Here is a 57,671-nt window from a genome sequence, read left to right as displayed (position 1 = left end):
GTCAGCGTCGTGCTCGCCGATCCGGAGGGTCGCCGGCTCCCGCCGTGGGACCCCGGAGCGCACATCGACCTGCAGCTCATCACCCGCCACGAACGGCAGTACTCGCTCTGCGGTGATCCGGCGGACGAATACCGGTACCGGATCGCCGTCCTGCGGGAGGAGCACTCGCGGGGTGCCTCGCACTACATCCACAACTTCCTCAAGGTCGGTCGGAAGGTGTTCATCCGGCCGCCGCGAAACCTGTTCCCGCTCTCGGACGCGAAGCGGCACCTGCTGCTCGCGGCCGGCATCGGGATCACGCCGCTGCTCTCGATGGCGAGGCGGTTGGCCGCAGGCGACGCCGACTGGACCCTCGTCTACGCGGTACGCACGCGCGAGGACATCGCGTTCGCGCCGGAGCTCGAAGCCTTGGGTGACCGCGTGCGGATCCATGTCAGCGCGGAGAGCGGCCGACTCGACCTGGCCGGCCTCCTCGCGGGACTCGAGCCGGGCACCGACGTGTCGGCCTGCGGGCCGCGCGGGTTCACCGACACCCTCACGAACCTGGCCGAGACACTGCCCGAGGACTGCCGGTTGCACCTCGAGCGGTTCGAGCCCAAGCCCCGCTCCTACCTGCCGAACACGGCGTTCACTGTCGAGTGCGCGAGGTCGGAGCGGACCGTCGAGGTTCCCGCCGGGCAGACGATGCTGCAGGCGATGCAGGCCGCGCGGGTCGGTGTCGCCGGGTCGTGCATGCGCGGCGTCTGCGGCTCCTGTGCGGTGCAGGTGGTGGACGGGACGCCGGAGCATCGCGACTCCCTGACGAGCGACGACGCCTCGATGATCATGTACCCCTGCGTGTCGCGGTCGCTGACGCCGACCCTCGTGATCGACGCGTAGCCGGGGCGGCAGCGATCCCGGTTCCTGAGCCTGTCGAAGGGCGGTGCACCCCGTCGGCACTTCGACAAGCTCAGTGACCGATGGAAGAGGGCTCAGTGACCGGAGGAAGGCACCGCGGTAGTCAGGGGCGCCAGGTGGCGTCCGCCGAGGCCAGGACCGTGCCGTCGGCGGCACGCACGACGACCGAGGTGCCCTCCGGGCCGTCCGTTCCCGCGATGCGGAACGAAGTGTCGACGAGCACCGGCGCCTTCGCCCGGAACCGGACCGACGCGAGTCGCCGATCACCGGCGTTCGCGGTGAGGGCGTCGAGCACCAGGATGCGGGTGAGCGGACCGTGCACGAGGAGGTCGTCGAGCCCCTCGACCTCACGCGCCCACTGGCGGTCGTAGTGGATGCGGTGCGTGTTGCCCGTCACGGCCGAGAAGCGGAACAGCTGGCGGGAGTCGAGTGACCGGGTCACGGCCCAGTCGGCTCCGGCGTCGGGATCGAGCGCGTCCTCGGCGGCCACCTCGGGTGCCGCCGTCCGTGGGGAGGGCACCGCGGGCTGCGCCTCGAGGAACACGTCGTGCCAGGTGCTGCGGACGGCGACCTCGCCGTCGACGAGGTACTCCCGCACGAGGTCGGCGAAGACGAGCCGTCCGGCCCGCCCCTGCTTCTCGACGAGCGAACCGAGGCTCGTGCGCTGCGTCACCACGTCGCCGTAGCGGAGGGGCGACAGGAACTCGGTGTCCTCCCCCGCGTACATGCGGCGCGGCAGGTCGATGACCGGCAGCACGCCGTCCTCCGCCGGTGAGCCGTCCTCCCGGAGCTGCGCGAACGGCGTCTCGAACGGGAAGTGGACGCCCTCCCAGCCGGCGGGGAGCCCCTCTCCGAGGACCGGTTCCGGTGCCGCGGTCGCGAAGGTGCTGCGGTACCAGGAGGCGGGGCGCAGGTCCAGCTGCTCCGTCCGTTCCACCGGCGCTGACTGCTCGGGTTCGGTCGGCGCCACTCAGATCACCCCGTCGGCCCGCAACCGGGCGATGCGATCCGCGTCGTACCCGGCGAGCGCCGTGAGCACGTCGTCCGCGTGTTCGCCCATGTGGTTCGCGGGGCGGTCGGTGGTCGCGGGGGTCGCGCTCAGTTTGATCGGTTGGCCGAAGGAGCGGAGGGTGCCGAAGGAACCGTAGTCGGTCTCGACGACCATGTCGCGTTCGGCGGTCCCGGGGTCGTCGACGACCTCGCCGATGGTCTTCACGGCGGTGAGCGGGACGACGTCGCCGGCCAGTTCCTCGAGCTCGGCGCGGGTGCGGTCTGCGAACCAGGAGACGACGAGCGGCTTGACGCGTCGGGCGTAGACCTCCTCGTCGAAGCGCTTGCGCATGGTGTCGATCTCGGGGTCGGCGATCGCCTCGGGTGTGCCGAACAGCTCGCAGCTCGCCTTCCAGAGCTTGTCGGTGTACGCGCCGAAGAACACCTGTCCGTCGGCACAGGGGAACAGCTCGTAGGGCCGGACCCAGGCGTGTTCATTGCCGGACGGCGAGGCGACCGTCCCGTCGACGGTGTAGTCGACGACGGCGGTCTCGGTCATCGCGATGATGCTGTCGACCTGGGCGACGTCGACGAGCTGCCCGACGCCGGTGCGCTCGGCGTGCCGGAGCGCGGCGAGGGTGCCGATGACGCCGAACATCGTGGCGGAGAGGTCCCCGATCGTGACGCCGACGCGCACGGGCGGCTGGTCCGCGTAGCCGTTCATGGACCAGAGCCCGCCGGCGGCCTGCGCCGTGTTGTCGAACGCCGGACGGCGGCTCCGGGAACCCGTCTGCCCGTAGCCGGAGATCGCGGTGTACACGAGCTTCGGGTTGATGGCGGCGAGCGCCTCGTACGGCAGGCCGAGCTTCGCCATCGTCCCTGGTCGGAAGTTCTCGACGAGGATGTCGGCGCTCGCGACGAGGTCGCGCAGCACCTCCTTGCCGGCGTCGCTCGCGAGGTCGAGCGCGAGGCCGAACTTGCCGCGGTTGTACTGGCCGTAGTAGCCGCTGAACTCCTCGTCGCCGTCGCGCAGGTAGGGCGGGAAGCCCCGGGAGACGTCGGGGTCGTTCGGGTTCTCGATCTTGATGACGGTCGCGCCGAGGTCGGCGAGCATCGACGCTGCGTAGGGGCCGGCGAGGACGCGGGAGAGGTCGAGGACCACCACGCCCTCGAGCGAGCCCGGCGGGACGGCGAGTCGTTCCGTGGCGGCGAGGACCGCTTCGGTGTCGGCTCCGGTCGACGGCTGCTCGGCCATGCGTGTCCTCCTGATCGCTGTACTCCGTACCGGTCAACGGTATCGGGCGATGGAGGCCTCACCCATGGGTGAACCCCACACCTCCGGCGCCGATCCATGGACCGCCCGTCCGTCACTGACGACGTCGGGTGTGCATCGCGACCGGGATAGGTGAGGCTAGGCTAACTCCATGCGCAGCGCGTCCCTCCTCCGATCGAGACGCGCGCTCGCCGTCGGCACACTGGCCGCCGTGCTCCTCGTCGTCGCCCTCGCGAGTCTGATGCTCGGTAGCAACCTCATCAGTCCCGTGGCCGTCCTCACCGCACTGTTCGACCCCACCCAGGACACCGGCGCCGTCGTGTGGGGGTCGCGGGTGCCGCGCACGGTGCTCGGCGTCCTCGTCGGCGTCTGCCTCGGGATCGCCGGTGCCGTCATGCAGGGGCAGACCCGCAACCCGCTCGCCGACCCCGGCCTGTTCGGCGTCTCCGCCGGCGCGAGTCTCGCGGTCGTCGTCGGGGTCTACGTGCTCGGCACGAGCTCGGTGGTCACGACGCTCTGGCTCGCTCTGCTCGGCGCCACCGTCGCCAGCGTCATCGTGTTCTCCGTCGCCGCACTCGGCCGCGGACTCTCGAGTCCCGTCCCGCTCGCGATCGCCGGCACCGCCGTCTCGGCCCTCCTCGTCGCCCTGACCTCGTACCTCGTGCTGTCCGACGAGACGACCCTCGCCGCCTATCGCATCTGGGTGGTCGGTTCACTGTCCGGCCGATCGCTCACGGGCGTCGACGCGGCCCTCGTCTTCGCCGGGCTCGGCCTCGTGTTCGCGGTGGCCAACATCCGCTCGTTGAACGCCCTGGCGCTCGGGACCGAGCTGGCGAACGGGCTCGGCGAGAACCTCATCCGCGCGCGACTCGTGGGGCTCGCCGCGATCACCCTGCTCACGGCCGCCGCCGTCGCCTTGACCGGCCCGATCGCCTTCGTCGGACTCACCGCGCCGCACATCGCCCGCACGCTCGTGGGCGGGCATCACGGCTGGCTGCTCCCCGCCTCGGGACTCGTCGGCGGGAGCGTGCTGCTCGCGTGCGACGTGATCGGTCGCCTCATCGGTGGCACCGCCGAGGTGCCGGTGGGTGTCGTCCTCACCGTCGTGGGTGGGGTCGCCTTCATCGCCATCGTGCGCCGCGGACGGATGGCGGAGCTGTGAGCGCCGTGCGGGAGGGCAGCCGCTTCTTCGGCCGTCTGTGGCGAGGTCGGGTCGTCGGCGTCACGATCGCCTGCCTCGTCGTGGCCCTGGCGTTCGCCCTGCTCGGGATCGTCGCCGGCTCGTCATCCCTGACGATCCCCGACGTCATCACCACGCTGCTCGGCGGCGGGACCGGTGGTCAGGAACTCATCGTGTTCGAGCTCCGCCTCCCCCGGGTCGTCGGCGGTCTCCTCGTCGGCGCGTCCCTGGGACTCGCCGGGGCCCTGACCCAGACCTTCGCCCGCAACCCGCTCGCGACCCCGGACATCCTCGGCGTGACCTCGGGTGCCGCGCTCGGGGCCGTTGCCGCGATCGTGCTCGTCGGCGGCAGCTACTCCGTCGGCGCCGGCGCGCTCAGTCTCGGCCTGCCCGCCATGGCGGCGATCGGCGCGCTCGTCACCTCGGCCGCCGTCTACGCGTTGTCCTGGCGCGGCGGGGTCGACAGCTTCCGACTCATCCTCATCGGCATCGGAGCCACCGCGACCCTTGGCGGCATCACGAGCTACCTCATCGCCCGGGCGCAGATCACCGAGGCGGCAGCGGCTGCGCAGTGGCTCGTCGGCAGCCTCTCGGGCATCTCCTGGTCGAGCGTGTGGCCGGTGCTCGTCGCGCTGGTGATTCTGACGCCGATCGCGGTCCTGCAGACGAGCAGCCTCGACATCAGCCAGCTCGGTGACGAGTTGTCGGCCGGCCTCGGCGTCGCCGTCCAGCGGCATCGGATCGTCGTCATCGCGTGCGCGGTCCTGCTCGTCGCCGCAGCCGTGTCCGCCGCGGGGCCGATCGAGTTCGTCGCCTTCGTCGCTCCGCAGATCGCCCGCCGCCTCGCCCGCACCGGTCGCCCGCCGCTGCTCGCCTCCGCGCTGCTCGGCGCCGTCATCGTGACGGGCGGCGACGCACTCGTCCGCGGCGTCCTGCCGGGCGAGATCCCGGTGGGCATCATCACCGCGATCGTCGGCGCGCCCTATCTCATCTGGTTGCTGACGCGCCGCAAGGAACGGGAGACCTCCGCATGACCGACCCCGCCACGACCCCCTCGCTCGTGAAGGAACGCCCGACGCCCGCCCTCGAGGCGAGGGGCGTCTCCCTGGCCTACGACCAGACGGTGGTCTTCGAGGGACTGGACCTCCGCATCGAGACGGGCGAGGTCACGACGCTCATCGGCGCCAACGGCTGCGGCAAGTCGACCCTGCTGAAGGCGTTCGGCCGCCTGCTCACCCCGACCGCCGGCACGGTCGAGCTCGACGGTCGCGGCGTCCGCTCGATCCCGACCCGCGAGGTCGCGCGCCGCCTGGCGATCCTGCCGCAGAAGCCACTGACGCCGTCGGCGACGACCGTCCGCGACCTCGTCTCGCGGGGACGGCACCCGCACCAGAGCCTCCTCAAGCCGTGGACGCCCGCCGACACGATCGCCGTCGACGAGGCGCTCGCCGCCACCGGTCTCGAGACGCTCGCCGACCGCGACACGGCCTCCCTGTCGGGCGGGCAGCTGCAGCGCGCTTGGATCGCCCTGGTGCTCGCGCAGCGTGCCCCCACGATCCTGCTCGACGAGCCGACGACCTTCCTCGACCTCAGCCACCAGCTCGACGTCCTCCGACTCGTGCGGTCGATCAACCGCGAGCGCGGCGCGACGGTCGTCATGGTCCTGCACGACCTCACCCTCGCCGGCCGGTACTCCGACCGGCTCGTCGTCGTGGGCGGCGGCCGGGTCATCGCCGACGGGACACCCTGGGAGGTCCTCACCCCGGCCGTGCTCCGGGAGGCGTTCGACCTCGACGCCATCGTCATCCCCGACCCGAGCAGCGGCTCGCCGCTCATCGTGCCCGTCGACCCCGACGACGCGATCGCCCTCGACGCGGAGTGATCCGGGCGATCGGGCATTCCGATATCGTTTCGTGACTTAGGTTCGGCTACCCTAAGTACCATGACGATCTCTTCACGCCTCCGCCGCGCCGCACTCGTTCTCGTGCCGGCGCTCGCCCTGGTCGGCCTCGCCGGCTGCTCCCCCACCGCCGCATCCGACGCCGACAGCAGCGGCGCCTGGAGCTACACCGACGACACCGGCACCACGGTCAAGCTCGACCAGCAGCCGAAGCGCGTCGCGAGCTTCGCCGACTACGCGCTCGGCCTGCACGGCAACGGCATCGACCCCGTCGCGGTCTTCGGTCGCGTCGACGTCGCCACCGACAAGCGCTTCGCGGACTACGACCTCGGCGACACGGCCATCGTCGGCAACAGCTACGGCGAGATCGACCTCGAGGCACTCGCCGAGGCGGCACCCGACCTCATCGTGACCGGGATCTACCCGACCGACCGCGACGGCACGCTCGACCTCAAGGGTCCCTACTACGGCGTCGCCGACGTCGAGCAGCAGGAGCAGCTGGAGAAGATCGCTCCGGTCGTCGCCATCAAGGTCGGCGGCAAGGGTGCCGACGTCATCGCCTCGCTCAACAAGCTGTCGGAGGCGCTCGGAGCCGACGAGGACACCATCGCCGCGGCGAAGGAGAAGTACGACGCCGCAGCAGCAGACCTGACCGCCGCAGCGAAGGAGACCGACCTCGAGGTCACGCAGATGTATGCGGACGCGAGCGGCATCTACGTCGTCAAGCCGCAGGACGAGCCGGAGACCGAGCTGTACAGCGAACTCGGCGTGAAGTACACGAACGCGAACCCGGACGGCTACTACTACTGGGACATCTACAGCTGGGAGAACGCTGGCCAGGCGATGACCGGTGACGTCCTACTCGTGAACGTCGAGGGCTTCCAGCAGAGCGACCTCGAGGCGCAGGCGACCTTCGCCTCGCACCCGGCACTCGTCGCCGGTCAGATCCACTCCTGGAACACCGCCGCCCTCGACTACACGTCGCAGGCGAAGCAGATGGAGACGCTCGCCGGCATCCTCCGTGAGTCGAAGGCGCTGTAGCGAGACGGGGTCGGGTGGGGTGGGGCGCGCCGCTCATGCGCACCCCACCCCGTGTGCTCCCGACGCACCGGATCGGCTTCGGAGTGTGCCGACCGCACATGGGCTGAGCCTCCAGACGGCCGGTAGCCTCGTCAGGCGTCCCGGCCGTCCGGGTGCGCCCAACACGAAGGAGTGCCATGGCCATCCAGAGCGCGCGCGAGAACAACCCACGCGGAGCAGACACCACCACCGCAGGCCAGAGCGACATCGATCGCGACGGCCTCGACTCCCGGGTGCACCGCCGCCGCGCCATCCTCGCCAGCTCGGTCGGCACCGTCATCGAGTGGTACGACTTCACCCTCTATGGGCTGGCCTCCGCGCTCGTGTTCGCGCCGCTGTTCTTCCCTGGCGCCGGTGACCTCGCCGGCCTGCTCGGCGCGTTCGCCGGCTTCGCGGTCGGCTTCGGTGCCCGCCCGATCGGCGGCCTGATCTTCGCCCACTACGGCGACAAGCTCGGGCGCAAACCGACGTTGCTCATCACGCTCCTCTTCATGGGCGTCGCGACCACGTTCATCGGTCTCCTCCCCACCGCCGAGACCATCGGGATCTGGGCTCCGATCCTGCTCATCGTGCTGCGGATCTTCCAGGGCATGGGCTCGGGTGCCGAATTCGCCGGCGCGATCACGATGGCGAGCGAGTCCGCCGACGTGAAGCACCGTGCGTTCGCCGCGTCGTTCCCCGGCGCCTCCGTGTACGTGGGCATGGCGCTCGCGACCACCGTCTTCGCCGTGGTGAGCACCCTGCCGATCGAGCAGTTCCAGAGCTGGGGTTGGCGGATCCCGTTCCTCGCGAGCGTCGTCATCGTCGCGTTCGCGCTGTACTTCCGGCTGCGGGTCAAGGAGACGAAGGCGTTCGAGAGCGCAGAGGAGCGCGGCGCGGTCACCTCGGCACCGCTGGTCGGCGCCATCCGCTCGCACTGGCGGGTGATCCTCTGCGGCATGGGGCTCTTCGCGTTCGCACTGCCGTGGGTCTACGTCGTGCAGGTGTTCTCGCTGTCATACGTGACGGGCACGCTGAGCGTGAACCCGACGGAGGCGCTCATCGGCCTCATCGTCGCCGAGGTCCTGACCATCCCGACGGCGCTGCTGTTCGGTCGCCTCGCCGACCGCATCGGTCGGAAGCCCGTCCTCATGGGCGCCGCGATCTTCGGCGTGGTCTACGCGTTCCCGATGTTCCTGCTCTACGACACGGAGCAGTCGGCCCTCGTCGCCCTGGGCCTCATCCTCGGGTTGGCCGTCATCCAGGGGGCCACCATCGGCACCTCGGGTGCACTGCTCGCCGAGATCTTCCCGACCTCGATGCGCTGGAGCGGCATCGCGCTCTCGCGTGAGATCCCGGCCGCCCTCGTCGGCGGGACGGTCCCGCTCGTCGCGACCGCGCTCGTCGCCGCGAGCGGTGGCGCACCGTGGTTGGTGGCGGCGTACCTGCTGGTGCTCAGCGCGATCGGCGTCGTCGGAATCGCGTTCCTCCCGGAGACCCTGCCGCGCAAGCAGCGCGGATGACCTGCCCCCGGTCCCTGCCCTTCGACAGGCTCAGGATCCGCCTGTCGAAGGGCGACGTGACCCGTGGGCACTTCGACAAGCTCAGTGACCGGAAAGGGCCTACCCGGAAGGCCCCGGTCCCTGAGCCTGTCGAAGGGCCACGTCACCCGTGTGCACTTCGACAAGCTCAGTGACCGGAAAGGGTGAGGTCAGTGACCGGAAAGGGTGAGCTCAGCGACCGGAATAAGTGAGCTCAGTGACCGGAAAAGGCCTACCCGGAAGGCCCCGGTCCCTGAGCCTGTCGAAGGGCCACGTCACCCGTGGGCACTTCGACAAGCTCAGTGACCGGAAAGGGTGAGCTCAGCGACCGGAAAATGTGAGCTCAGCGACCGGAATAAGTGAGCTCAGTGACCGGAAAAGGCCTACCCGGAAGGCCCTGGTCCCTGAGCCTGTCGAAGGGCGACGTCACCCGTGGGCACTTCGACAAGCTCAGTGACCGGCGGAGGTGAGCTCAGTGACCGGCGGAGTTGAGCTCAGTGACCGGAGGAGGTGAGCTCGGTGACCGGACGCGGCCCGGCCGAGCAGCCCGGGCCGCTAGTCCTCGTCCCAGGTCATGCGGCGGCCCATCACGGGCACGGAGGCCAGGAGCTCGCGGGTGTAGACGTCCTCCGGCGCGGCCAGGACGGTCGCCGTGGGCCCCGCCTCCACGACCCGGCCGGCTTGCATCACGCTCACCGTGTCGCACATGTAGTTCACGACGGCGAGGTTGTGGGAGATGAACAGCACCGTGAGTTCGAGCTCACGCTGCAGCTCGCGCAGCAGGTTGAGGACGACGCCCTGCACCGACACGTCGAGCGCCGAGGTGATCTCGTCGGCGATCAGGACCTCCGGTTCGGCCGCGAGCGCCCGGGCGATCGTGATGCGCTGCCGCTGACCACCCGAGAACGCCGACGGCAGGTCGTTCGCGCGGTCCGGGTCGATGTGCACGCGCTCGAGCAGCTCGCCCACCCGTGACCGCTGCTCCGAGCGACTCCAGGAGCGCCCGGTCGCCCGGGACCCCTCGGCGATCGACAGTCCGATCGGCATGCGCGGGTCGAGCGCGGAGTACGGGTCCTGGAAGACGAGTTGCACGCGTCGACGCGCACGACGGGCAGCGGACGAGCGCCCGACGATGTCGGCGCCGTTCAGTCGGATGCCGCCGGCGCTCGGGATGACGAGACCGACGGCGGCCGCGGCGACCGTCGACTTGCCCGAGCCGGACTCCCCCACGAGGCCGTGGGACGTGCCCGGGCGGACCGTGAGGTCGAAGCCGTCGACCGCGGTGTGCGCGGACGCGCCGTGGCCGTAACGGACCGTGAGGCCGGAGAACTCGAGACCGGTCATGCGCGCTGTCCTTCGGTGGTGATGGGCTGGTCCCGATCGGCCAGGTCCTCCTCATCGATCGCACCGATGACCGGGAGCGGCGTGGTGCGGTCGGAGGTCATGTCGGGCACGCAGGCGATGAGCCCACGCGTGTACGGGTGCCGCGCCTCGTGGAGGCGGTCGGCGTCGAGCGATTCGACGATGCGGCCGTCCTTCATGACGAGGATGCGGTCGCAGAACCCGCTGACGAGGGCGATGTCGTGCGAGATGAGCAGGATCGCAGCACCCGTCTGCTCCTGTGCCTCGTGGAGCACCCGGAGGACCTGGCGCTGCACCGTCACGTCGAGCGCCGTCGTGGGCTCGTCGGCGATGAGCAGCTTCGGGCGTCCCATGAGCCCCATGCCGATCATGGCCCGTTGCCGCATGCCGCCGGACAGCTCGTGTGGGAACTGCTTCAGGCGCTTCGCCGGGAGTGGGATCCGCACCGACTCGAGCGCGGCCTCGGCCCGCTTCGTCGACTCGGCCGCCGACAGCCCCTCGTGGACCTCGACGGTCTCGCGGAGCTGCTTGCCGATCGTGAGCGAGGGGTTGAGCGAGGTGAGCGGATCCTGGAAGACCATCGCGAGCTCGAGGCCGAGGCGGCTGCGCTCGGCCTTCGTCAGCGGCGCGGTCATGTCGATCCCGCGGAAGCTCAGCTCCGAGGCCTGCACCGAGGAGTCCGGCCCGAGGAGGGCGGCGATCGCCATCGCGCTCACCGACTTGCCCGATCCGGACTCGCCGACGACACCGACGACCTCGCCGGGCATGATCGTGAGGCTGATGCCGTGGACGCGCTCGACGAGACGGCCGTCGCGGTCCGGGAAGGCGACGCGGAGATCGCGCACCTGCACGACGGGCTCCTGGTCGGCGGGCGTCGCAGCCGCAGCCGAGGCGGTCGCCGGAGCCGCGGTGCGACGACGCGCTGGCGCGGGCAGGCCGAGCAACCGCTTCGACGACTCGTTCCAGAGCTCGCCGAGCTGCGTGAAGATGACGCCGCACACGACGAGCGCGATGCCGGGACCGATCGCCGCCATCGGGTTGCCGTAGATGCGGGCGATACCGAGGCCGAGGAGGCGACCCCAGTCGTACTCGGGCGCCTGCACCCCGAGACCGAGGAAGGACAGGCCGGCGAAGGCGAGCAGCGTGCCGGAAGCGGAGACCGCCGCGTTCACGAGCATGGGCGGCAGCATGTTCGGCATGACGTGCCGGACGAGCACCTCCGCCTGCCCGACGCCGGCGATCCGCGCGGCCTTCACGTAGTCGCGACCGATGAGCGACGACGCGAGCGTGTAGGTGAGGCGGGCGAAGGTCGGCACGCCGGCGAACCCGACGGCGAGCATCGCACCAGTGGCGCTCGCACCCCAGATCACCGAGAAGAACAGGGCCATCAGGAGCCACGGGAACGACAACAGGATGTCGATGAGCGCGGTGACGAGTCGACGCAGCGGGCGAGGCAGGACCGTCGCGACGGCCCCGAGCAGGACGCCGCCGACGACGGAGATCGCGGTGGCGCCGAGGGTCAGCAGGACGGACACCCGCGTGGCGACCATGACCCGGGCGAAGACGTCCCGGCCGAGCTCGTCGGTGCCGAAGGGGTGGGCGAGGCTCGCACCGGCGAGGCGGTCGGCCACGGACGTCGTGTCGGCGGCGGACCCCCAGACGGTCGGGCCGACGACCGCGACCACGATGATCAGGAGCGCTCCGATCGCGCCGGTCAGGCCGCGCGGGGTGCTGAGGCGGTCGAGCACCGGGGACCGGCGTGAGGGGGTGGGACCTGAGGTGGTCGGACGGGTGCTCATGAGCTCAGCCCTCCGTGATCGAGGAGCGCGGATCGATCGTCGCGAGCGCGATGTCGATGAGGAGGTTGAGGCCGAGGACGAGGATCGCGTACACGAGCACGATGCCCTGGATCATCGGGTAGTCCTTCGAGGTGATCGACGAGACGATGCTCGTCCCCAGGCCCGGGATGGCGAAGACCGTCTCGATGAGCACGGTGCCGGCGACCATGCCCGTGAGGATGATGCCGCCGATCGTCAGCGTGGAGGTCACCATGTTCGGCAGCGCGTGCCGGAGGTACACGAGGTGCGTCGGCAGGCGCTTGCTCCGTGCCGTGGTCATGTACGGCATCTCGAGGACGGCCAGCATCTCCACGTGCACGATGCGGGCGAGATACGCCATCGGACCGACCGCGAGGGCCACCACCGGCAGGATCGCCTGGTCGAAGCCTCCCCAGCCGGCGGCCGGGAGCACCTTGAGCCCGATGCTGAACACGGCGATGAGGCCGACGGCGAGCAGGAGGCTCGGGATGGCGATCAGCACGCCGAGCAGACCCGAGACGCCGAGGTCGGCGAGGCGGCGGCGGCCGGTACGCGAGGACACCGCGGTCGCGACACCGATGGGGAAGGCGCCGATCGCCGCGAGGAGGAAGGACGCGACCGCGAGGGTGAGCGTCACCGGGAACCGCTGCGCGATCGTGTCGGCGACCGGCCGCTGCGACCCGATCGCCGTGCCGAAGTCGCCGCGGAACAGCCCGCTGACGTAGTTGACGAACTGCTCCGGCACCGGCACGTTCAGGCCGAGGTCGGCGCGCGTCCGCTCGACGAGTTCCGGGGTCGCGCTGTTCCCGAGCGCAGCCCGCACCGGGTCGCCCGGCACGAGCTGCACGATCAGGAACGTCGCGACGATGACGATGGCGAGGGAGACGAGCACCCTGCCCAGTCGTCGGAGGATGAACGAGGTCCGCGGGGAGAGTCCGCCGAGGACGCCGCGACCCCCTCGACGCGCGACCGCCGGGCCGCCGGGGCCCGTGGCCGGGTCGGTGGGCTGGTCGGTGGTCACGGTCGAGGGGATCGTCATGATCAGCCGACCATCCGGATGCTCGTCGGGCGGATGAAGTTCGGACGCTCGACCTCGGCGCCGTTCAGGTACAGGAAGTCCTGCGCGTCGGCGATCGGGAACACGTCCGTCCGCTCGATGAGCTTCGCTTCGGCCTGCTGCCAGAGGTCGCAGGTCTCCTCCGGGCTGGCCGTCTTGGCCTGCTCGGCGAGCGCGTCGTACTCCGGGTTGTCGACGAACATGAAGTTGTTGCCGCCATTGTCCGGGGTCTCGCCACCGAAGAAGGTGTTCACGATGACCGGTCCGCCCGGAGCGATCTGCACGAAGCCGGTGTCCCAGTCGAAGGTCGAGAACAGCTGCTCGGACCAGGCGTTCGCGTCGTTACCCGAGAGCTCCGTTGTGACGCCTAGCTCGTCCCAGGTCTGCTGCACGAGCTCGGCCGCGGCCGCGTGGCTCGGGGTGGCCGCGTCGTAGATGAACTTGATCGTCAGCGGTTCGCCGTCCTTCGAGCGCTTGCCGTCGGAACCGAGCGTCCAGCCCGCCTCGTCGAGCAGCTCGCCGGACTTCTCGACGTCCGTCTCGGGGAGCGTCCACTGCGGGCCGTCGGCGACGCAGAGGTACGGGCTCTTCACGACGAGCGACTTGGACTCCTCGGCGGTGCCGTCGGTGACGACCTCGCCGACCTGCTCGCGGTCGATCGCGGTGACGAGGGCCTCACGGACGAGCGGGTCGGAGGTGGGGCGCTCCGGGCGCTCGTTGAAGAGCATCTCGCCGATCGGGTTGCGCACGCCCTCGCTGCCGAGACCGGCGGCCTCGACGCGGTCCTGGTCGGCGCCGCCGATGCTCGCGGCGTTCACGTCACCGGAGAGCAGCAGGTTCGCGGCGGTCCCGGGGTCGGTGACGACGCGGACCTCGAAGGTGTCCGGCAGGCCCTTGGTGTCGCTCGTGACGTCCTCGGGACCCCAGGTGTAGTCGTCGCGCTTCGTGAAGGTGTAGCTGGAGCCGGGGGTCGCCTTGTCGAGGGTGAAGAGGCCGGTGCCGTTCATCGTCTCGACGAGGGAGTCCGGGTCATCGAGGCCGGCCTGGCAGACCATCTCGACGGTGCCCGTGTTGGCGAGGATGAACGGGTCGGGCGTCGTGCTCGTGACGGTGAGCTGATTGCCGTCGGCGGTCGCGGTCATCCGCTCGGAGACCTGCGCGCCGTAGTAGAAGGTCGCGTTGGCCGGGTCGGCGTTGTAGGTGATGTTCGCCGCGGCGGTCTCCGCGGTGAACGGGGTGCCGTCGGCGCAGGTGATGCCGTCCTTGAGCGTGTAGGTGATGGAGGTGGAGCTCGCATCCTCCTCCCAGCTCTCGGCCAGCCAGGGCAGGAGCTCGCCGTCGGCGTTGACGTACACGAGCGACTCGTAGTGGAAGCTGATGATCTCGCGGGCCTCGAGGCTGATGCCCGTCATGGGGACGAGGCTGCCCGGGTCGCCGCTCATCGCGGTGACGAAGGTGCCGCCGGAGACGTACTCGCCGGAGGAATCGGAGGATTGCGAGGAGGTGCACGCGGTGAGGGCCACCGCGGTGAGGGCCGCGGTGGCGAGTGCCGCCGCGGCTTTCCGCTTGCTGTTCATGCTGGATCCTTCGTACTCGGGTGGCCGTGGTGCGCGGGTGGCCGGATCAGATGGGGTGAGGTGCCGTGCTGGTGCTGGTGGAGAGCTGTGCTGGTGCTGTGGTGCGTCAGATGCGCTGTCGGGTCGCCGTGCCGATGCGGGCGAGGGGACCCGCCGCCTTCACGGAGACCTTCAGGGTGGGGCGGGTCGCGTACGAGACGGGGGTCTCGAGCACGTCGACGATCTCGACCGAGCGCGGGTCTGCGCCGGCCTGGATCGCCTTCTCGATCGCGGAGCGTCCTGCCTCCTCGATGGCGGCTGCGCGGTCGGCGAAGTCGCAGAGCTGATCGGAGCGCCCACCGGCGAGCGCGATGGCCGCGCCCACGGCGTTGGCGACGTTGCCGCGCGCCGGGCGCAGGACCTCGCTCGCGCCGAGGACGGCGTCCGGGACGAGGAATCCTCCGCCGCCGACGACGACGAGTGGGAGGCCGGTGCGGCCGAGCGACATGCGCTCGACGGCGGACTCGATGCGTTCGTGGGCGACGCCGAGCGCGTGCTCGAGTGCTTGGCGGGTCACGCGGTCGAGGGGCGGCAGCTCGCGGTCGGCGATGCCGAACTGGAGCGAGGCCGCGTCGGTGAGGGTCGGGGTGGTGCCGCCGAACAGCAGCGCCTCCTCGGTGAGGCGGTAACCGACCGAGTCGTGGCGCGGGACACCGGTCGCGGTGTCGACGATCGTGCCGCCGCCGAGGCCGACGCTCAGGATGTCGGGCATGCGGAAGTTCGTCCGCACGCCACCGACCTCGCGGGGCAGGGTCGACTCGCGGGGGAACCGGTCGACGAGCACGCCGAGGTCGCTCGTCGTGCCGCCGACGTCGATGATGATCGCGTTGTCGGCACCGGAGAGGAAGGCGGCGCCGCGGATGGAGTTCGCCGGCCCGGAACCGATCGTGAGCACGGGGTAACGCGCCGCGTACTCGACGGCCATGAGCGTGCCGTCGTTCTGGGCGAAGTACGTGGTCGCGTCGAGTCGCTCCTCGGCGACGACGGTCGTGAGCGCGTTCGTGACGTCGCGGGCGACGGCGTAGAGGGACGCGTTCAGGACCGTCGCGTTCTCGCGCTCCAACAACCCGAGCGCGCCGATCTCGTGACTGAGCGACACCGGGATGTCGACCCCGACGTGGTCCTGGACGAGCGCCTCGACCTCGAGCTCCTGCTCGGGGAACGACGGGCTGAAGATCCCGCAGACGGCGACCGCGTCGAAGGTGCCGGCCAGGGCGTCGAGCTCCCGGCGGATGAGGTCGCGGTCGAGCGGGGCGATCGGGTAGCCGTCGACGAGGTGGCCACCGCCCGCGAGGATGCTCCCCGCGAGGACGACGTCGCGCAGTTCCCGCGGCCAGCCGGCGAGCGGCGGGAGCGAGGTGGCGGCGGGCGAGCCCAGCCGGATGACGACGACGCGTCCGAGGTCGCGACGGTTGACGATCGCGTTGGTCGCGTGGGTGGTGCCGAGCATGACGCGGGTGACGAGGCCCCGGTCGTCGCCGAGCTGGTCGAGCACCTCGGCGAGCGCCGCCCGGATGCCGCCCGTGACGTCGCGGGTGGTGGGCTGCTTCGTCCATGAGACGACCTCGCCCGTACCCGAGAGCGCGACGGCGTCGGTGTTGGTCCCGCCGACGTCGATGCCGATCGCGAGTTCGCCCGAGGTGTCGGTGACGGTGCTGGTAGTGGTGCCGGCGCTCATCGGGTCGCTCCAATGGTCTCGTCGGCGCTCACGCCGAAGGGCTCGTAGTCGAGGTCGTAGCCGAACGCGCGCGGGCCGGCGAGTTCGAGGCCGCGCTCGGTGCGCCACAGTGGATCGCACGCCCAGGCGAGGACGCTCACCCGTTGTCCGAAGCGCAGCATCTCGGTGGAGATCGCGTCGCCCGTCTCGGAGTCGACGATCGTGACGAGGTCGGGGACGCTGACGATGACCGCTCCGTCCTCCATGACGACGAGGTTCTCGTTCTGGATCTCCACCCGGGTGAGGCGACCGCGGTGCTCGCCGATCCCCTCGACCGTGACGGAACCGCGGGTGAACCCGCCCTCGGTGCGGCGCTCGATGTCGACGACCTTGCCGCCCGTGATGAGGGACGCGCCGAGTTCGTCCGTGAGCGCGCCGACGGGGTCGGTGGCGGTGAGGAGCCGGCGCCCGACCTGCACGGCGCGGCTGACGCTGCCCTCGATGACGGCGCCGCGGACGGTGTAGCGGTCCATGACGTAGTTGGCGCCGATCGAGATCGCGCCGCTCGCCACGGTGAGGGCGCGGGCGTGGCGCTCGAGCCAGGCGAGGCTGACGGGCCGCAGGATCGAGACGTTGCCGATCACATCGCTCAGGACCGCGTACCCGGGCGGGAGGTTCGCGACGTTCATCGCGGTCATCGGCGCTTCCGGGAAGGCTCGTCCCATGCCGTCGGCGTCGAGGATGCTGAGGCCGAGGCTCGCGGCCCAGCCGACGGGTCCGACGCCGTTGCTGCCGCCGATCTCCGTCGCCATGATCGTGGTGATGCGCTTACCGGTGAGGCGCTCGATCTCCTCGACGATGATCTCGGCCTGGCCGCTCGCGCCGAGCATCTCGAAGCCCACCGACGGGGCGCCGATGCCGGACATGGCGACGACCACGTCGTCCGCGTCGAGGTCGGCGACCTGTTTGACGGGGACCGGGCCGAACTGCTCCAGGGCGATCTCGACGCCGAGCTGCGGGGTCTGCACCGCGCCGCCGCCGCCGGTGCCGAAGATGGCGCATCCTGCGGCGAGCGCCGGCACGTCGGCCAGGGTGATGCTGGTGATCGGCGTGGCCGACGCTGCGGAGCGTGCAGCGGGGTGGTTCGTTGACATGTACCGAGCGTAGGCAGGGTGGGGAACCACGACAATGTTCCCGCGGCCCACACAATCGGGGCAGAATGTGCTCATGGCCCAAGTCACCGTCGCCGACGTCATCCTCCAAGCCGAGCATCTCGGTGCCCGCTGCGTCGCCGGTGCCCCCGCCGGCGTCCCGGTCACCGGGGTCGAGATCCTCGCGCTCGACGAGCTGAACGACGCGACCGAGCACTCCATCGCCATCGTGACGACCCCCGACGGCGCCGTCCCGAGGCCGTACCAGGTCGACATCGCCATCCGCCGGGCCATCGCCGCGGGCTGCGCGGCGCTCGTGTTCGTCGGTGCGTTCCCCGTCGCCGAGACCTCGCGGGCCCTCGCGGACCGCGGTGGTCTGCCGGTGATCATGAGCGAGGGCATCGCCTCCGACCTCGCCGTGCTCATGGACCGCACGATCCGCGGTGGAGCGGAAGAGGCGATGTCGCGCGCCGAGTTCGCGATCCAACGGGTGATCAGCGCGTCCGCGGCTGAAGCAGAGCAGGCGTCGGGTGTCGGCGTGCGGGAGGCGATCCTCGAGGTCGCCAGCACGACCCTGGGGGTGCCGGTCACCCTCGTCGAGGACGCGAGCGCGAGCTGGCTCGAACCGGACGCGGTGTGCATCGGTGAGATCCCGATCGGCCGGGTCCACGCCGAGCGCGACGACCCGGCCGCGGCGATCGCCCTCCCGGTCATCGCCTCCGTCCTCTCGCGCGCCCTGCAACGGGAACTGCACGGACGCTTCGGTTCGGTGCGCTCGCGGGCGGAGCTCATCATCGAGCTGATCTTCGCCGAGTCCTCCCGTATCGACGGCTTCGCGATGGACGCGGTCCGGGCCGGCCTGCCGCTCCAGCTGTCGCACGCGGTGGCGTGGCTGACCCCGAAGCACGCGAGTGATCCCGACCGCCGCGCACCCACGGTCCTCGCGCCCTCCGTCGAGCTCTTCGCGCTGCAACTCGTCGACCAGCGCGAGGAGCAGTGGCACCTCGCGATGCGGCGCGACGAGATCGTCGTCATCTCCTCCGAGGAGCTCGGCGCACCCGACCACCAGCGGCGACTACGCGACGTGATGGAGCGGATCGTCGCGCACGCTGCCACGATCGCGGGGCCGGAGTGGACCTTCACGGTCGGGCTCGGGACACCGCAGAGCGGAGCGGCAGGGCTCCGCCAGTCGGCGACCGAGGCGCGGGTCGCGGCTGAAGCGGCCATCGCGGGTGGTCGTTTCGGCACCATGGAGGCGACGGACGTCACCGGGCTGCGGCGGGTGCTCCTCGACTTCTACGCCTCACCACTCAGTCGGACGCTCCTCGACGACATCCTCTCGCCACTCGACGCCCTCGGGCCGGAGCGGGCCACGATCTCGGTGCGGACGCTCCTCTCCTACCTCAGCCATCGGAACTCACTGGCGCGTGCCGGAGCCGAGCTGAACCTGCATCCGAACGCGGTGAACTACCGGATCCGGCGCATCGAGCAGTCGCTCGAACTCGACCTCGCCGACCCGGACGTCCGCTTCGCCGCGGAGCTCGCCTGCCGGGTGCGGCTCATCGGGATGCCGTAGGCCCGCTCCGCCCCGGTCCCTGAGCCTGTCGAAGGGCCACGCGGTGCCTTCCCGTCGGCTACACGCCCTCCGTGCCGCATTTCGACAAGCTCAATGACCGGACGAAGGTGCCCCGGTCCCTGAGCCGGTCGAAGGGCAGCCCCTCGACGACCTCACCGACCGGACGCGAGCGTCTCCGCGTGCCTCGCCGTCCGCACGACGCCCGCGACGAGCGTCGGCCACAGCTGAGCCGGGATGAGGTGCCCCATGTCGGGCAGCACGTGCAGCTCGGCCGCCGGCATCGCCTGAGCGATGTCCACCGCGGAGGACCAGTGCAGGACGTCGTCCTCGCGTCCGTGCAGCACGAGGGTCGGCACCGTCACCTCGCGCAGCCGGTCGAGCCGTTCCGGTGCGCGGAGCAACGCGGCCCACTGGCGACTGAACCCTTCCGGCGCGTACCCGCGGTCGTAGGCCTCGCCGGTCGCCCACACCTCCCACTCGGTGTCCGGCTGGTAGCGGGCGCCGGGGACGGGCGCGGCGAGGACGGCCATCGCGGCGACCGACTCCTCCCGGCTGTACCGCTCGGGCTCGACCTGCAGTTCGGCGCGGTCTCCGTGCAGGATGTAGCGCGGGTCCTGGCCGGGGATCGTCGACAGTAGGCCGAGACTCAGCACCCGCTCGGGGTGTTCGAGCGCGACCATCTGCGCCATCATCCCGCCCATGGAGTGACCGACGAGGTGCGCTGCCTCGACCCCGAGGTGGTCGAGCACCCGCACGACGTCGTCGCCCATGTCACCGAGCGAGTAGCCGCCGTCGAGGTCGTGCTCGCCACCGAAGCGCTGCGAGTACCCGACGTCGCGGTTGTCGAACCGCACGACGCGGAAGCCCTCGTCCGCGAGCATGGCCCGGAACGGGTCACGCCAGGTGAGCAGCTGCGCACCGCCGCCCGCGATGAGCACGATCACCGGGTCGGCGGGGTCGCCCTCCACCTCGTAGTAGATCGAGACGTCGTCGGTGTCGGTGTACGGCATGCGGTGCTCACTCTCCTCGAACGTGTTCCCTGGCGGGCGTTCCGAGGCTAGCCCGCGGCCTGGCCGTGCACCATGTGCCCTGGACCCAGCGTTCCCGCCCGAGCTGTGCCGAGCGCCCAAGCCACTGAGGTGAGGCAGGTCGTCGCTCGGCAGCACGCCGGGCGACGAGATGCCTCACCTCAGCGCACGGGTAGGCTCGCGACATGAGCGCCGAACCCCTCTCCGGAGACGAGACCCTGCAGCTGCCCGAGTTCGAGACCCCGCCCGCCGAGCCCATGCTGCTCGCTCAGCAGTGGCTCGCCGCAGCGATCGAGCGGGACGTCAGCGAACCCCGATCGATGACCCTCGCGACCGCCACCTCGGTCGGTGTCGTCAGCGCGCGCACCGTCGACGTGAAGACGTTCGACGACCGCGGCCTGGTCTTCGGCACTTCCATCGAGAGCCGCAAGGGCGGGCAGCTCGCCGAGAACCCGAGCGCCGCCCTCCAGGTGTACTGGCGCGAGACGATGCAGCAGCTCCGCTTCGAGGGCCGCGTCGAGCAGCTGAGCGACGAGGAGTCCGACGCACTGTTCGCCGACCGCTCGCCCAAGTCACGAGCGGCGACGGCGGTCGCCCACCAGTCGACGCCATTCCGCGCCGGCCCGGAGGAGACCCTCGACGCCCTCATCGCGCAGGCGAACGCGTTGCTCGAGCGCGAGGGGGACGACGTCCCGCGGCCGGCCACGTGGGTCGGGTTCCGGCTCGTCCCCGACATGGTCGAGTTCTGGCACGCCAGTCGCGACCGGATGCACCGGCGCCTCCGCTACCTCGCGGACGACGGTGGCTGGATCGTGGACCGCCTGCAGCCGTAGCGGAGGGGCGACCACCGGCCGCCTCCCCACCCCGGTCATTGAGCCCTGACCCCGGTCATTGAGCCTGTCGAAATGCACCCGGACGAACCCCGCCCTTCGACAAGCTCAGGGACCGAGTAGTCCCGGTCATTGAGCCTGTCGAAATGCAACCCGGACCACCCCGCCCTTCGACACTTCGACAGGCTCAGTGCAGCCCACCCGGGGACCGAGCGCCGCGCTACCTCGGCGCGCGGACGACCACGACGCCACCGACGGGCGGCTCGACGACCGCGGTGCCGTTGTCGGCGTCGACCGCGATGACGTAGGCACCGACGGCCACGCGCTGCACACCGGCGGTCGCCGGGTGCACGATGACGTCGAGCCCGGGCTCCACCCGGGAGACCTGCTGGTCGGCCGGGTCGGGGTCGGTCGTGAGCACGTGCGCCGGGTGCGTCCGCTCGGCGGCGGCCGCCTCCCGGCGGGTCAGCTCACTCGACGGTGCGGCCACGTGTGCGGCCGTCCCAGCGGTCACGCCGGCACCGAGGGCAGCCGTCTCCGCGCCGTCGACCGCGTTCCGCGGCTCGCCGCTCGACGGGGCGATCGCGACCGAACCCGTGTCACCGGCCTCGACGTGATGCGCCGGGTGGCTGCGCTCGAGCGCGGCACCCTCGACGTCGACGTTCGGCAGGATGCGGTCGAGCCACTTCGGGATCCACCAGGCGCTCTTCCCGAGCAGGTGCATGACCGCCGGGATGAGGAGCATGCGGACGACGAACGCGTCGACGAGCACGCCGAACGCCAGACCGAAGCCGATGGACCGGATCATCGCCGAGTGGGAGAAGATGAACCCGCCGAAGACGGAGATCATGATGATCGCCGCCGCCACGACGACCGTCCGGCCGGCGTGCAGCCCGCGCTGGACCGCCAGGCGCGCCGGGGCACCGTGGGCGAACGCCTCACGCATGCCGGACACGAGGAACAGCTGGTAGTCCATCGCGAGCCCGAAGAGGATGCCGATGAGGATCGTCGGCAGGAAGCTCAGGATGGGCCCCGGGTCGTGCACGCCGAACACCGGTCCGAGCCAGCCCCACTGGAAGATCGCCGTGATGCCCCCGAAGGTCGCCGCGAGGGACAGCATGAAGCCGAGCGTCGCGGTGAGCGGCACGAGGATCGAGCGGAACACGAGGATCATGATGATCAGCGACAAGCCGACCACGAGCGCCAGGTAGAGCGGAAGGGCGTCGGAGAGCTGCTTCGAGACGTCGATGTTGCCGCTCGCGCTGCCGGCCACGCCGAGCTCGACATCGCCCGACAGCGGCGAAAGGTCGCGCAGGTCGCGGACGAGCTGTTCCGTGGAGACGGCGTTCGGCCCCTCCTTCGGGATCACCTGGAAGGCGAGGACGGAGTTGTCGTCAGATGCGCCCACCGGCGCGACGGCCTTGACGTCGTCCTGGTCGGCGATCTCCTGGCCGATCCGCACCTGCTCCTCGAGGACTTCCTCGTCGGTGGCGGCGTCGGGCAGCGTCGCGACGACGAGCAGCGGACCGTTGACGCCGGCACCGAACTTGTCCTCGATGAGCGCGTAGGACTGGTACTGCGTCGAGTCGACGGCCTCCGAGCTGCCGTCCGGCAGGCCGAGACGCATGTCGAGCGCGGGGATCGCGACGACGCCGAGCACGACGAGTCCGGCGACGAGCGTGCCGACGGCGCGCAGGGTACCCATGGGCTTGGTCGGGACGGCGTCCGGGCGCGGCGTGCCGATGGTGCCGCGTGCCTTCCGGCTGAGGATGCGGAGGCCGAGCAGCGACAGCAGGGCGGGCGTGAGGGTGACCGCGAGCAGGATCGCGACGGCGACGCAGATCGCGCCGACGGTGCCCATCAGGCCGAGGAACGGGATCCCGGTGACGTTGAGCGCCAGCAGCGCGACGAGGACGGTCGATCCGGCGAAGACGACCGCGTTGCCCGAGGTGCCGTTCGCGAGGCCGATGGACTCGTGCAGTTCGACGCCCGCGAGCAGCTGCTTGCGGTGCCGGTTCAGGATGAACAGCGAGTAGTCGATGCCGACCGCGAGCCCGAGCATGACGCCGAGCACTGGCGTGATCGAGAGCATGTCGACGACGCCGGAGAGCGAGAGCGACGCGGTGACGCCGACACCGACGCCGACGATCGCCGAGACGAGCGGGAGCGATGCGGCGATGACCGTGCCGAGCATCACGAGCAGCGTGATCGCCGCGATGATGAGGCCGATCGCCTCACCCACGCCGAACAGCTGCGGCAGGCTCTGCGCGAGCTCGTTCGAGAACTCGACCTCGACGCCCGACGGGACGTCCTCCTTCACCTGGTCGATGACCGACTGCTTCGTCTCCGGCGTGACCTCCTGCTGGCGCTTGTCGAAGACGACGTTCGCGACCGCGGTGGTGTCGTCGGTCGAGACGGTGCGGATACCCGAGGAGAGGTCGAGGAGCTGCGAGGAGAGTTCGAGCTTCGTGCTCTGCTCGTCGAGCTTCGCGAGGTTCTCGGTGATGGTGGCCTGCTGGGCGTCGAGCGCCGTCTGCTGCTGCGTGATCGCGGTCTGCTGCGCGTCGAACTGGGCCTGTGCGGCGGCCGGGAGTGTGCCGCCCGCGGCCTGCTGCGCCTGGGCGAGCGCGGCACTCAGCTGGGTCTGCGCGTCGGTCAGCTGCTGCTGTCCGGCGTCGAGCTGCGTCTGGCCGTCGGTCAGCTGGGTGCGGCCGTCGTCGATCTGCGTCTTGCCGTCGGAGATCTGCTTCGCCTGGTCGGCGATCGTCTCCTGCGTCTCGAAGGGGTTGACCGTGGAGTCGACGCCCTTGAGGTCGGCCGTCTCGTCGAGCAGCTCACCGATCGCGGTCTTCTGGCTGTCGGTGAAGGCGTCGCCGTCCTTGGTGTGGAACACCATCGCCCCGGTGCCGCCGGACGCGCTGGGGAAGGAGTCGGAGAGCTGGTCGGTGACCTTGGCCGTCGGGGTGCCCGGGATGGTCACGGCACTGGACAGGGTGCCGCCGAACGCGAGGAACGCGCCGACCGAGATGCCGAGGATCACGATCCAGGAGATGAGGACGGCCCACGCGCGGCGCGCGGAGAAGCGTCCGAGGCGATACAGCAGTTCGGCCAAGGGAGTCTCGATTCTTCGGATGGGGGTGCGGGGACGGAGGGGGATGCGGATCAGTGCGTGGAGCCGTAGCCCGTGCGGACGCTCGCGATGAGCCGTTCCAGCAGGGCGGTCCAGAGTGCACGGGCATCATCGTCCGTGGTGGCGCCGGTGGTCGCGATCCAGTGGTGTGCGAGCACTTCGACGCCGTGCATGAGGGAGGACACGAGGAACGCGGCCTCGAGTTCGTCGACGTCGCTGTTGCGCTCGGCCAGTTCGAGGGCGAGTTCCCGGGTGGTGCGGGAGAAGGTGGCCTGGAAGAGCTGTTGCGGCCGGGAGTCCTCGGGGGCGAACCCGCCGAGGGCGTTCCAGAGGAAGGCGATGACACGGGGGATGTCGGTCGTGCGGAGCGCTGCGGCGACGTCCTCGAACATCGAGACGCGCGACCCGGGGCCCGCCGGTCGTGCGTTGACGGCGGACCGGAAGCTCTCGATCACGACGGCCAGCTCCTCGGTGCAGGAGGTGGTGACGAGGTCGTCGATCGAGGAGAAGTGGTTGAACACCGTGCGGCGCGAGACGTCGGCGCGTTCGGCGATGACGTCGACGTTGAAGCCGGCGATGCCCTGCTCCGCGATCATGACGCGGGCGGCGTCGAGGATCGCCCGATGGTGGCGCGCGCGGAGGGCGGCGCGTCGATCCTCGGCGGGGGCGGTGGTGGGCACGTGGGTACACTACGTGCACCGATGCACTCAGTGCAACTTGTTGACACGGTGTTCACCCATCTGTAAGGAAGCGCTCGATCAGCTTGTCCTGAGGGGTCGCTGACTCGCCCGAATCTGCACCAATATCCGAGATTTTCGTGCAGGAACGGGCGACTCAGCGACGCCGGGACGGGTGCCGGGGTGGACGGACGGTCGGGTCGGGTGGACTGGGCGTCGGGTGGAGGGGTCACGGCTCCGGCAAGCTGAGAGCATGACGACAGACGAGAAGCTCGACGCTCCACGAACGGGCTCGGTCCCCACGACGAACGCAGCCGCGTCCGATGCCCCGCGCACGCGGACCGCCTGGGCGGCCGTCGCCGTCATGATGGCGACGAGCTTCGTGCTCGTGCTCGCCGAGTTCCTGCCGCCGAGCCTGCTGCCGTCGATGGCATCGTCGCTCGGGATCACCGAGGGCCAGGCCGGCCAGGCCGTCACCGCGACGGCGTTCATCGGGTTCCTCACCGCACCGACGATCGGGATCCTCGTCCCACGACTCGACCGTCGCCTCCTGCTCGTCCTGCTCGCGGCCGCCGCCGCGGTGTCGAGCGCGCTCGTCGCGATCTCCGCCGACTTCGTGATGCTGCTCATCGCCCGACTCCTGCTCGGCGCGGCCCTCGGCGCGTTCTGGGCGATGTCGATCGCGATCGCCGCCCGACTGTCCGCGCCGCACCACCTCGGTCGGGCGATCATGCTCGTGAACACCGGCACCACCGTCGCGACGGTCGCCGGTGTCCCGGTCGGCACCTACCTCGGCTCCGTCATGGACTGGCGCCTCATCTTCGCCGGCGTCGCGGTCATCACCGCGGTGGTGGCCGTCGCACTGCGGCTCGTCCTCCCACCCGTCGCGCCGGCTCCGTCCAGCGGTGGTCTGCGGTCGCTCGTCGACACGCTCCGGGTCCCCGGCATCCGCGTCGGCCTCACGGGACACATCCTGACCGTCCTCGGGCACTTCATCGCCTTCACCTACATCCGGCTCGCGATCGAGCGGGTGCCGGACCTCGACGCGGCGGGTGTGGCGGTCCTCCTCGCGGCGTTCGGCCTCGGCGGCGTGGTCGGCAACTTCGTGATCGGGCTCCTCGTCGATCGACATCTTGCGGCCCTGCGCTACGTCGTCCCGGCGTTCATCGGCATCTCGATCGCGCTCGTGACCCTGTTCCCGGGGCAGCCGTGGATCGTGACCATCGCGATCACGACCTGGGGCATGGGCTTCGGCGCCTGGCTCACGACCCTGAGCACCTGGATGGGTCGGCTCGTGCCCGACCGCATGGAATCCGGTGGCGGACTCGTCGTCGCAGGCTTCCAGCTGGCGATCACCGTCGGTGCCGGAGCGGGTGGACTGCTCGTCGACGCGGTCGGCATCGTCCCGGCGCTCACGGTCGCGGCGATCTCCGCGATCGTCGGTGGCATCGTCTTCGGGTCGGCGCGCACCGCACGGTGATGCCGAAGGCTGCCCGGCCGACCGCCTACGCGGCGAGCGCCGCCTCAGCGCGCCAACGGGCCGGCGTCAGGCCCGTGTACCGCTGGAAGGCGCGCGCGAAGCCGTCTTCCGACACGTAGCCGAGCGCGCCGGCGAGCTCGGCCACGGACGCGTCGCCCGTGAGGATGAGCCCCTTCGCCGTCTCCATGCGAACGGTCGTGAGGTAGGCGCGCGGGGTGTGCCCGACGACCTCGCGGAACCGCTCCGCGAACGCCGACCGCGACATCATGGCGATGCGCGCGAGCGTCTCGAAGGTCCATGGGCGCCCCGGTTCGGCGTGCAGGGCGTCGAGGACCGCGCCGATGTGCGGGTCGCCGATGCGCTGCAGCCAGCGATCCGGCGCGCAGCCGGCCTCGTTCCACGTGCGGAGCGCTGCCGACACGATGGTGGTCGCGATGCGGCTGCAGATGACGGTGTCGCCCGGCCGCGGACGGCCAGTCGCCTGCGGGCAGCCCATGCCCTCGATGAGCGCCACCATCGAGGGCTCCTGCCCGGCGAAGTCGGCGACGTACAGGTGCTCGGGCAGCGTCTCCGCCACCTGTTGGCGCTGACCCGGCGGGGTGAAGGCGACGTCGAGGAGCTCGGCGTCCTCGAGCGCGACCACCGTCGTGGCGTGGGCGCGGGGGAAGAAGACGAGGTCGCCGGCGTCGAGGTCGCGGGTGCCGTCGGCGGCGGTGAGGCGGACGCGTCCACTGGAGAGGTAGACGAAACCGGACGCCGTGTGCGGTCGCCGCAGCGGTGTGCCCGCGGCGAGGCGGTCGCGGTCGGTGCCGTGGATCGTCCACTCGAGGCTCGCGAGTGCGCGATCGAAGGTGTCGATCGTCGACGCTGGAGGGGTCGCGGTGAGGGTCACACCGATGCGAACGCGAACGCGTCGCCGGATGTTCCGCGACCCTGCCCGCTGAGTCGCCCGGATCTGTCCGATCTCGGCGCGGATCCGAGCAGAATCGGGCGACTCAGTCGCGGCTAGCGCCCGTCCACCACGGACATGAACCCCGCGAAGGCGAAGGCGGCGGGGATGAAGTAGAGCAGCGTGCGGGTGACGAGCCAACTGACCGCACCGACAGCCACCCAGATCGCATGGAAGCGCGCGCGCACCGTGAGGCGACGGCCCTCCTCGCCGACGACCGTCTCCTTCCGGGTCCAGACCTGCTCAGCCTCCATGGCGTCCCGCGCCGCCTCGAGGACGCTCTCGGCGTCCTGTCCCGCCACTCGTTCGTCGCGGTACCGCTCGGCCCTCGTGATGAGACGCGGCACCAGGTCGGTGAGGATCGCATCGATGGCGACCCAGGGAGCGGCGTAGGCGAAGTCGGCGGCCGGCCTGCTGAAGAAGACGATCCGATCGTCGACCATCTCCACGTTGTAGTACGCCGCGGTGCTGACGAGCGACGACATCACGTCGGGGGTCAGCACGTATCGCGCGTCCGCTCCGTACCCGGACGGCGCGTAGACGCGGAACCACCGGTCGAAGTCGCCCTCGAGGGAGATCTGCAGACCCCGGTCGACGCCCGGCGGCAGGTCGCTGCGGACGGTGTCGTTCGTCGTCGCATCGAGCAGCAGATGCGGGAGGGGTGCAGGCAGCCGCACCACGAGGTAATGCCAGTCCCTCGACCGCTTCACGTCGTCGACCAGGTTGCCGAACTCGATGTTCCCTCGGACGAATCGCGGATACGACTGCACCTGTGGTCCCGGCACGGTGATGAAGGCGTTGTTGTACTTCCCCGTCGTGGTGATGAGCGAGGAGAACATCGCCCGTCCTTTCGACTCCTCCTCGAGGCCGTTGGCCACCGCCGTCAGGTGGGTCCGCCATCCGGCGAGACGCGCCTTCGGCGACGGCGGGCGTCGCGACCAGCGGTACAGGAACCAGGCACCGACGAGCAGCCCGACGAGGACGAGCGCGGCGACGACCAGGCCGATGACGTCATCAGGCTCGACGCGACGGTCGTGGTATTCGTCGACGCTGACCCCGACCGAGACGAGCGCGATCGCCAGGTACCAAAGGACGAGGCTGAAGTAGAGATGGAAGAGCACCCTCCGCCCGGTGGGCACCCGTTTGGGCCGGCCGGAGCGACGCTCATCCGCCATCGCCGCGGCGACCTCGTGTTCGGGCGCCGTCAGCCACCGCAGTTCCACTGATCCAGATCCCCTCGACGCCCTCAGCCTCCCAGCGTAGGGCAGGGCGACTACCGGCTCGCAGCGTTGACGACGGCGCGGACCGACGCCTCCAGCACGGAGCGATGGCGCCCGGCTGCCCACACCGTCTCCGCCCCGCGGCGGATCTCCAGGAGGGTCAGGGCCTCGGCGCCACTCCCGGCACTGAGCGACGTCTGATGCAGGGAGACGATCTCGACGTGGACGCCGTGGTCGGCGAGGAGACGGGTCGCCGCCTCGACCGGACCGACGTCGGCGAAGGTGGCCTCATGGCGGTCCCCGTCGATCCGGAGACCGATCGTCGTCCGCGAGGTCTCGCCGGTCGTCGTCACATCGACCTCGAGCAGCTCGACCCGAGACGGCGTCGCCGACAGGTAGCTGCGCTCGAACGCCGCGAGCAACGCCTCGGCGTCCAGTTCGCGACCCGTCTCGTCCGCCTGCTGCTGGACGCGACGCGAGAAGTCCACCTGGAGACGACGGGGCATCTCGATGCCGTAGTCGCGTTCGAGCAGGTAGGCGATGCCGCCCTTGCCGGACTGCGAGTTCACGCGGATGACCGCCTCGTAGCTCCGACCGAGGTCCGCGGGGTCGACCGGCAGGTAGGGCACACGCCACGGGAGGTCCTCCGGGCGGCTGCCGGTCGCGTCAGCCCGCGCTCGGTGTTCGGCGAAGCCCTTCTTGATCGCATCCTGGTGCGTCCCCGAGAACGCGGTGTGGACGAGCTCGCCGACGTACGGGTGGCGCGGGTGGATCTCGATGCGGTTGCTGTGCTCCACGACCCGACGGATGTGGTCGATGTCGGAGAAGTCGATCATCGGGTCGACCCCCTGCGCGTGCAGGTTGAGCGCCAGGGTCGCGAGGTCGACGTTGCCGGTCCGCTCGCCGTTGCCGAAGATGCATCCTTCGACGCGTTGGGCGCCAGCGAGGACCGCGAGCTCAGCGCACGCGATCCCGGTGCCGCGGTCGTTGTGCGGGTGGACCGACAGGATGACGGCGTCACGACGGTCGAGGTTCCGGTGCATGTACTCGATCTGGTCCGCGTAGACGTTCGGGCTCGCCGCTTCGACGGTGGCGGGCAGGTTGAGGATCACCGGGCGGTCCGGAGAGGCGTCCCACAGGGTCGTCATGGCGTCGCAGAGTTCGAGGGCGTAGTCCGGCTCCGTCAGGTTGAAGACCTCCGGGGAGAACTCGAACCGCACCCCGTCGAGGTCGCCGGCGAACTCGAGGACGTCGGAGCCGCCGGCGAGGATGAGCGCGCGGAGTGAGTCGCGGTCGTGTCCGAGGACGACCTCCCGCCAGAGCGGCGCCGTCGCGGTGTACAGGTGGATGACGACCGGGTTCCGGATCCCACGGATCGACTCGACCGTGCGCTCGATCAGGTCGCGGCGGGCGGGCGTGAAGACGACGATCGTGACGTCCTCGGGAGCGATGTCGGTCTCGGCGATCAAGCGGACGAAGTCGTAGTCGGTCTGCGAGGCGGAGGGGTACCCGACCTCGATCTCCTTGTACCCCATGGTGACCATCAGCTCGAAGAACGCCCGTTTCCGCTCGGGGTCCATGGGCTCGGCGAGCGCCTGGTTGCCGTCGCGAAGGTCCACCGGCACCCAGAGCGGCGCCTCGGTCAGGCGGCGCGACGGCCAGGTGCGGTCGAGGAGCGGGACGTCCACCCGCGAGTACAGGTCCTGGTACCGGTGGGACGGCATCTGCGAGTGGCGCTGGCGATTCCAGCTCGGCGCGGAGGACGGAACGGGGCCGGCGGGTGTGGAGAGTCGGGAGTCTGAGGGGATCACGCGGTAACGCTAACACAACTTGTCAGACAAGCTGAGGACTATGATCGACACATGGATACCGTGCACCGTGAATCACTCTCCGACCAGGTCGCACGCTTGCTCCTGCAGCGCATCCAGGCCGGCGAGTGGGAGATCGGCCAGAAGTTGCCCGGCGAGACGACCCTGGCACCGCAGCTCGGCGTCGGCCGCTCGACGATGCGCGAGGCGATCCGCCAGCTGGCCGGCCAGGGCGTGCTGTCGACCCGGCAGGGATCGGGGAACTTCCTCCGGTCGCGCACGCCGGTCCAGGATTGGGACGCACTCGTCCTGCGGACCGCGATCGGCTCGGTCATCGAGGCGCGCATCGCCATCGAGTGCGAAGCGGCGGCCCTCGCCGCGCAACGCCACACGGCGTCCGATCTGGCCGCCATCCGGGCAGCGCTGGCCCATCGGAACACCGATCGCGCGACCATCGAGGGGCGGGTCGACGCCGACACGGCGCTCCACCGGAGCATCGTCGCCGCGAGCGGGAACGAGATCCTCACCGAACTGTTCGACACCTTCGCCGAGCGCAGCCGCGAGGCGATGATCCAGATGCTCCGCCTCAGCGGCGAGCCGGGGACGGACCACGACCAGCTCGTCCACGAGCACATCGTGCAGGCGGTCGCCGATCGCGATGCCACCGCGGCGTTCGACCGCAGCCGCACCCACCTCGTCGCCCTCCGCGACGGGTTGACCCGCCAGCGGAGTGACGGCCCGTCGTGACCGACGCAGCGGGATGAGCCCATGGGCGCCGTGTCATCCGGCGCGAGAACCCCCCTGCCGCGCACGGTGGGCGCGGACCCGGCCACGACTGGCACAGGCCGGCGACGGACACCAGTGCCGCCTGCCGGAGGTGTCGAGGAACACCCAGCGGCAGTCGACCTCGGCGCACTGACGCAACAGCTCCCGGTCCGGCCCCTGCAGCATGACCAGTGCCTGGACGGCGATCGCGGCGAGCGCCGCGTCGAGCGGGACGCCATCCGGAGCGGGACCGCTCCACAGCGCTCCGGCCGAACTCGACGCGTGCCCACGCACCTGCGCGAGATCGTCCGGGGCCGGTTCGCGCCCGGCGACCGCCGCCATCGCCAGCTCGCGGAGCGACTCCCGCAGCCTCACGAGGCGATCGAGGTCGTCGGCGCTCAGCTCGCCATCCACACCGAACCCGACCAGGCCGAGCCACCGATGCCCCGCCTCGGGCGTCCCGATCCGCTCCACCGGCCGCATTCCGAAGCTCTGTCCATGCGTGGCGAGCAGGTTCAGCCAGGTGGCTCCGCCGTCGAAGCGGAAGTCGGTCTCGGTCGTCATGGTTCGAGTGTAACGTGTCAACCGTTACAACAGGGGTGAACGAGGGAGCGACGATGCAGGGAGCGACGATGCACGAGGTGTTCGATGTGGCGGCCGGCCGCGAACGACTGGCGGAGCTGCAGGACGAGACGACGACCGCGGCTTGGCGCGCGACGGTCGATGCGGCGGCGCCGGGCTTCGACGAGTGGATCGTCGGCGCCGTGTTCGGTGGGACCTACCAACGCGACGGCCTGACGCCGCGCGACCGACAACTGCTCATCATCGGTGCGCTGACGGCGCTCGGCGGCGTCGACCCACAACTCAGCGGTCACCTCACGACGTCGCTCCGGATCGGGATGACCCGGACCGAGCTCGCCGAGGCGCTCGTCCACCTCGTGCCGTATGTCGGGCTGCCCCGGGTGATGGCGGCCCTGCGGCTCCTCCCCGAGGCGGCGACCGAGCCACCGGCGACCGACCGCGACGACGACGCCCGGTGACCCGGGTGCGGCTCGAGACCCGGGTGATCCGCACGGTGCTCGGCGACATCGACCCGGCCACGGCGGGCGTGGTCGACTCCCACGACCACCTCTTCCTCCGGACACCGGTCCTGGCCGGTGACGACCTGGTCGACGAGCCTGACGCCACGACCGCGGTCGCGCGCTTCGCAGCGCTGGGCGGCAGGACCGTCGTCCAGTGGACGCCTCGGGGTCTCGGACGCGGCCTCCCGGCGCTCCGGCGGATCAGTGCGTCGAGGGGGGTCCACGTCGTGGCAGCGACCGGACGACATCTGCGACGCGTCTACCCCGACGGCGCTGCGGAACCCACGCGCTCGGCCGACGAGCTCGCAGCGGCGTTCATCGACGACGTCGACCGCCACCGGTGCGGACTGATCAAGATCGGTGTCGGCCCCGATCGCCTCGCCGAGGACGAGCGGGACGCGTTGCGGGCCGCTGCAGTGGCGCATCACGCCACCGGAGCGCCGATCGCGGTGCACCTCGAGCAGGGAGCGGCGGCCGAGCTCGTCCTGGCGGCGCTGGACGCCGACGGGGTGGACCCGAGGTCCATCGTCCTCGGGCATCTCGGCCGGAACCCTCACCTCGAGCAGATCCTCGAGGCGGCTCGCTCCGGCGCGTGGGTGTGCCTCGACACGCCATCGCCGGCTCATCCGATGGACCCCGCTCGACTGGCGCGGGTCCTCGAGATCCTCATCGACGACGGACACCTGCCCGCGCTGCTCCTCGGCGCCGACACGACCACGTCCGCCTCCCGCGTTCGGCCGGAGGAGTACGGTCCGGCGGCGCTCCTGACGACCGTCGCACCGCAGTTGGCGCAGGCCCTCGGCGCGGAAGCGGTGTCGACGATCACCCGCGACAACCCCGCCCGCGCGTGGGCGTTCGAGCCCCGCGCACCACGCACCGTAGGGAGGTCGTGAGGATCCACGCGGAAGGCGTATGGAAACCGTGAGGACCGCCGTCGGAGGTCGCTGACGGGTGTTGGCTCTGAGCTGTCCCGAACGGGACACAGCACCACGCACCCGCACCACGCACCCACTGGAGTCCTCTTGCTCGACCTCGTCTACGTGCTCGGCGTCATCGCCGTGTTCGCTCTGGTCGGCCTCGTCGCCCGGGGAGTGGAGAGACTGTGATCGTCTTCGAACTCCTCGCCGCCGTCCTGGCCGTCGCCGCCGTCGTGTACCTCGTGTACGCGCTCGTGAAACCCGAGAGGTTCTGATGCAGACCCTCTTCGCGATCCTCCAGGTCTCGACCCTCGTCCTGGTCCTCGTGCTGCTCTACCGTCCGCTCGGTGAGTACCTCGCCCGGGTGTACACCTCGAGCAAGGACTTCGCCGTCGAGCGCGGCTTCTACCGCGTGATCGGTGTCGACGCCCGCTCCGAGCAGACCTGGCAGGCCTACCTCCGCGGGGTGCTCGCCTTCTCGCTCGTCGGCGTCCTCCTCGTCTACGCCCTCCAGCGTGCACAGGCCGTCCTGCCCTTCGCACTCGGCCTCCCCGCCGTCCCCGAGGGCCTGTCGTTCAACACGGCCGTGTCCTTCGTCACGAACACCAACTGGCAGTCGTACTCCCCCGAGGTCACGATGGGCTACACCGTGCAGCTCACGGGCCTCGCGGTGCAGAACTTCGTCTCCGCCGCCGTCGGCATCGCCGTGGCCATCGCCCTCGTCCGAGGCTTCGCGAGTCGCCGCAGCGGCACCATCGGCAACTTCTGGGTCGACCTCACCCGCGGCACCCTCCGCGTGCTGCTGCCGCTCTCGGTCGTCATGGCGGTCGTGCTCATCGCGGGCGGGACCATCCAGAACCTCAACGGCTTCACCGACGTCACGACCATCACGGGCGCGACGCAGACCATCCCCGGCGGACCGGTCGCCTCGCAGGAGGCCATCAAGCTCCTCGGCACGAACGGCGGCGGGTTCTTCAACGCGAACTCCGCGCACCCCTTCGAGAACCCGACCGCCTGGACGAGCCTCGTCCAGAACATCCTCATGCTCGCGATCCCGTTCTCCCTGCCGCGCACCTTCGGCCGCATGGTCGGCGACCACAAGCAGGGCTACACGATCCTCGCGGTCATGGGCGTCATCTTCCTCGCCTCGTTCTCGATCCTCACGGCGCTCGAAGCCCGCGGCCTCGGAGCGGCACCGATGGCGGCCGGCGGTGCGATGGAGGGCAAGGAGCAGCGTTTCGGCGTCTTCGCCTCGACGCTGTTCGGCTCGACCTCGACGCTGACCTCGACGGGTGCCGTCAACTCGATGCACGACTCCTACACGGCACTCGGCGGCATGATGCCGATGATCAACATGATGCTCGGCGAGATCGCCCCCGGCGGCGTCGGTTCAGGCCTGTACGGCATGCTCGTGCTCGCCGTCATCGCCGTGTTCATCGGTGGGCTGCTCGTCGGCCGGACGCCGGAGTACCTCGGCAAGAAGATCGGCCCACGGGAGATCAAGCTCGCGAGCCTGTACATCCTCGTGACGCCGACCCTCGTGCTCGCCGGCACCGCTCTGAGCTTCGCCATCCCCGGCGTCCGCTCGGATGTGGAGACGACGTCGATCTGGAACCCGGGCCTCCACGGCCTCTCCGAGGTCCTCTACGCCTTCACCTCTGCGTCGAACAACAACGGTTCCGCGTTCGCCGGTCTCACGGCGAACACCCCGTGGTTCAACACGGCGCTCGGTGTCGCGATGCTCCTCGGTCGCTTCGTCCCGATCGTGCTCGTCCTCGCGCTCGCCGGTTCGCTGGCCGCACAGGACCGGGTGCCGTCGACAACCGGAACGCTCCCGACCAACCGGCCGCAGTTCGTCGGCCTCCTCACCGGTGTCGCCGTGATCATCACCGCACTCACCTACTTCCCCGTACTCGCGCTGGGTCCCCTGGCGGAAGGGCTGTCATAACCATGTCCACCACGCACACGCTTCCCGCCCCGGCGGAACCCGAGCAGGAGCAGGACCACCACCATGAGCCCGCGAAGGCCGCGTTCGGTCCGGCGCAGCTGCTCGCCGCGACCCCGGGTGCCTTCCGCAAACTCGACCCGCGGCTGATGGTCAAGAACCCGGTCATGTTCATCGTCGAGGTCGGCGCGGCACTGACCACCGTCCTCGCGATCGCCGAACCGTTCCTCGGTGGTGCGCAGGAGTCCGGCGGCTCGGCCGTGCCGGCGTCGTTCACCTGGGGCATCGCGATCTGGCTGTGGCTCACGGTCGTGTTCGCGAACCTCGCTGAGTCCGTCGCCGAGGGACGCGGCAAGGCGCAGGCCGACAGCCTCCGCAAGACGCGCACCTCGACCATGGCGAACCAGGTCACGGACTACGACGCCTCGGCGGACCCGTCCGCGGAGCACGCCGCCATCGGCCAGGTCTCCTCCGCGGACCTCACCCTCGGCGACGTCGTCGTGGTGACCGCCGGCGAGCTCGTCCCGGGCGACGGCGACATCGTCTGGGGCATCGCCTCGGTCGACGAGTCGGCGATCACGGGCGAGTCGGCCCCGGTCGTCCGCGAGTCCGGCGGTGACCGCAGCGCCGTCACGGGCGGCACCCGCGTGCTGTCCGACCGCATCGTCGTCCGCATCACCTCGAAGCCCGGTGAGACCTTCGTCGACCGCATGATCGGCCTCGTCGAGGGTGCGGCGCGGCAGAAGACGCCGAACGAGATCGCGCTCAACATCCTGCTCGCGAGCCTGTCGATCGTGTTCGTGGTCGTGGCGCTGACGCTCAACCCGATCGCCTCCTATGCGGCGGCTCCCGTCAGTGTCCCGGTCCTCATCGCCCTGCTCGTCTGCCTCATCCCGACGACCATCGGCGCCCTGCTCTCGGCGATCGGCATCGCCGGCATGGACCGACTCGTGCAGCGGAACGTGCTCGCGATGTCCGGCCGCGCGGTCGAGGCCGCCGGCGACGTCACGACCCTGCTGCTCGACAAGACCGGCACCATCACCTACGGCAACCGGCAGGCGGTCGAGTTCATCGCCCTCCGCGGGGTCACGCCGGAGGAACTCGCGCAGGCCGCCGCCCGGTCCTCGCTCAGCGACCCGACGCCCGAGGGCAAGTCGATCGTCGACCTCGCGGCCGAGCGTGGCATCCACCTGGACGGGTCCGGGGCCGGCGAGATCGTCCCGTTCACCGCGCAGACCCGCATGAGCGGCCTCGACCAGCCGGACGGTGCACAGATCCGCAAGGGCGCAGGCTCGGCCGTGCTGGCCTGGGTGGATTCGTTCGGCCCCCTCGCCGAGGCGACCCGCGCCGAGCTCCAGGAGCACGTCGAGGCGGTGTCCGCCGGCGGCGGCACCCCGCTCGTCGTCGCGCAGACCGACACCAGCGGCACCGCGCGGGTGCTCGGCGTCGTCCGCCTCAAGGACGTCGTCAAGGCCGGCATCGCGGAGCGGTTCGCCGAGCTGCGCGCCATGGGCATCCGCACGGTCATGATCACGGGTGACAACCCGCTCACCGCGAAGGCGATCGCCGCCGAGGCCGGAGTCGACGACTTCCTGGCCGAGGCGACGCCCGAGCAGAAGCTCGAGCTCATCCGCAAGGAGCAGGAGGGCGGCAACCTCGTCGCGATGACCGGTGACGGCACGAACGACGCTCCGGCGCTCGCACAGGCCGACGTCGGTGTCGCGATGAACACGGGCACCTCCGCTGCGAAGGAGGCCGGCAACATGGTCGACCTCGACTCCGACCCGACGAAGCTCATCGACATCGTCCGGATCGGCAAGCAGCTGCTCATCACGCGAGGCGCGCTCACGACGTTCTCGATCGCGAACGACGTCGCCAAGTACTTCGCGATCATCCCGGCCATGTTCGCCGGGGTGTTCCCGGGGCTCGCACTGCTCAACATCATGCAGCTGCACTCCCCCGCGTCGGCGATCCTCTCGGCGATCATCTTCAACGCCATCATCATCGTGATCCTGATCCCGCTGGCCCTCCGCGGTGTGAAGTACCGACCGCTCAGCGCCTCGAAGGTCCTCAGCCGCAACCTGTTGGTCTACGGGCTCGGTGGCGTGATCGCGCCGTTCATCGGCATCAAGCTGATCGACCTCGTCGTCACCCTCATCCCCGGCTTCTGAGCCGACGACCCAGATCAAGCTGATCGACCTCGTCGTCACCCTCATCCCCGGCTTCTGAACCTCACCCAGCACACGAAAGCAGACAGAACATCATGAGTGCATCCCGCAGCGGCATCGCCCAGTACTGGGTCGCCATCAGGGCCATGCTCGCCCTCACCGTCGTCCTCGGCGTCGGCTACCCCCTCATCGTCACCGGCATCGGGCAGGCGACGATGTCCTGGCAGGCGAACGGATCCGCCGTCACCGAGGGTGGCACGACGGTCGGCTCAGCGCTCATCGGGCAGTCGTTCACCGACGCCGACGGCAAGCCGCTGCCGCAGTGGTTCCAGTCGCGTCCGTCGGCGGCCGGCGACGGCTACGACGGTGGCGCGTCGAGCGGCAGCAACCTCGGGCCGGAGAACACCGACCTCGTCGCCTCGATCGAGGAGCGCCGCGCGGCCATCGCCGCCTTCGAGGACGTCGATCCGTCGAGCATCCCCGCCGACGCGCTGACGGCTTCCGCGTCCGGCCTCGACCCGCACATCAGCCCGGCCTACGCACTGCTGCAGGTGCCCCGTGTCGCCGCCGAGCGCGGCCTCGACGAGGACGAGGTCCGTGCCCTCGTCGAGCGCCTGACGCAGGGCCCCGACCTCGGCTACCTTGGGGAGTCCACGGTCAACGTCCTGCAGCTCAACCTCGCCGTGGCAGGACTGGACGGATAACCATGCAGCGCGGACGACACAGCGCGGCCCCCGGGGTCGGCAGGCGGAGCGCGATGCTCCAGGAGAACTGAACACCATGCAGCGCGGACGACTCCGGGTGCTCCTCGGCGCGGCCCCCGGGGTCGGCAAGACCTACGCCATGCTCGAGGAGGGGCACCGCCTCGCCGGGGAGGGCGTCGACGTGGTCGTCGCGGTCGTCGAGACCCACGGTCGGGCCGCGACCGCTGCCCTGACGGAGGGGCTCGAGACGCTGCCGCGTCGGGGCGTCGAGCACCGGGGCGTGACGCTCGACGAGATGGACCTCGAGGCCGTCCTCGCACGCCACCCCGGACTCGCGCTCGTCGATGAACTGGCCCACACGAACGCCCCCGGCTCCACGAACGAGAAGCGCTGGCAGGACGTCGAGGCCCTGCTCGCCGCCGGCGTCTCCGTGCTCTCGACGGTGAACATCCAGCACATCGAGTCGCTGAACGACGTCGTCCGGCAGATCACCGGGGCGCCGCAGCGGGAGACGATCCCCGACGCCGTGCTGCGGGCGGCCGACCAGATCGAACTCATCGACCTCGCTCCACAGGCCCTCCGCGACCGGCTCGCCGGCGGCCGGGTCTACCCGGCCGAGCGGATCGACGCCGCACTGTCCAACTACTTCCGCCTCGGCAATCTCACGGCACTGCGCGAGTTGGCGCTGCTGTGGCTGGCGGACGAGGTCGACTCCGCCCTGCGCGACTACCGCGCCGAGCACGGCATCGACAGCACCTGGGAGGCGCGTGAGCGGGTCGTCGTGGCCCTCACCGGCGGTCCGGAGGGCGAGACCCTGCTCCGACGCGGCGCCCGGATCGCCGCCCGTTCCTCCGGTGGCGAGCTCATCGCGGTGCACGTGACGACGCAGGACGGCCTCCGGTCCGCGAACCCCGGTGCACTCGCGCAGCAGCGAGCGCTCGTCGACACCCTCGGCGGCACCTTCCACCAGGTCGTCGGCGACGACGTGCCGCGTGCGCTCGTGGACTTCGCGAAGGCGGCGAACGCGACGCAGCTCGTCATCGGTGTCAGCCGGCGCAGTCGCCTGTCCGCCGCGGTCACCGGTCCCGGCATCGGCAACACGGTCATCCGCGAGTCGGGCAACATCGACGTCCACATCGTCAACCACGAAGCGGCGGGCGGGCGGTTCCGGCTGCCGAAGCTCGGCGGCGCCCTGAGCGCACGGCGCCACATCGCGGGCTTCGCGCTCGCGCTCATCGGCGGGCCGCTCGTCACCTGGCTCCTCCACCTTGCCCGCACGGAGGAGTCGATCACGAGCGAGGTGCTGTCGTACCAGCTGCTCGTCGTGCTCGTCGCGCTCGTGGGCGGGTTCTGGCCGGCGGTCTTCGCTGCCGTCCTGTCGGGCGTCACGCTCGACTTCGTCTTCGTCCAACCGCTCTACACCGTGACGATCGACGATCCGGCGCACCTCGTGGCGCTCGTGCTGTACGTCGTCATCGCCGTGATCGTGAGCGGGGTCGTCGACCTCTCGGCGCGACGGGCTCGCACGGCGAGGCGCGCGGCCGCGGAGTCCGAGCTGCTCGCGACGGTCGCGGGCAGCGTGCTCCGCGGCGAGGGCGCCCTGCAGGCGCTCGTCAGCCGGACCCGCGAGTCCTTCTCGCTCGCCGGGGTGCGCCTCGTCGCGGGTGAGCAGGTCCTCGCGGTCGACGGCGAACCGACCCGCGGCGGCGACTTCACGAGCATCCCGATCGGCACCCGCGCGGTACTCGAACTGCACGGCGGGGTGCTCGCCGCGTCCGACCGCCGCCTGCTCGCCGTCATCGCAGCGCAGCTCGACGCCTCGCTCGAGCACACCGATCTGCGCGCCACCGCCCGGGAGGTCGGCCCGCTGGCTGCCACAGACCGGGTGCGGAGCGCGCTGCTCTCGGCGGTCAGTCACGACCTCCGGCGCCCCCTCGCCGCCGCGACCGCCGCCGTCACCGGCCTGCGCGCGACCGACGTCGAACTCACCACGGCGGACCGCCACGACCTCCTCGAGACCGCGGACGACAGTCTGCGCACGCTCGCGGCCCTCGTCACGAACCTGCTCGACGTGAGTCGCCTCCAGGCCGGTGTCCTCGCCGTGACCGTCGCGCCGATCGACGTCGAGGACGCGATCCTGCCGGCCTTCGACGAGCTCGGCATCGGGCCGCACGACGCCGAGCTCGACCTCGCGCCCGATCTTCCACCCGTCCTCGCGGACGCCGGCCTGCTGCAACGCGTCATCGTGAACCTCCTGACGAACGCGCAGCGCTTCAGCCCAGACGACACCCCGGTCCGGATCGCGACGAGCTGGTTCCGCGACGCCGTCGAGATCCGCATCGTCGACCACGGTCCGGGGATCGCGCCCGACCGGCGGGAGGACGTGTTCGTCCCCTTCCAGCGGCTCGGCGACACCGACAACCTCACCGGTCTCGGCCTGGGACTCGCGCTGTCGAAGGGCTTCGTCGAGGGGATGGGTGGCACACTCGAACCGGAGGACACGCCGGGTGGGGGCCTCACCATGGTGGTGTCACTGCCGGCGGCACGTGATCAGGAGGGGACCGCTCGATGAAGATCCTGATCGCCGACGACGACCCGCAGATCCTCCGGGCCCTGCGCATCACCCTCACCGCCCGGGGCTACGAGATCATCACGGCCGAAGACGGCACCGCTGCGCTCAACGCCGCGACGACGCACCGCCCCGACCTGTACCTGCTCGACCTCGGCATGCCGGGGCTCGACGGGCGGCAGGTGATCGAGGGCCTCCGCGGCTGGACCGACGCGCCCATCCTCGTGGTGTCCGGTCGTGCCGGATCGACGGACAAGGTCGAGGCGCTCGACGCCGGAGCCGACGACTACGTGACGAAGCCGTTCGCCATTGACGAACTGCTCGCGAGGATCCGCGCGCTCACCCGGCGGGTCCCCGGCGCCGAGGCCGAACCCACCGTGCGGTTCGGCGACATCGTGGTCGATCTCGCCGCGAAGCAGGTCACCAAGCAGACCCCTGGTGCGTCCCCGGCCACCGTCCGTCTGACGCCGACGGAATGGCAGGTGCTCGAGCTGCTCATCCGGAACGCCGGCAAGCTCGTGACCCGACAGATGCTGCTCACGGAGATCTGGGGTCCGACGCACGTGACCGACACCGGCTACCTGCGCCTCTACATCGCGCAGCTGCGGAAGAAGCTCGAGCCGGAGCCCGCCACCCCTCGCCACCTGCTCACCGAGGCCGGCATGGGGTACCGCTTCCAGCTCTGAGCGAGCGCTCGCGTCGAGTCGGGCAGGGTAACAGGTTGCAGCGCCCGAGGCCATGCCCCCGGAATCGCAGCTTGCACGCGTACCGTCGCAGTCGCGTCCGGGCTTTCCGGACGAGACCCATGCAGGTACCGCAGAACCAGAGAGGATGGCGCCCATGACCCAGGTCATCGAAACCATCGACGTCGACGTTCCCGTCTCCGTCGCCTACAACCAGTGGACCCGCTTCGAGGACTTCCCCAAGTTCCTCGACGAGGTCGACTCGATCACGCAGGTCACCGACACCCTCACGGAGTGGACGGTCACCGTCGCCGGACAGACCCGCACCTTCGAGGCGGAGATCACCGAGCAGCACCCCGACGAGCGCGTCGCCTGGAACAGCACCGGCGGCGAGGCGGACCACGCCGGCGTCGTCACCTTCCACCGCCTGGAGGACGCCAAGACGCGTGTCACCGTGCAGCTGGACTGGGAGCCCAAGGGCCTCCTCGAGCACCTCGGCGCAGCCGTCGGTGTGGCCGGCCATGCGGTCAAGAAGGACCTCGGCAACTTCAAGCAGCTCGTCGAATCCGAGGGCCAGACCGGACAGGGATGGCGTGGCGATGTCGAGTGACGGCCCCCGCCCCGGTCCCCCGCACACGCACGACGACGACGTGAAGCACGACGTGCCGAAGCCCGAGGAGGTCGACCCCGAGACGGGCACCGACGCCGAGGGCGACCCCGTCGAGAACCCGTCGGGCTGATCCTCCGGCGTCGGCCCGTCCGAGGCGAGCACCGCCCCGAGACGGGGACCGACGCCGACGGCGACCCCGTCGAGAATCCGTCGGGCTGATCACCTGATCCCCGCCGGCCGGCACTCCCGTCGCCTCTAGGCTCGGAGCATGAGTGCTCGCGCCGGTCAGGCGAACCCCCGCCCCGCGCTGTCCGCCCCTCTTCGGCGGCGGCGCGGGGCGATCTTCGTCTTCATGCTCACTGTCGGCGTGGGCCTGTCGTCCTTCATCGTCCGGACGCCGGCCGTCCGCGACCTCGTGCACGCGAGCACCGCCGAGATGGGACTCATCCTCTTCGGCATCTCCGTCGGATCGATGACGGGCATCCTGTCGTCCGCAGCGCTCGTCCGTCGGTTCGGTGCGCGTCGCCCGATCATCATCGGCGGAGCGGCGTTCGTCATCGGACTCGCGCTCCTCGCCCTCATGGCGGGTGCCGGGCAGGGCGTCGGTGTCTTCCTCGGTCTGATCGGCATCGGTCTGGGCTTCGGCCTCGCCGAGATCGCGATCAACATCGAGGGCGCGATGATCGAGCAGCTGTCCGGGCGGTCCATCCTGCCCGTGCTCCACGGCTGCTACAGCCTGGGTTCCGTCATCGGCTCGGTCGCCGGCATCGCGCTCACGGCGATCGCCTTCCCGGTGATGATCCATCTACTGATCGTCGCGACCGTCGCGCTGGCGGCGCTGCTGTGGGCGATCCCGAAGATCCCGGCCGAGACCGGACGACAGTCGGACACGGGCGCTGGCTCCCCCGGGATCCGTGCGCAGCTCGCGGTCTGGCGGCAGCAGCGCGTGATCTTCCTCGGGCTCATCGTGCTCGCCCTCGCGCTCGCCGAGGGCGCCGCCGGCGACTGGTTGCCGCTCATCATGGTCGACGGGCACGGCACCACGGCAGCCGTCGGATCGATCGTCTTCGCCGGGTTCGCACTCGCCATGACGATCGGTCGTTTCGCCGGTGAACCGCTCCTCGCCCGCTTCGGCAAGGCCAACGTGCTGCGGGTGAGCGCCCTCGTGTCGGCGGTCGGGATCGGGCTCGTCGTCTTCTCCGACAGTGTCCTCGTCGCAGGGCTCGCGGTGCTGCTGTGGGGGCTCGGTGCGGCGCTCGGCTTCCCGGTGACCCTCTCGGCGGCGGGTGAGAGCGACGATCCGACGACGACCGTCGGCGCCGTGGCCTCGGCCGGCTACGTCGCGTTCCTCGTCGGGCCGCCGCTGCTCGGATTCCTCGGGGAGCACTTCGGTCTGCGCGGCGCGATGATCGTCGTGCTCGCGGTGGTCGTCCTGGCGTCCTTCCTGACGTCCGCGGCGAAGCCGCAGGAGCGGCAGCGGACGGCCTCGCCTACCGGTCCCTGAGTCGCAACCGCTGGTCCCTGAGCCGCAGTCGCCGGTCCCTGAGCAACACCATCCCGGTCCCTGAGCAACACCATCCCGGTCCCTGAGCCTGTCGAAGGGCGCACTTCGACAAGCTCAGTGACCGGGGCTGCTCAGCGCGGGTGGCGCTTGGAGCGCCGGATGTACCCGGGCAGCAGCACGCGGCCGGAGACGCCCGTGCGGCGGGCGAGGATCTCGCCGAGCGTGACGCCGGCGGCGAGCGCGAGGCCGGTGAGGCCCGCCTGCAGCAGCTGTTCGACCCCCTCGGAACCCTGCTCGCCGTTCACGAGCGCGAGCATGCCGCGGTAGATCGCGAGCCCGGGCAGCAGCGGCACGATCCCACAGATGGTGAGGATGATCGCCGGGATGCGCAGCCGCGGGCCGAGCGCCTCCGCGGCGAAGCCGATGATGAGCGCGGCGAGCGCACTGGCTGCGGCGGGCGCGACGCCACTGCCGGAGACGAACACGAAGACGGAGAACGCGATCGCGCCGGTGACCCCGGCGAAGAACGCTGCACGGAGGGCCGCCTGCGAGGCCATCGCCCAGGCGGCGGAGGCCACGGCCGCGCCGACGATCTGCACGGCGACGGGCCACGGGCTCACCGGGAGGTCGAAGAGGACGAGGGAGATGCCGAGGCGCCGGGCGAGGTCGAGGACGCCACCGATGCCGACCACGATCCCGATGGTGAGGAGCATCACCTCGACGAGCCGTCCGCTCGCGGTGACGGGGAACCCGTTGATCGCGTCGTCGGCCGCCCCGACGAGCGAAGCGCCGGCGAGGAGGACGACGATGCCCGACGCGACGATGAGGGCGGGCGGCAGGGCCGAGAGGTCGTCCGGGACGTAGGGGCTGAGGATCGAGATGAGGACGGCGACGGTCGTGGCGATGGCCGCCCCGGTGAGTTGCAGGAAGAAGACCGGCAGCTTCCAGACGTTCAGTGCGCGGAAAGCGCTGTCGATGAGCGCGGTGGTGGCGGCGGCGAGCAGCATCGAGACGACGCCGCCCCCGAGGAGGACGGCGACGGCCGCCGCCATCGTCGACAGCAGCACGGTGACGAAGCCGCGGCGGTAGGTCCGTCGTGCGGTGAGGATGCGGTCGAGGTCGCGGTGGGCGGCGCCGAGGCGGGCGTGCAGTTCGTCGCGGAGGTCGGCCTCGTCGTCGCGGGCGACGTCGGTGACCGTCATGATCGGTTCGGATCGGTTGGTGATGCCCTCGGCGACCACGACGACCTTGGCGAGGCGGTCGAAGTCGGCGGAGGGCGAGCGGACCACGCGGAGCACGGTGACGCCCGGTGACAGCTCGGACCCGTCGTGCGCGATGAGGATGGAGGTGAAGGTGAGGTCGACCTGGCATTCGAGGTCGAACGCACGGCACACGCGACGGATGGCGTCGGTGACCTCGGCCGCTGCGGCTCCGAGTGCCAGCATCGACTCGCCGATCCGGCCGGCCAGCTCGAGCACCTCGCGCACGGGCCGTTCCGCATTGAGGCGGACGACCGCCTGCTCGTCGACGCCCTCCGGCGCCGCTCCTCGGATTCCCCCGGCCAGCTGACTCAGCAGCGAACGCATACCCACCCGCTCATCGTACGAGCCACCGGTGACGGCTGGCTCGCCCTGGTGTTCGGCGGTCGTCTGTGCGAGGCGATGGGCGGGTCCGAGCGGCCCGAATCCTCGTGATCATCTCGAATGTCAGTGGTCCATGGTGGACTGGGGTCATGACCGAGACCGCCACGATCCAGGGCCTCGAAACGCACGAGCGCACGGGGCATCCGGAACACCCGAGCGATGCCTTCGCTGCTCGGATGGCGTCGTTCACCGATCGGTTCGTCGACCTCGCCCGCCGACGCGCGGCGGTCGACGCCGAGGAGGCGCAGCTGCTGGCTGAAGCCTTCTCCTACGCCGATGCGACCGCGTCAGCGCTTGTCTCCGCGAGCACCACCTCGACTGACGCCCGCGACCTCGCGCGGCGGTCGATGTGCGCGTCGCTCGCGATCGCCACGAGGATGTCCGAACCGACGCTCCAGGCGCGGGTCGGCGACGCCGAGGCCCTCGTCCACCACGCACCCACCGTGCTCGAGGCCCTCGCGCAGGGTTCCATCAGCGGCGGTCACGCCCGCGCGATCACCGACCAGCTGCGCGACGTCCCGGCAGAGGGCCGCTCGGTGTTCCTCGAGCAGGTGCTGCCCGTGGCCCTCCGATCGACGACCGCACGCCTCCGGCAGCGCGCGAGGGTCGTACGGGAGCGGTTGCACCCCGAATCGATCACCGCTCGACGCACGCGCTCGATCACCGACCGCCGTGTCGAGCTCGAAGCTGCGGCCGACGGCATGGCCTGGCTGCACTTGTTCACCACCGCCCCGCTGGCGCACGCGATCAGGAACCGCCTCGACGCCGTCGCGGTCCCGGCGCGGATCGCGGGCGACACCCGCACGCTCTCGCAGCTGCGCGCCGACGCCCTCGCGTCGCTCGCCGTGGCCGGCACGGTGAGCGACGACGTCGGTCCCATCCCGGTCGACCCGGAGACGACCGGGACGTTCACCTGGCTGCCCGGTTCCGCGCCGCTCGACGACGCAGCCAGGATCGCGGAGGAGGCGGTCGCCGCCGGGGCCGACCCCTTGCTCGCCGAGCCCGTCGGCATCGAGGCCCGCATCCGGGCCACCGTCCAGATGACCGTCCCGGCCCTGTCCACCCTCGGCGTCACCGACGAACCCGGCGTGCTCGACGGCTACGGCCCGATCGACCCCGACACCGCCGCCCGACTCGCCGTCACGGCCCCTTCCATGACCCGTCTCCTCACCCAACCGGAAACGGGAGCCGTCGTGTCCGTCGGGCGCGAGCAGTACCGGGTACCGGCAGACCTGGCGCGCGCCGTCCGCCTGCGAGACACCACGTGTCGGGCCCCGGGCTGCGGACGAGCCGCCCGGAGCTGCGACCTCGACCACTCGGTCGCCTGGCAGGACGGCGGCACGACAGCTGTCGACAACCTGGCCTGTCTCTGCCGACATCATCACCGGCTGAAACACCTGCCGGGTTGGAACCTCGAGCACCACCCCGGCGGCGTCCTCACCTGGACCACACCCGACGGCCGACGACACGAGACCAGACCCGAGCTCGCCGAGACGGGGTGAACCTGGGCGACCCGGGCTCAGTCCGAGACGACCGGCACCACGAACCGGTGCTCACCGTGCGCGACCACCTGCTCCTCCGCACCGGTGAGGGCGATCTCCGCGGTGACACCGACGGGCACGACCACATCGACCTCCAACGCCTCCCCGGCGACCCGCCAGGACACACTGATGCGCCCATACGGCGACTCGTGCGCGACCGTGGCCGACGTCAGTCGCGGATCGGGTCGAGGTGCGATCCGCACCCGACGGTACCCGGGCGCGACACTCGTGAGCCCACCGATGGTGCGGTGCATCCAGTCGGCGACGGCCCCCAGGGCGTAGTGGTTGAACGACGTCATCCCGCCGGGGTTCACGGTCCCGTCCGGGCGGAGGCTGTCCCAGCGCTCCCAGATCGTCGTGCCGCCCTGCTTCACCGTGTACAACCACGACGGGCACTCGTCCTCGAACAACAGGTCGTAGGCGGTCGACAGGTGGCCGCTGTCGGTCAACGCGTCCGTGATGAGCGGTGTCCCCGCGAAGCCCGTCGCGATACGGTTGCCGGCCGCGGCGACGAGCTGGGCGAGCCGACGACCTGCCCAGTCCCGCTGCTCCGGGGTCGGGAACAGTCCGAACTCCAGTGCCAACGAGTACGCCGTCTGCGCATCGCTCGTCAGCTCGCCCGTCTCGAGCACGTACTCCGCGGCGAAGGCGTCCCGGACCGCCGCTGCGAGCCGCCCGTAGTGCTCGGCGTCGGCCGTCAGTCCGAGTTCGGCCGCCGTCTCCCCCAGTCGCTTCGCCGACCACGCGAAGTACGCGGTCGCGACGAGGTAGCGGTCGGTCGCGGCATCGGCTGGGTCGTTCGGGGGTGCAGCCGGGTCGAGCCAGTCGCCGAGCTGGAAGCCCGTGTTCCACAGGTGGCCGGGCCCCGCGAGACGGTCGACGAGGTCCACCCACCGCTTCGCGCTCTCATACTGCGTCGCGAGCACCCCGCGGTCTCCGAACCGTTCGAACAGGGTCCACGGCGTCAGGACGGCGACGTCGCCCCACACCGCGCCCGGCCGGATCGGCGTCCACTCGCTGCCACCAGGGATGACCGGGACGTACCAGGGGATGGTCCCGTCGTCGAGTTGCTCCGCCTCCACGTCCCGCAACCACCCGCCCAGGAACCCCGCGCAGTCGTAGAGGAACGACGCCGTCGGGGCGAACACCTGGATGTCCCCGGTCCAGCCGAGCCGCTCGTCCCGCTGCGGGCAGTCGGTCGGCAGGCCGACGAAGTTGCCGCGCATCCCCCAGACCACGTTCTCGTGCAACCGGTCGAGCAGCGGGTCGGACGATTCGAACCACCCCGTGCGCTCCATGTCGCTGTGGTAGACGAGCGCTTCGACGTCCGACGGATCGAAAGCGCCCGGCCATCCCGTGATCTCGGCGTACCGGAATCCGTGGAACGTGAAGCGCGGCTCCCAGACCTCGACGTGATCGGCCTCGTCGGCGGCATCGGCGTCGGATGCCGGACCACGCAGCGTGTACCGGTCGGTCGCGAGGGCACCACGCAGCGGACGGGTGTAGATCTCGCCGTCCTGCATGACCTCCGCATGGCGGAGCTGCACGGTCGTCCCGCGCGCTCCGGAGACGCGAATGCGGAGGCGACCCACGAGGTTCTGCCCGAAGTCGAGCACCGTGGCGCCGGAGGGCGAGGTGGTCACCTCCACCGGCGAGACGACCTGCGTGTTCCGGACCGGCGGCCCCTGCGGCGCCACCAGTGTCCCGGTATCGCGCGACCCGACGGCGACGGGAGAGAAGCCTTCCCCGTCGAACCCCGGAAGCGACCACCCGGCCACCTCCTCACGCGCGTCGTAGTGCTCGCCGAAGTAGAGGTTGCTGCGGAGGATCGGCCCGAACCCGGCCGTCCAGTCGGCGTCGGTGGCGATCGTCGTGCGCGTGCCGTCGGCGTGCGTCACCTCGAGCTGCGCGATGAGCGACAGGTCGGCCCCGTACAGGTTGGGATACCCGCCGTGGAAGCCGATACGGCCGCGGTACCAGCCGTCACCGAGCCAGGCCCCGATCGCGTTCCCGCCCGCACGCAGCGCGTCGAGGACGTCGTACGTGCGGTACGTGAGGCGCTCGCCGTAGACGGTCCAGTCCGGCGCCAGGGCGTCCGCGCCGATACGGCTCCCGTTGATCTCGACCTCGGCGAGCCCGTGGGCGGTCACATACAGGCGGGCGGAGACGATGTCGTCCGGCAGCGAGAACTCCCGACGGACGAGTGACGGTCGCCGTTCGGCCTCCGGGTCCTCGTCCCACGCGCCGCCCACCGGCGCCGCCGACCAGTCGGACGGCTCCAGCAGGCCGGCCTCCACCGTCGCCGACTCGCTCCACGCCGACCACGCACCGTCACGGTTCTGAACCCGGATCCGAACCACTGCCGCCTCACGCGACTCGAGCGGTTCGAACGGCCAGTCGACCAGCACCTGCTCTGAGGAGGCGACCGGCTCCGCCTCCGTGCGGCCGTCGGCGCGCACCGCCTCGACCTGATACGCGGACTGCTCGAAGTCGGACGGAGCGGTGAGCTTCCAGGACAACCGCGGCGACGCGACGCCGATCCCGAGCGGCTCACGGAGGTGCTCGAAGCGTGGCGCGGTCACGGTGACCTGCTCGGCTACGGCGGTGGGAGGACGGCCGGCCTGGTCGGACGTGGTGGCGGTGATGGAGGTGGTCATGGCGAGACGTCGCCTTTCTCCCGGTCGGAGCGGACCCGGGTGAGCGGAGTGGTGGGAAGCGCGATCAAGGGCGCTGGGGACGGCGGCGACTGAGGGATCAGCCCTTGACGGAGCCCGCCGTAAGCCCCTTCATCACCCGCTGGTTCAGCACGAGGTAGAGCACGAGGGTGCCGAACACGTTGATGCAGATGGCTGCGAACAGCGGGCCGTACTGCGTGGCCCCGAACTCGCCGGTGAAGTTGAGCAGCCCGACCTGGATCGTGCGGAGGTCGGAGCTGTTCGTGAAGGTCAGCGCGATGAGCAGGTCGTTCCAGATGAAGAAGAACTGCACGAGGGCGATCGTGAAGATCCCGTTCCGGACCATCGGGAACCCGATGACGAAGAACGAGCGGATGATGCTCGCGCCGTCGAGGGTCGACGCTTCGAAGACCTCGCGCGGGATCGCCCGGAAGAAGGTCGCCATCATGAACACCGTGAGCGGGAGGCCGATCGCGGTGTAGGTGATGATGAGCGGCCAGAGCGTGCCGGAGAGCCCGGTCTGGAAGTAGACGGTGAACAGCGGCAGCAGGATCATCTGCCCCGGCACCATGATGCCGACGAGGAACGCCAGCAGGACGCCGTTCCTCCCCTTCCACACCATGACCTCGAGAGCGAAGCCGGCGGCGGTCCCGAGGATGATGATGAGCGCGAGCGCCGGGAACACCGCGAGCGCGCTGTTCGTGAGGTACTGGCCCATGTTGCCGGTGGTCCACGCTTCGACGTAGTTGCCCCAGGCGATCGAGGACGGCAGGGCGAAGGCGTCGCCGTTGATGAACTCGTCGTTCGTCTTGAACGAGCTGATCACCAGCCAGAACAGCGGATAGATCGTGATGACGAGGATGACCGCGACGAGGACGTTCAGGGGCAGCTTGACCAGCCCGCGGCGGAAGCGGCGGGCACCGGGCGAGACGCGCGGTCGGCGCTCGGGGGTCTTCGTGGGAACGGCGGTGACGGGCAGGGTGCTGGAGGTCATCGGCTCAGGCTTTCGTGAGGTCGCGACGCGAGGAACGGAAGATGAACACGGTCACGACGAGGCAGATGATCGTCAGCAGCAGGGCGATGGTGCTGCCGTAGCCGTACTCGCCGTAGGAGAACGACGTCTGGAACATGTAGAGCGTCAGGGGGCTCGTCGCGTTGCCCGGCCCGCCGTTCGTGAGCGCGATGATCGAGTCGAAGACCTTGAGCGTTCCGTTGATGCTGAAGATGATCGCCGACAGCAGGACGGGGAGTGACAGCGGGATGACGATGTGGCGCACGAGGCTCCAGCCGGTCGCTCCGTCGAGGCGGGCGGATTCCAGCGTGTCCTCGGGGATCTCGACGATGCCCGCGTACAGCAGGACGCCGTAGAAGCCGATGGAGCGCCAGATGTCCATGATCGCGATCACGAGGAACGCGTTCGCGCCGCTGCCGAACCAGTCGACGGAGTCACCGCCGAAGCTGGTGATGACCGTGTTGACGACGCCGGTGGAGGGTGCCACTTCGAACATCTTCTGGAAGAGGAGCGCGACCGCGACGGTCGGCAGGACGACCGGGAAGAACACGAGCGTGCGGATGATGCCGGACGAACGCTTCAGGACGAACACGTACAGGAGCGACATCAGGTACCCGATGAACACCTGCCCGATCGTGACGACCAGCGCGTACTTGACCGTGAAGAGGACCGCGTCCCAGACCTTCGGATCGCCGGCTGCGCGCACGAAGTTGTCCACGCCCACGAAGGTGAAGCCGGTGATGGTGTTGCCTTCGAAGACCGTGTAGCCGAGCGACCAGATGACCGGGACGAGCATCACCAGGGTGTAGACGAGGAGGGCGGGACCGAGCAGGATCGCGATCGCCCGCTTGTCGCCGAGTACGTGTTTCATGTCATGTCACTTCCGTGTGCAGCCGCGGTGGGAGGCGGGCGACGGCGCGAGACCGCCGCCCGCCGCGGGTCAGTTGTCGAGGTCCGCCTGGACGAGCTGCATGAACTCCTCGGGGCTGATGGCCCCGGTCACGAGCTGTGCGGCGTTCGTCTGGCTGGTGGTCGTCGCCTTCGTGGAGAAGAGCGCCTCGAACCAGAGCACGCTCGACGTCGACTCGGAGATCGTCGTCTGGATCTCCTGCGTGAGCGGTGCGACGCCGGTCACCTCGGTGTTCGTCTTGAACCCCGAGATGGTGCCCTGGTCCTGGAGCGCCGCGCTGCCGTAGTTCTCGGCGATGCAGCCGAGCCAGTCGCCGACCTTGTCGTCGTAGAGCTTCGCGTTCATGGTCGTCGGCAGGCCGACGTTCGCCGGGTACTCGTCGATCGAGCCCTTGCCGCCCTCCACGGCCGGGAACGGCATGAAGCCGACGTTGTCGATGCCGATCTGGTTCGCCGTCTCGTCGTTCATCGACTCGAGGATCCAGCTGCCCATGTAGAACATCGCGGCCTTGCCGGTGAGGAACTGCTGCGCGGCGGTGTCGTAGTCGATCGATCCGACGCCCTGCCCGAAGTAGCCCTTCGCGCCGAGGTCGGCGACGGCAGCGGCCGCCTCGACGTACTCGGGGTCGGTGAGCTTCGCGTCGCCGTCGGCCACCTTCTGCAGCGCGTCGGCGCCGAGGTCGCGGAAGAGGTAGTCGCCGACGAGACGCGTGAGCGGCCAGCCCTGCTCGCCGGAGGCGGAGAACGGGGTGACGCCCGTCTTCGAGATGGTGTCTGCAGCGGTGACGAGCTCGTCCCACGTCTGCGGGATCTCGACGCCGGCGTCGGCGAAGATCTGCTTGTTGTACCAGATCCCCTCGATGTTGTACTGGTAGGGCAGCACGTTGAACTTGCCACCGTAGAGCGCCTTGATGGTGCTGATCGCCGCGGGCTCGATGTCGTCGAGCGCGTCGAGGTCGGTGAGGGCCTGCTCGAAGTCGACGACGTTGCCGGAGCCGTCGAGCGTTTTGGTGAGATCGGGGGCGTTACCCGCCGCGTACATGACGGGGAGGGAGTTCTGCCCGGCGAGCAGCTGGAGCTTCTGGTCGAGGTTCGTCTGCGGGACCGTCTCCACCTTGAGCGGCAGGGCCGTGTTCTCGGCCTTGCACTGGTTCTCGCTGAGGGCCGTGATCTGCCCCGGGATCATCGTGTTCTCGGAGTTGATGAGGTAGGTGAACGAGGACGCCGTGGTCGAGCCACCACCGCCACCGCAACCGGTGAGGACGAGAGCGAGCGCTCCGGCGCTGGCGGCCAGCGGAGCCAGGACGGCTTCCCGGCGCATGGGTCGTGTCATTGCGATTCCTCCTTGAATGCAGGCCCCGAGCGGTGCCGTGTGTTGTTGACGCGCATCAATTGATGCGCGTCAAGTGATGAGACTAGGTAAACTGGCCTCGATCCGCAAGGTGGAATCGGTAACGATTCACCGATCGACGCGGATCACGACGAGGGTGGGCGAAGATGTCGGAAGCGAGAGCACGGCGCGGGCAGCAGGGCGACTCGCGGATGGGCGACGTCGCCGAGCGCGCGGGCGTGTCGCACGGCACGGTGTCGAACTTCTTCAACCGACCCCACCTGCTCAGTGACGCGACGCGCGAGAAGGTCGCCGCCGCGGTCGACGCCCTCGCCTTCGTCCCCAACGACGCAGCCCGCACGCTCGCGAAAGGCACCGGCAACACCGTCGGCGCCGTGCTCGTCGACATCGGGAACTCGTTCTTCGTCGACATCGCGCGCGGGATCGAGTCCGCTGCGGCGGAAGCCGGACTGAAACTGCTCCTCGCCAACAGCGACGTCGACCTCCAACGCCAGAACGACTACCTCGACCTGTTCGACGAGACCCGCGTGCGCGGCATCATCCTCGCTCCACTCGACGGCGAACAGCGCGGCGCTGCCCGCGTGCGCAGCCACGGCCGGCCGGTGGTGTTCGTGAACTGGCCGGGCGATCCCGCGCAGTCCTGCGGCGTCATCGTCGACGAGGAGTTCGGCGGCTACCTGGCGGCGAGCCACCTCATCGGCCTCGGACGGACCAGGCTGCTGTACGCCGGCGGGCCACTTCACCTGCATGCCGTCGCCGACCGTCTCGCGGGCGTGCGACGGGCCGTGTCCGAGCACGCCGGCGTCGAGCTCGAGGTCCCCGAGACCCACAGCCTCACCACCAGGGTCGGCCGCATCCTCGGTCAGCAGCTGGCCGACCGCGCGGCTGCGGATCGCCCCGACGCGGTCGTCTGCGCCGCGGACTCACTGGCCGTCGGGTGCATCGAGCACCTCGTCGCAGCCGGGGTCAGCGTCCCCGACGACATCGCCGTCACCGGGTACGACGACAACCACTACGCCGCCGAGAGCGCCGTCCCGGTGACGACCATCGCGCAGCCCGGTCGGGAGATGGGCGTGATCGCAGCCGGACTGCTCGCCGAGGAGGTCGACGAACCGGCGACGCACGAGCACCGTACGGTCGTCCTAAAACCGGAACTCGTCGTCCGGCGCAGCTCGGTGCGGTGACCGCGGCAAGCTCCGCAGATCCTCACGGTTACCATGGGTACCCGTGACTGATCGCCGACTCCCGCTCCTCGCGCAGCTGCGCCGGCGCATGCCGCTCGTCCGACTCGGGACGGATCCCGCCGACTCGGGGACGTCGCTCCGCCGTTCGCTCGGCGTCTGGCAGCTCACGATGATCAGCGTCGGCGCGACACTCGGCACCGGCATCTTCGTCGTCCTCGGCACTGCCGTCCCGCTCGCCGGGCCCGCCGTGTGGATCGCGTTCGCGGTCGCCGGGCTCGCAGCACTCCTGTCGGCCCTGTCCTACGCCGAGATGGCCGGTTCGGTGCCGGTCTCCGGGTCCAGCTACTCCTACGCCTACGCGACCATGGGTGAGGGCGTCGCCTGGGTGTGCGGGTGGTGCCTCGTCCTCGAGTACGGCGTCTCCGTCGCCGCGGTCGCCGTTGGTGCCGGGCAGTACGTGAACGAGGCGCTCGCGGTGTTCGGTCTGGGGCTGCCGCCGGCACTCGCGAACCCGATCGGCGTCGCCGACGGACTGATCAACCTGCCGGCCGCGGCCCTCGTCCTCCTCGCGATGCTGCTGCTCGTCCGCGGCGCGAAGGACAGCGCCTGGGCGAACACGATCATGGTGTTCGTGAAGCTCGCCGTGCTGCTCGTCTTCGTCGTCATCGCGTTCTCGGCGTTCTCCCTCGGCAACTTCGAACCGCTCGCGCCCATGGGGGTCGCCGGCATCGCGGCAGCCTCCAGCCGACTGTTCTTCTCCTACATCGGCTTCGATGCGGCGTCGACCGCCGGCGATGAGGCGACGAACCCGCGTCGCGACCTGCCGCGCGCGATCATCCTGTCGATGGTCATCGTCACCGCCGTCTACATCCTCGTCGCCATCGCCGCGATCGGTGCCCGGCCGTGGACCGCCTTCGCCGACGACGAGTCCGCGTTCGTCGGCATCCTCACCGAGATCACCGGACAGCCGATCGTCGCCCTGTTCTTCTCCATCGGCGCGGTGATCGCCATCGCGAGCGTGGTGCTCACCGTCTACTACGGCCAGACGCGCATCCTGTACCGGATGGCGCAGGACGGCATGGTGCCGCGGGTGTTCTCGCGCGTCGGTCGCCGCAGCGGGACACCCGTCGCCGGGACCGTCATCGTCGGTGCGGTCGTCGCCGTGGTCGCCGCCCTCATCCCGCTCGGCGAGCTCGCCGACGCCACGAGCATCGGCACGCTGTTCGCGTTCGCCCTCGTGAACCTCTCGGTCATCCTGCTGCGTCGCCTGCGTCCCGATCTCGACCGCAGCTACTCCGTCCCGCTGTTCCCGGTGGTCCCCGCGCTCGGCATCGTCATGTGCCTCGGGTTGATGGTGTCGCTCGGCGGGACGACCTGGATCGTGTTCCTCATCTGGATGCTCGTCGGCGCGGCGCTCTACCTCGGATACGGACGTCGGCACTCGACGGTCGGTGCCCTCAGTGACGCGGAGTACGCCGAGGCGATCGCCGCGGAGGACACCTCGCGCAGGTAGTGCGCTGCGCCCAGATGACGCCCTGTTACGGGCGAGGCCGATTGCCAGGCGACGTCCGGGACTCGTGATGCAGGATCGTGCGTATGACCCGACAGATCCGCTTCAACGCCTTCGACATGAACTGCGTCGCCCACCAGGCGTCGGGCATGTGGCGTCACCCCGACGACCGCTCGAGCACCTACAAGGACCTCTCCTACTGGACGGACCTGGCGCAGCTGCTCGAGCGCGGCAACTTCGACGGCATCTTCATCGCCGACGTCCTCGGCACGTACGACGTCTACGGCGACAGCAACGAGGCCGCGATCCGCAACGGCGCGCAGGTGCCCGTGAACGACCCGATCCTGCTCGTCTCGGCGATGGCAGCGGTGACGAAGCACCTCGGCTTCGGCGTCACGGCCGGCACCGCGTACGAGCACCCGTACCCGTTCGCGCGGCGCATGTCGACGCTCGACCACCTGACCAAGGGGCGGGTCGGCTGGAACGTCGTCACCGGCTACCTGCCGAGTGCGGCGCGCAACATGGGGCACGACGACCAGCTCGAGCACGATGAGCGGTACGACGTCGCCGACGAGTACCTCGAGGTCCTCTACAAGCTGTGGGAGGGCTCGTGGGAGGACGACGCCGTCGTGCGCGACCGCGAGACGGGCGTGTTCACCGACCCGACGAAGGTCCACGAGATCGGGCACTTCGGCAAGCACTACACGGTGCCCGGCATCCACCTGTCCGAGCCGTCCACGCAGCGCACGCCGGTGATCTACCAGGCCGGTGCGTCGCCGCGCGGCATCCAGTTCGCCGCGGGCAACGCGGAGGCGATCTTCGTCGGTGCGTCGACGAAGGCCGGCCTGAAGGCGACGGTCGGACGCATCCGCGATGCTCTCGAAGCCGCCGGTCGCGACCGGTACTCGGCGAAGATCTACACGCTGCTCACGATCATCACCGACGAGACGAGCGAAAAGGCCCAGGCGAAGCACGAGGACTACCTGCAGTACGCGTCGCAGGAGGGTGCGCTCGTGTTCATGTCGGGCTGGATGGGCATCGACCTGTCGCAATACGACCCGGAGGAGCCGATCGGCAACGTCAAGAGCAACGCCATCCAGTCGGCGGTCGCCAACTACCAGGCGGCCAACGAGGAGGGCGGCGAGTTCAAGGTGAAGGACATCGCGCGCATGGGCGCGATCGGTGGTCTCGGTCCGCGGATCGTCGGGAGTGCGTCGGAGATCGCCGACACCCTGCAGGAGTGGGTGGAGGAGACCGACGTCGACGGCTTCAACCTCGCCTACGCGATCACGCCGGGCACCTTCGAGGACATCGTCGAGTTCGTCATCCCCGAGCTGCGTCGTCGTGGCGCCTACCCCGAGGAGTACGTCGAGGGCAGCCTCCGCCACAAGCTCCACGGTCGTGGCGACCGTCTTCCCGAGGAGCACACCGGGGCCCGCTACCGCTACGCGAAGTAGGTCCGGCCCCGCCGGCCTCTGAGCCTGTCGAGGGCACCGGTCCCTGAGCCTGTCGAAGGCACCGGCCCCTGAGCCTGTCGAAGGGCGTCGGTCCCGGAGCCCCAACCACCTCGGTCCCTGAGCTTGTCGAAGGGCACCACCCACCCAACCGACTGCGACTCGCTCCCCCAACCACCCCGGTCCCTGAGCCTGTCGAAGGGCACCACGCACCCAACTGACAGCGACCCGCTCCCCCAGCCCCCTCGCTCCCTGAGCCCGTCGAAGGGCACAACGCACCCAACCGACCGCGACCCGGCCCCCAGCCACCTCGGTCCCGGAGCTTGTCGAAGGGCAGCACGAGTACACCCCGCCCTTCGACAAGCTCAGGACCGAGGAGCGCCCGATCAGCGCACTCCGAGCCACTCCCTCACGGCCGCTTCGAACGCTTCCGACGCGACGTTCCACTCCAGCCCGTGGGGTGCCGCGTCGACCTCGACGAGCTCGAACGAGGGTACGCGGCGAGCGACGTCCCGCGTGAGCTCCACGGGGATCGTCGTGTCACCGGGTGAGTGGATCGCGAGCGTCGGCAGGCCGTCGATCGGCCCGGCGGACAACGCACGGACAGGAACCGCGCCACGCACGCCGGCCGCTCGCGCCAGCACCGGCGTCGAGAGCACGGCGAGCGCCGAGTGCACGAGCACCCGCGGCACCCCGGCGACCGCGGCAGCGTGCAGCACCGTCTCGCTGAGGCCGAGCATCGGCGAGATGAGGATCGCGCCCTGCACCACATCGGGTCGCTCGCGTGCCGCTGCGAGGCTCAGTGCGGCGCCGTAGGACCACCCGCAGACGATGACCCGTCGCGCACCGAGCGCCACGGCGTCGTCGATGGCAGCGATGACGCGGTCGACGTCCGTGGCGTCAGCCCCGGAGCGACGCTCGTCGAACGCGGACCCGAGGCAGGTGACGAGCGACGGCAGTCCCGCGCGCTGCACGGCCTGCACGGAGCGGAGAGTCGCGAGCGGCGAGGCCCCGAGTCCGTGGGTGTGCACGACCCAGGTGCCGTCGCGGGCCTCGCTGTCATCGCCGTCGAATCGCCACGCCCCTGACCGCGTCCTCGGCACGCGCTCCTCGTCCACCCCGAGTTCCGCGGGTGTCACGGCCGCGCCGGTGAACCGCGCACGGGTCGCCCCTGCGGGAACGCGGCCGCTGACCACACTCCGCATCACCGAACCGTCCGTCGTCTCGCGGCCGATCACTGGTCCGAC

At 70.4% G+C, this 57,671-nt stretch carries 46 protein-coding genes (2 of these 46 only partly in view); 25 read left to right on the top strand and 21 right to left on the bottom strand.

What is annotated here, in order from left to right; translation table 11 throughout:
• Positions 1-879, top strand: partial view of a PDR/VanB family oxidoreductase gene (locus EAO79_RS06720; RefSeq protein WP_124768469.1) — the 3' portion only. The gene continues 66 nt to the left of window position 1, outside the view; only the last 879 of its 945 coding nucleotides appear in the window; the start codon falls outside the window, past its left edge; its stop codon occupies positions 877-879.
• A 121-nt stretch (positions 880-1,000) separates the two neighbouring features.
• Here the strand turns inward: EAO79_RS06720 and EAO79_RS06715 are convergent, their stop codons facing one another.
• On the bottom strand, positions 1,001-1,834 hold the full coding sequence (locus tag EAO79_RS06715) for a MaoC family dehydratase N-terminal domain-containing protein (protein ID WP_124768468.1): 834 nt from the start codon (positions 1,832-1,834) through the stop codon (positions 1,001-1,003).
• A gap of 33 nt (positions 1,835-1,867) precedes the next feature.
• Positions 1,868-3,142: a CaiB/BaiF CoA-transferase family protein gene (locus EAO79_RS06710; protein WP_124768467.1), complete on the bottom strand. Its 1,275-nt coding sequence runs from the start codon at positions 3,140-3,142 to the stop codon at positions 1,868-1,870.
• 169 nt (positions 3,143-3,311) lie between these two features.
• On the opposite strand from EAO79_RS06710, the gene EAO79_RS06705 reads away from it, so the two are divergent.
• From EAO79_RS06705 to EAO79_RS06685, 5 genes are all read left to right on the top strand, one after another.
• A complete protein-coding gene (locus tag EAO79_RS06705) occupies positions 3,312-4,322 on the top strand; it encodes an iron ABC transporter permease (RefSeq protein ID WP_124768466.1) in 1,011 nt (336 codons plus the stop codon).
• Complete coding sequence (locus EAO79_RS06700) at positions 4,319-5,374, top strand: iron chelate uptake ABC transporter family permease subunit (RefSeq protein ID WP_206428299.1); 1,056 nt, start codon at positions 4,319-4,321, stop codon at positions 5,372-5,374. The genes EAO79_RS06705 and EAO79_RS06700 overlap by 4 nt, the downstream gene beginning before the upstream one ends.
• Positions 5,371-6,222 (top strand): ABC transporter ATP-binding protein, encoded by an 852-nt coding sequence (locus tag EAO79_RS06695; RefSeq protein WP_085512078.1) that lies wholly within the window; start codon positions 5,371-5,373, stop codon positions 6,220-6,222. Before EAO79_RS06700 ends, EAO79_RS06695 begins: the two co-directional genes overlap by 4 nt.
• A gap of 60 nt (positions 6,223-6,282) precedes the next feature.
• Positions 6,283-7,281 (top strand): ABC transporter substrate-binding protein, encoded by a 999-nt coding sequence (locus EAO79_RS06690; protein ID WP_124768465.1) that lies wholly within the window; start codon positions 6,283-6,285, stop codon positions 7,279-7,281.
• A 176-nt stretch (positions 7,282-7,457) separates the two neighbouring features.
• On the top strand, positions 7,458-8,822 hold the full coding sequence (locus tag EAO79_RS06685; RefSeq protein WP_124768464.1) for an MFS transporter: 1,365 nt from the start codon (positions 7,458-7,460) through the stop codon (positions 8,820-8,822).
• Between the two features lie 573 nt (positions 8,823-9,395).
• Here EAO79_RS06685 and EAO79_RS06680 read toward each other — a convergent pair.
• The 6 genes from EAO79_RS06680 to EAO79_RS06655 form a co-directional block, all read right to left on the bottom strand.
• Positions 9,396-10,184, bottom strand: coding sequence for an ABC transporter ATP-binding protein (locus EAO79_RS06680; protein WP_124768463.1), 789 nt, complete (start codon positions 10,182-10,184; stop codon positions 9,396-9,398).
• Positions 10,181-12,001 carry a dipeptide/oligopeptide/nickel ABC transporter permease/ATP-binding protein gene (locus tag EAO79_RS06675; RefSeq protein ID WP_124768462.1) on the bottom strand — a complete coding sequence of 607 codons (1,821 nt, stop codon included), beginning with the start codon at positions 11,999-12,001 and terminating at the stop codon, positions 10,181-10,183. Before EAO79_RS06675 ends, EAO79_RS06680 begins: the two co-directional genes overlap by 4 nt.
• A 4-nt stretch (positions 12,002-12,005) precedes the next feature.
• The gene (locus tag EAO79_RS06670; RefSeq protein WP_124768461.1) at positions 12,006-13,058 is read right to left on the bottom strand and encodes an ABC transporter permease; all 1,053 of its coding nucleotides are present in this window, start codon (positions 13,056-13,058) and stop codon (positions 12,006-12,008) included.
• A gap of 2 nt (positions 13,059-13,060) precedes the next feature.
• The gene (locus tag EAO79_RS06665; protein WP_124768460.1) at positions 13,061-14,653 is read right to left on the bottom strand and encodes an ABC transporter substrate-binding protein; all 1,593 of its coding nucleotides are present in this window, start codon (positions 14,651-14,653) and stop codon (positions 13,061-13,063) included.
• A gap of 106 nt (positions 14,654-14,759) precedes the next feature.
• Positions 14,760-16,370 (bottom strand): hydantoinase/oxoprolinase N-terminal domain-containing protein, encoded by a 1,611-nt coding sequence (locus EAO79_RS06660; RefSeq protein ID WP_124768459.1) that lies wholly within the window; start codon positions 16,368-16,370, stop codon positions 14,760-14,762.
• On the bottom strand, positions 16,367-17,503 hold the full coding sequence (locus EAO79_RS06655; RefSeq protein WP_124768458.1) for a DUF917 domain-containing protein: 1,137 nt from the start codon (positions 17,501-17,503) through the stop codon (positions 16,367-16,369). Before EAO79_RS06655 ends, EAO79_RS06660 begins: the two co-directional genes overlap by 4 nt.
• A 73-nt stretch (positions 17,504-17,576) precedes the next feature.
• On the opposite strand from EAO79_RS06655, the gene EAO79_RS06650 reads away from it, so the two are divergent.
• A complete protein-coding gene (locus EAO79_RS06650) occupies positions 17,577-19,076 on the top strand; it encodes a CdaR family transcriptional regulator (RefSeq protein WP_124768457.1) in 1,500 nt (499 codons plus the stop codon).
• A 152-nt stretch (positions 19,077-19,228) separates the two neighbouring features.
• Here the strand turns inward: EAO79_RS06650 and EAO79_RS06645 are convergent, their stop codons facing one another.
• On the bottom strand, positions 19,229-20,086 hold the full coding sequence (locus tag EAO79_RS06645) for an alpha/beta fold hydrolase (protein WP_124768456.1): 858 nt from the start codon (positions 20,084-20,086) through the stop codon (positions 19,229-19,231).
• A gap of 203 nt (positions 20,087-20,289) precedes the next feature.
• On the opposite strand from EAO79_RS06645, the gene EAO79_RS06640 reads away from it, so the two are divergent.
• A complete protein-coding gene (locus EAO79_RS06640) occupies positions 20,290-20,937 on the top strand; it encodes a pyridoxal 5'-phosphate synthase (RefSeq protein WP_124768455.1) in 648 nt (215 codons plus the stop codon).
• 217 nt (positions 20,938-21,154) lie between these two features.
• On the opposite strand, the gene EAO79_RS06635 is transcribed toward EAO79_RS06640, so the two are convergent.
• A complete protein-coding gene (locus EAO79_RS06635) occupies positions 21,155-24,046 on the bottom strand; it encodes an MMPL family transporter (protein WP_206428298.1) in 2,892 nt (963 codons plus the stop codon).
• A gap of 50 nt (positions 24,047-24,096) precedes the next feature.
• Positions 24,097-24,744, bottom strand: coding sequence for a TetR/AcrR family transcriptional regulator (locus tag EAO79_RS06630; RefSeq protein ID WP_124768454.1), 648 nt, complete (start codon positions 24,742-24,744; stop codon positions 24,097-24,099).
• A gap of 250 nt (positions 24,745-24,994) precedes the next feature.
• On the opposite strand from EAO79_RS06630, the gene EAO79_RS06625 reads away from it, so the two are divergent.
• Positions 24,995-26,221: an MFS transporter gene (locus tag EAO79_RS06625; RefSeq protein ID WP_124768453.1), complete on the top strand. Its 1,227-nt coding sequence runs from the start codon at positions 24,995-24,997 to the stop codon at positions 26,219-26,221.
• A gap of 25 nt (positions 26,222-26,246) precedes the next feature.
• Here EAO79_RS06625 and EAO79_RS19205 read toward each other — a convergent pair whose 3' ends face one another.
• From EAO79_RS19205 to EAO79_RS06610, 3 genes are all read right to left on the bottom strand, one after another.
• Positions 26,247-27,113 carry an AraC family transcriptional regulator gene (locus EAO79_RS19205; protein ID WP_206428297.1) on the bottom strand — a complete coding sequence of 289 codons (867 nt, stop codon included), beginning with the start codon at positions 27,111-27,113 and terminating at the stop codon, positions 26,247-26,249.
• Positions 27,114-27,226: 113 nt separating this feature from the next.
• On the bottom strand, positions 27,227-28,393 hold the full coding sequence (locus EAO79_RS06615) for a hypothetical protein (RefSeq protein ID WP_124768452.1): 1,167 nt from the start codon (positions 28,391-28,393) through the stop codon (positions 27,227-27,229).
• 50 nt (positions 28,394-28,443) lie between these two features.
• On the bottom strand, positions 28,444-30,114 hold the full coding sequence (locus EAO79_RS06610; protein WP_124770094.1) for a 2-isopropylmalate synthase: 1,671 nt from the start codon (positions 30,112-30,114) through the stop codon (positions 28,444-28,446).
• Between the two features lie 138 nt (positions 30,115-30,252).
• Between EAO79_RS06610 and EAO79_RS06605 the strand changes: the two genes are divergently transcribed.
• Positions 30,253-30,945 carry a FadR/GntR family transcriptional regulator gene (locus EAO79_RS06605; RefSeq protein ID WP_124768451.1) on the top strand — a complete coding sequence of 231 codons (693 nt, stop codon included), beginning with the start codon at positions 30,253-30,255 and terminating at the stop codon, positions 30,943-30,945.
• Positions 30,946-30,978: 33 nt separating this feature from the next.
• Here the strand turns inward: EAO79_RS06605 and EAO79_RS06600 are convergent, their stop codons facing one another.
• Positions 30,979-31,527: an ABATE domain-containing protein gene (locus EAO79_RS06600; RefSeq protein WP_124768450.1), complete on the bottom strand. Its 549-nt coding sequence runs from the start codon at positions 31,525-31,527 to the stop codon at positions 30,979-30,981.
• A 35-nt stretch (positions 31,528-31,562) separates the two neighbouring features.
• Between EAO79_RS06600 and EAO79_RS06595 the strand changes: the two genes are divergently transcribed.
• The 11 genes from EAO79_RS06595 (at position 31,563) to EAO79_RS06550 (ending at position 43,145) form a co-directional block, all read left to right on the top strand.
• Complete coding sequence (locus EAO79_RS06595; RefSeq protein WP_241161008.1) at positions 31,563-32,003, top strand: carboxymuconolactone decarboxylase family protein; 441 nt, start codon at positions 31,563-31,565, stop codon at positions 32,001-32,003.
• Positions 32,000-32,938 (top strand): hypothetical protein, encoded by a 939-nt coding sequence (locus EAO79_RS06590; RefSeq protein ID WP_206428296.1) that lies wholly within the window; start codon positions 32,000-32,002, stop codon positions 32,936-32,938. The genes EAO79_RS06595 and EAO79_RS06590 overlap by 4 nt, the downstream gene beginning before the upstream one ends.
• Positions 32,939-33,147: 209 nt before the next feature.
• Positions 33,148-33,237 (top strand): K(+)-transporting ATPase subunit F, encoded by a 90-nt coding sequence (gene kdpF / locus EAO79_RS06585; protein ID WP_056009336.1) that lies wholly within the window; start codon positions 33,148-33,150, stop codon positions 33,235-33,237.
• Positions 33,237-34,910, top strand: coding sequence for a potassium-transporting ATPase subunit KdpA (gene kdpA / locus EAO79_RS06580; protein WP_124768449.1), 1,674 nt, complete (start codon positions 33,237-33,239; stop codon positions 34,908-34,910). The genes kdpF and kdpA overlap by 1 nt, the downstream gene beginning before the upstream one ends.
• Before the next feature lie 2 nt (positions 34,911-34,912).
• On the top strand, positions 34,913-37,078 hold the full coding sequence (kdpB, locus tag EAO79_RS06575) for a potassium-transporting ATPase subunit KdpB (protein ID WP_124768448.1): 2,166 nt from the start codon (positions 34,913-34,915) through the stop codon (positions 37,076-37,078).
• 92 nt (positions 37,079-37,170) lie between these two features.
• Entirely contained in the window at positions 37,171-37,779 is a 609-nt protein-coding gene (gene kdpC / locus EAO79_RS06570) for a potassium-transporting ATPase subunit KdpC (protein WP_079704772.1), read from the top strand.
• Positions 37,780-37,855: 76 nt separating this feature from the next.
• Positions 37,856-40,351 carry a DUF4118 domain-containing protein gene (locus EAO79_RS06565; RefSeq protein WP_124768447.1) on the top strand — a complete coding sequence of 832 codons (2,496 nt, stop codon included), beginning with the start codon at positions 37,856-37,858 and terminating at the stop codon, positions 40,349-40,351.
• A complete protein-coding gene (locus tag EAO79_RS06560; protein WP_079704770.1) occupies positions 40,348-41,034 on the top strand; it encodes a response regulator in 687 nt (228 codons plus the stop codon). Before EAO79_RS06565 ends, EAO79_RS06560 begins: the two co-directional genes overlap by 4 nt.
• A gap of 154 nt (positions 41,035-41,188) precedes the next feature.
• Positions 41,189-41,641: an SRPBCC family protein gene (locus tag EAO79_RS06555; RefSeq protein ID WP_124768446.1), complete on the top strand. Its 453-nt coding sequence runs from the start codon at positions 41,189-41,191 to the stop codon at positions 41,639-41,641.
• A complete protein-coding gene (locus EAO79_RS19035) occupies positions 41,631-41,771 on the top strand; it encodes a hypothetical protein (protein ID WP_159877259.1) in 141 nt (46 codons plus the stop codon). Before EAO79_RS06555 ends, EAO79_RS19035 begins: the two co-directional genes overlap by 11 nt.
• A 138-nt stretch (positions 41,772-41,909) precedes the next feature.
• Complete coding sequence (locus EAO79_RS06550) at positions 41,910-43,145, top strand: MFS transporter (protein WP_124768445.1); 1,236 nt, start codon at positions 41,910-41,912, stop codon at positions 43,143-43,145.
• Between the two features lie 131 nt (positions 43,146-43,276).
• Here the strand turns inward: EAO79_RS06550 and EAO79_RS06545 are convergent, their stop codons facing one another.
• Entirely contained in the window at positions 43,277-44,731 is a 1,455-nt protein-coding gene (locus tag EAO79_RS06545; protein ID WP_079704767.1) for a threonine/serine exporter ThrE family protein, read from the bottom strand.
• A gap of 146 nt (positions 44,732-44,877) precedes the next feature.
• Between EAO79_RS06545 and EAO79_RS06540 the strand changes: the two genes are divergently transcribed.
• Entirely contained in the window at positions 44,878-46,290 is a 1,413-nt protein-coding gene (locus EAO79_RS06540; protein WP_124768443.1) for an HNH endonuclease signature motif containing protein, read from the top strand.
• 17 nt (positions 46,291-46,307) lie between these two features.
• Here the strand turns inward: EAO79_RS06540 and EAO79_RS06535 are convergent, their stop codons facing one another.
• The 4 genes from EAO79_RS06535 to EAO79_RS06520 form a co-directional block, all read right to left on the bottom strand.
• Positions 46,308-48,986, bottom strand: coding sequence for an alpha-L-rhamnosidase (locus EAO79_RS06535; protein ID WP_124768442.1), 2,679 nt, complete (start codon positions 48,984-48,986; stop codon positions 46,308-46,310).
• 97 nt (positions 48,987-49,083) lie between these two features.
• The gene (locus EAO79_RS06530) at positions 49,084-49,998 is read right to left on the bottom strand and encodes a carbohydrate ABC transporter permease (RefSeq protein WP_124768441.1); all 915 of its coding nucleotides are present in this window, start codon (positions 49,996-49,998) and stop codon (positions 49,084-49,086) included.
• A gap of 4 nt (positions 49,999-50,002) precedes the next feature.
• Positions 50,003-50,887, bottom strand: coding sequence for a carbohydrate ABC transporter permease (locus tag EAO79_RS06525; RefSeq protein WP_124768440.1), 885 nt, complete (start codon positions 50,885-50,887; stop codon positions 50,003-50,005).
• A gap of 69 nt (positions 50,888-50,956) precedes the next feature.
• Positions 50,957-52,258 (bottom strand): ABC transporter substrate-binding protein, encoded by a 1,302-nt coding sequence (locus EAO79_RS06520; protein ID WP_124768439.1) that lies wholly within the window; start codon positions 52,256-52,258, stop codon positions 50,957-50,959.
• A gap of 164 nt (positions 52,259-52,422) precedes the next feature.
• Here EAO79_RS06520 and EAO79_RS06515 point away from each other — a divergent pair, with 164 nt between their 5' ends.
• The 3 genes from EAO79_RS06515 to EAO79_RS06505 all read left to right on the top strand — a co-directional run bounded on the left by EAO79_RS06515 (position 52,423) and on the right by EAO79_RS06505 (position 56,427).
• Positions 52,423-53,460, top strand: a complete 1,038-nt coding sequence (locus EAO79_RS06515) for a LacI family DNA-binding transcriptional regulator (RefSeq protein WP_241161007.1) — start codon at positions 52,423-52,425, stop codon at positions 53,458-53,460.
• Between the two features lie 88 nt (positions 53,461-53,548).
• A complete protein-coding gene (locus EAO79_RS06510; protein WP_124770090.1) occupies positions 53,549-54,973 on the top strand; it encodes an APC family permease in 1,425 nt (474 codons plus the stop codon).
• Positions 54,974-55,056: 83 nt separating this feature from the next.
• Positions 55,057-56,427 carry an LLM class flavin-dependent oxidoreductase gene (locus tag EAO79_RS06505; protein ID WP_124768438.1) on the top strand — a complete coding sequence of 457 codons (1,371 nt, stop codon included), beginning with the start codon at positions 55,057-55,059 and terminating at the stop codon, positions 56,425-56,427.
• Positions 56,428-56,810: 383 nt separating this feature from the next.
• Here the strand turns inward: EAO79_RS06505 and EAO79_RS06500 are convergent, their stop codons facing one another.
• Positions 56,811-57,671 carry the 3' portion of an alpha/beta fold hydrolase gene (locus EAO79_RS06500; RefSeq protein WP_124768437.1) on the bottom strand. It continues 228 nt past the right edge of the window, so only the last 861 of its 1,089 coding nucleotides appear in the window; its start codon lies beyond the right edge, outside the window; its stop codon occupies positions 56,811-56,813.

Origin of the sequence: Plantibacter sp. PA-3-X8, assembly GCF_003856975.1 — a bacterium.
Taxonomy (GTDB): Bacteria; Actinomycetota; Actinomycetes; order Actinomycetales; family Microbacteriaceae; genus Plantibacter; species Plantibacter auratus.
This window is presented reverse-complemented; position numbering and strand designations above follow the sequence as displayed.

Bases quoted from the DNA above. Each gene is read 5' to 3' on its own strand.
- EAO79_RS06710 (WP_124768467.1), bottom strand. From the start codon at position 3,142: ATGGCCGAGCAGCCGTCGACCGGAGCCGACACCGAAGCGGTCCTCGCC.
- EAO79_RS06515 (WP_241161007.1), top strand. From the start codon at position 52,423: ATGTCGGAAGCGAGAGCACGGCGCGGGCAGCAGGGCGACTCGCGGATG.
- EAO79_RS06655 (WP_124768458.1), bottom strand. From the start codon at position 17,503: ATGTCAACGAACCACCCCGCTGCACGCTCCGCAGCGTCGGCCACGCCG.
- EAO79_RS06625 (WP_124768453.1), top strand. From the start codon at position 24,995: ATGACGACAGACGAGAAGCTCGACGCTCCACGAACGGGCTCGGTCCCC.
- EAO79_RS06565 (WP_124768447.1), top strand. From the start codon at position 37,856: ATGCAGCGCGGACGACTCCGGGTGCTCCTCGGCGCGGCCCCCGGGGTC.
- EAO79_RS06560 (WP_079704770.1), top strand. From the start codon at position 40,348: ATGAAGATCCTGATCGCCGACGACGACCCGCAGATCCTCCGGGCCCTG.
- EAO79_RS06555 (WP_124768446.1), top strand. From the start codon at position 41,189: ATGACCCAGGTCATCGAAACCATCGACGTCGACGTTCCCGTCTCCGTC.
- EAO79_RS06605 (WP_124768451.1), top strand. From the start codon at position 30,253: ATGGATACCGTGCACCGTGAATCACTCTCCGACCAGGTCGCACGCTTG.
- EAO79_RS06610 (WP_124770094.1), bottom strand. From the start codon at position 30,114: ATGCCGTCCCACCGGTACCAGGACCTGTACTCGCGGGTGGACGTCCCG.
- kdpB (WP_124768448.1), top strand. From the start codon at position 34,913: ATGTCCACCACGCACACGCTTCCCGCCCCGGCGGAACCCGAGCAGGAG.
- EAO79_RS06670 (WP_124768461.1), bottom strand. From the start codon at position 13,058: ATGACGATCCCCTCGACCGTGACCACCGACCAGCCCACCGACCCGGCC.
- EAO79_RS06645 (WP_124768456.1), bottom strand. From the start codon at position 20,086: ATGCCGTACACCGACACCGACGACGTCTCGATCTACTACGAGGTGGAG.
- EAO79_RS19035 (WP_159877259.1), top strand. From the start codon at position 41,631: ATGTCGAGTGACGGCCCCCGCCCCGGTCCCCCGCACACGCACGACGAC.
- EAO79_RS06650 (WP_124768457.1), top strand. From the start codon at position 17,577: ATGGCCCAAGTCACCGTCGCCGACGTCATCCTCCAAGCCGAGCATCTC.
- EAO79_RS06525 (WP_124768440.1), bottom strand. From the start codon at position 50,887: ATGAAACACGTACTCGGCGACAAGCGGGCGATCGCGATCCTGCTCGGT.
- EAO79_RS06705 (WP_124768466.1), top strand. From the start codon at position 3,312: ATGCGCAGCGCGTCCCTCCTCCGATCGAGACGCGCGCTCGCCGTCGGC.
- EAO79_RS06550 (WP_124768445.1), top strand. From the start codon at position 41,910: ATGAGTGCTCGCGCCGGTCAGGCGAACCCCCGCCCCGCGCTGTCCGCC.
- EAO79_RS06680 (WP_124768463.1), bottom strand. From the start codon at position 10,184: ATGACCGGTCTCGAGTTCTCCGGCCTCACGGTCCGTTACGGCCACGGC.
- EAO79_RS06675 (WP_124768462.1), bottom strand. From the start codon at position 12,001: ATGAGCACCCGTCCGACCACCTCAGGTCCCACCCCCTCACGCCGGTCC.
- EAO79_RS06530 (WP_124768441.1), bottom strand. From the start codon at position 49,998: ATGACCTCCAGCACCCTGCCCGTCACCGCCGTTCCCACGAAGACCCCC.
- EAO79_RS06540 (WP_124768443.1), top strand. From the start codon at position 44,878: ATGACCGAGACCGCCACGATCCAGGGCCTCGAAACGCACGAGCGCACG.
- EAO79_RS06695 (WP_085512078.1), top strand. From the start codon at position 5,371: ATGACCGACCCCGCCACGACCCCCTCGCTCGTGAAGGAACGCCCGACG.
- EAO79_RS06545 (WP_079704767.1), bottom strand. From the start codon at position 44,731: ATGCGTTCGCTGCTGAGTCAGCTGGCCGGGGGAATCCGAGGAGCGGCG.
- EAO79_RS06685 (WP_124768464.1), top strand. From the start codon at position 7,458: ATGGCCATCCAGAGCGCGCGCGAGAACAACCCACGCGGAGCAGACACC.
- EAO79_RS06535 (WP_124768442.1), bottom strand. From the start codon at position 48,986: ATGACCACCTCCATCACCGCCACCACGTCCGACCAGGCCGGCCGTCCT.
- kdpC (WP_079704772.1), top strand. From the start codon at position 37,171: ATGAGTGCATCCCGCAGCGGCATCGCCCAGTACTGGGTCGCCATCAGG.
- kdpA (WP_124768449.1), top strand. From the start codon at position 33,237: ATGCAGACCCTCTTCGCGATCCTCCAGGTCTCGACCCTCGTCCTGGTC.
- EAO79_RS06660 (WP_124768459.1), bottom strand. From the start codon at position 16,370: ATGAGCGCCGGCACCACTACCAGCACCGTCACCGACACCTCGGGCGAA.
- EAO79_RS06690 (WP_124768465.1), top strand. From the start codon at position 6,283: ATGACGATCTCTTCACGCCTCCGCCGCGCCGCACTCGTTCTCGTGCCG.
- EAO79_RS06600 (WP_124768450.1), bottom strand. From the start codon at position 31,527: ATGACGACCGAGACCGACTTCCGCTTCGACGGCGGAGCCACCTGGCTG.
- EAO79_RS06520 (WP_124768439.1), bottom strand. From the start codon at position 52,258: ATGACACGACCCATGCGCCGGGAAGCCGTCCTGGCTCCGCTGGCCGCC.
- EAO79_RS06640 (WP_124768455.1), top strand. From the start codon at position 20,290: ATGAGCGCCGAACCCCTCTCCGGAGACGAGACCCTGCAGCTGCCCGAG.
- EAO79_RS06665 (WP_124768460.1), bottom strand. From the start codon at position 14,653: ATGAACAGCAAGCGGAAAGCCGCGGCGGCACTCGCCACCGCGGCCCTC.
- EAO79_RS06505 (WP_124768438.1), top strand. From the start codon at position 55,057: ATGACCCGACAGATCCGCTTCAACGCCTTCGACATGAACTGCGTCGCC.
- EAO79_RS06510 (WP_124770090.1), top strand. From the start codon at position 53,549: ATGCCGCTCGTCCGACTCGGGACGGATCCCGCCGACTCGGGGACGTCG.